This is a genomic window from Streptomyces sp. NPDC001933 (genome assembly GCF_042890955.1).
Taxonomy (GTDB): domain Bacteria; phylum Actinomycetota; class Actinomycetes; order Streptomycetales; family Streptomycetaceae; genus Streptomyces.
The window spans coordinates 246109-303779 of record NZ_JBIASS010000001.1 but is presented as its reverse complement, the minus strand read 5'-3'; the positions used below and the strand labels follow the sequence as shown (position 1 = coordinate 303779).

49 protein-coding genes and 2 tRNA genes are annotated in these 57671 nt (G+C 70.5%); 21 read left to right on the top strand and 30 right to left on the bottom strand.

Features of this window, described 5'->3' with window-relative positions; genetic code table 11:
- Positions 1–88: 88 nt before the first annotated feature.
- The 12 genes from ACFYY7_RS01265 to ACFYY7_RS01210 form a co-directional block, all read right to left on the bottom strand.
- On the bottom strand, positions 89–1252 hold the full coding sequence (locus ACFYY7_RS01265) for a hypothetical protein (RefSeq protein ID WP_388655611.1): 1164 nt from the start codon (positions 1250–1252) through the stop codon (positions 89–91).
- A 93-nt stretch (positions 1253–1345) separates the two neighbouring features.
- Positions 1346–3271 carry a TIGR03960 family B12-binding radical SAM protein gene (locus ACFYY7_RS01260; RefSeq protein ID WP_388655609.1) on the bottom strand — a complete coding sequence of 642 codons (1926 nt, stop codon included), beginning with the start codon at positions 3269–3271 and terminating at the stop codon, positions 1346–1348.
- 50 nt (positions 3272–3321) lie between these two features.
- Complete coding sequence (locus ACFYY7_RS01255; RefSeq protein WP_388655607.1) at positions 3322–4866, bottom strand: CHAD domain-containing protein; 1545 nt, start codon at positions 4864–4866, stop codon at positions 3322–3324.
- A 51-nt stretch (positions 4867–4917) separates the two neighbouring features.
- Positions 4918–6108, bottom strand: coding sequence for a rod shape-determining protein RodA (gene rodA, locus ACFYY7_RS01250; RefSeq protein ID WP_388655605.1), 1191 nt, complete (start codon positions 6106–6108; stop codon positions 4918–4920).
- Entirely contained in the window at positions 6108–8273 is a 2166-nt protein-coding gene (gene mrdA / locus ACFYY7_RS01245) for a penicillin-binding protein 2 (protein WP_388655603.1), read from the bottom strand. The genes rodA and mrdA overlap by 1 nt, the downstream gene beginning before the upstream one ends.
- Positions 8274–8334: 61 nt before the next feature.
- Entirely contained in the window at positions 8335–8997 is a 663-nt protein-coding gene (gene mreD / locus ACFYY7_RS01240) for a rod shape-determining protein MreD (RefSeq protein ID WP_388655602.1), read from the bottom strand.
- 11 nt (positions 8998–9008) lie between these two features.
- Positions 9009–10061 carry a rod shape-determining protein MreC gene (mreC, locus tag ACFYY7_RS01235; RefSeq protein ID WP_388655600.1) on the bottom strand — a complete coding sequence of 351 codons (1053 nt, stop codon included), beginning with the start codon at positions 10059–10061 and terminating at the stop codon, positions 9009–9011.
- Between the two features lie 194 nt (positions 10062–10255).
- Positions 10256–11275, bottom strand: coding sequence for a rod shape-determining protein (locus ACFYY7_RS01230; protein ID WP_317860288.1), 1020 nt, complete (start codon positions 11273–11275; stop codon positions 10256–10258).
- 292 nt (positions 11276–11567) lie between these two features.
- Entirely contained in the window at positions 11568–11981 is a 414-nt protein-coding gene (gene ndk / locus ACFYY7_RS01225) for a nucleoside-diphosphate kinase (protein ID WP_266733065.1), read from the bottom strand.
- 97 nt (positions 11982–12078) lie between these two features.
- Entirely contained in the window at positions 12079–12438 is a 360-nt protein-coding gene (locus tag ACFYY7_RS01220; RefSeq protein WP_388655597.1) for a DUF4233 domain-containing protein, read from the bottom strand.
- Between the two features lie 3 nt (positions 12439–12441).
- Positions 12442–13974, bottom strand: coding sequence for a bifunctional folylpolyglutamate synthase/dihydrofolate synthase (locus ACFYY7_RS01215; RefSeq protein WP_388655595.1), 1533 nt, complete (start codon positions 13972–13974; stop codon positions 12442–12444).
- A gap of 141 nt (positions 13975–14115) precedes the next feature.
- The gene (locus ACFYY7_RS01210; RefSeq protein ID WP_388655593.1) at positions 14116–16737 is read right to left on the bottom strand and encodes a valine--tRNA ligase; all 2622 of its coding nucleotides are present in this window, start codon (positions 16735–16737) and stop codon (positions 14116–14118) included.
- Positions 16738–16877: 140 nt separating this feature from the next.
- On the opposite strand from ACFYY7_RS01210, the gene ACFYY7_RS01205 reads away from it, so the two are divergent.
- The gene (locus ACFYY7_RS01205; RefSeq protein ID WP_388655591.1) at positions 16878–17870 is read left to right on the top strand and encodes a hypothetical protein; all 993 of its coding nucleotides are present in this window, start codon (positions 16878–16880) and stop codon (positions 17868–17870) included.
- A gap of 80 nt (positions 17871–17950) precedes the next feature.
- On the opposite strand, the gene clpX is transcribed toward ACFYY7_RS01205, so the two are convergent.
- From clpX to ACFYY7_RS01180, 5 genes are all read right to left on the bottom strand, one after another.
- Positions 17951–19249, bottom strand: a complete 1299-nt coding sequence (gene clpX / locus ACFYY7_RS01200; RefSeq protein ID WP_072483632.1) for an ATP-dependent Clp protease ATP-binding subunit ClpX — start codon at positions 19247–19249, stop codon at positions 17951–17953.
- Positions 19250–19406: 157 nt separating this feature from the next.
- Entirely contained in the window at positions 19407–20087 is a 681-nt protein-coding gene (locus ACFYY7_RS01195; protein WP_323185784.1) for an ATP-dependent Clp protease proteolytic subunit, read from the bottom strand.
- Positions 20088–20164: 77 nt separating this feature from the next.
- Entirely contained in the window at positions 20165–20770 is a 606-nt protein-coding gene (locus ACFYY7_RS01190) for an ATP-dependent Clp protease proteolytic subunit (protein ID WP_177328013.1), read from the bottom strand.
- A gap of 265 nt (positions 20771–21035) precedes the next feature.
- Positions 21036–22454: a trigger factor gene (tig, locus tag ACFYY7_RS01185; RefSeq protein ID WP_388655589.1), complete on the bottom strand. Its 1419-nt coding sequence runs from the start codon at positions 22452–22454 to the stop codon at positions 21036–21038.
- Between the two features lie 211 nt (positions 22455–22665).
- Positions 22666–22742, bottom strand: a tRNA-Pro gene (locus tag ACFYY7_RS01180).
- Between the two features lie 165 nt (positions 22743–22907).
- Here ACFYY7_RS01180 and ACFYY7_RS01175 point away from each other — a divergent pair.
- A tRNA-Gly gene (locus ACFYY7_RS01175) sits at positions 22908–22981 on the top strand.
- 106 nt (positions 22982–23087) lie between these two features.
- Here ACFYY7_RS01175 and ACFYY7_RS01170 read toward each other — a convergent pair.
- The gene (locus ACFYY7_RS01170; RefSeq protein WP_266733056.1) at positions 23088–23282 is read right to left on the bottom strand and encodes a hypothetical protein; all 195 of its coding nucleotides are present in this window, start codon (positions 23280–23282) and stop codon (positions 23088–23090) included.
- A 515-nt stretch (positions 23283–23797) separates the two neighbouring features.
- Here ACFYY7_RS01170 and ACFYY7_RS01165 point away from each other — a divergent pair.
- Positions 23798–24949: an acyltransferase family protein gene (locus tag ACFYY7_RS01165; RefSeq protein WP_388655587.1), complete on the top strand. Its 1152-nt coding sequence runs from the start codon at positions 23798–23800 to the stop codon at positions 24947–24949.
- Positions 24950–25006: 57 nt separating this feature from the next.
- Here ACFYY7_RS01165 and ACFYY7_RS01160 read toward each other — a convergent pair whose 3' ends face one another.
- Genes ACFYY7_RS01160 through ACFYY7_RS01150 form a run of 3 tightly spaced genes read right to left on the bottom strand, consistent with a single transcriptional unit; the run spans position 25007 to position 28842 of the window.
- Positions 25007–25513, bottom strand: a complete 507-nt coding sequence (locus tag ACFYY7_RS01160; protein WP_388655585.1) for an HD domain-containing protein — start codon at positions 25511–25513, stop codon at positions 25007–25009.
- Between the two features lie 9 nt (positions 25514–25522).
- Positions 25523–27997, bottom strand: a complete 2475-nt coding sequence (locus tag ACFYY7_RS01155; protein ID WP_388655583.1) for an FtsX-like permease family protein — start codon at positions 27995–27997, stop codon at positions 25523–25525.
- A complete protein-coding gene (locus tag ACFYY7_RS01150; protein ID WP_388655581.1) occupies positions 27997–28842 on the bottom strand; it encodes an ABC transporter ATP-binding protein in 846 nt (281 codons plus the stop codon). The genes ACFYY7_RS01155 and ACFYY7_RS01150 overlap by 1 nt, the downstream gene beginning before the upstream one ends.
- Before the next feature lie 295 nt (positions 28843–29137).
- Between ACFYY7_RS01150 and ACFYY7_RS01145 the strand changes: the two genes are divergently transcribed.
- Positions 29138–30331: a cation:proton antiporter gene (locus tag ACFYY7_RS01145; RefSeq protein ID WP_388655579.1), complete on the top strand. Its 1194-nt coding sequence runs from the start codon at positions 29138–29140 to the stop codon at positions 30329–30331.
- A 127-nt stretch (positions 30332–30458) separates the two neighbouring features.
- On the opposite strand, the gene ACFYY7_RS01140 is transcribed toward ACFYY7_RS01145, so the two are convergent.
- On the bottom strand, positions 30459–31604 hold the full coding sequence (locus ACFYY7_RS01140; protein WP_266733045.1) for a PP2C family protein-serine/threonine phosphatase: 1146 nt from the start codon (positions 31602–31604) through the stop codon (positions 30459–30461).
- A 105-nt stretch (positions 31605–31709) separates the two neighbouring features.
- Between ACFYY7_RS01140 and ACFYY7_RS01135 the strand changes: the two genes are divergently transcribed.
- Positions 31710–32942, top strand: coding sequence for a GNAT family N-acetyltransferase (locus ACFYY7_RS01135; protein WP_383710171.1), 1233 nt, complete (start codon positions 31710–31712; stop codon positions 32940–32942).
- A gap of 19 nt (positions 32943–32961) precedes the next feature.
- On the opposite strand, the gene ACFYY7_RS01130 is transcribed toward ACFYY7_RS01135, so the two are convergent.
- Both ACFYY7_RS01130 and ACFYY7_RS01125 read right to left on the bottom strand, forming a co-directional pair.
- On the bottom strand, positions 32962–33771 hold the full coding sequence (locus ACFYY7_RS01130) for an Fpg/Nei family DNA glycosylase (protein ID WP_388655577.1): 810 nt from the start codon (positions 33769–33771) through the stop codon (positions 32962–32964).
- Positions 33772–33863: 92 nt separating this feature from the next.
- Entirely contained in the window at positions 33864–34352 is a 489-nt protein-coding gene (locus ACFYY7_RS01125; RefSeq protein WP_376631343.1) for a ribose-5-phosphate isomerase, read from the bottom strand.
- A gap of 272 nt (positions 34353–34624) precedes the next feature.
- Between ACFYY7_RS01125 and ACFYY7_RS01120 the strand changes: the two genes are divergently transcribed.
- A complete protein-coding gene (locus ACFYY7_RS01120) occupies positions 34625–36097 on the top strand; it encodes an amino acid permease (RefSeq protein WP_388655575.1) in 1473 nt (490 codons plus the stop codon).
- Positions 36098–36170: 73 nt separating this feature from the next.
- The gene (locus ACFYY7_RS01115; protein WP_388655573.1) at positions 36171–37478 is read left to right on the top strand and encodes an FAD-binding oxidoreductase; all 1308 of its coding nucleotides are present in this window, start codon (positions 36171–36173) and stop codon (positions 37476–37478) included.
- Here ACFYY7_RS01115 and ACFYY7_RS01110 read toward each other — a convergent pair.
- Positions 37459–38055, bottom strand: a complete 597-nt coding sequence (locus ACFYY7_RS01110; protein WP_388655571.1) for a biotin transporter BioY — start codon at positions 38053–38055, stop codon at positions 37459–37461. The genes ACFYY7_RS01115 and ACFYY7_RS01110 overlap by 20 nt on opposite strands.
- Positions 38056–38576: 521 nt before the next feature.
- On the opposite strand from ACFYY7_RS01110, the gene ACFYY7_RS01105 reads away from it, so the two are divergent.
- Positions 38577–40001: an amino acid permease gene (locus tag ACFYY7_RS01105; protein WP_388655569.1), complete on the top strand. Its 1425-nt coding sequence runs from the start codon at positions 38577–38579 to the stop codon at positions 39999–40001.
- On the opposite strand, the gene ACFYY7_RS01100 is transcribed toward ACFYY7_RS01105, so the two are convergent.
- Positions 39991–40623 carry a histidine phosphatase family protein gene (locus tag ACFYY7_RS01100; RefSeq protein WP_388655567.1) on the bottom strand — a complete coding sequence of 211 codons (633 nt, stop codon included), beginning with the start codon at positions 40621–40623 and terminating at the stop codon, positions 39991–39993. The genes ACFYY7_RS01105 and ACFYY7_RS01100 overlap by 11 nt on opposite strands.
- 52 nt (positions 40624–40675) lie before the next feature.
- Positions 40676–42103, bottom strand: a complete 1428-nt coding sequence (locus ACFYY7_RS01095) for an FGGY-family carbohydrate kinase (protein WP_388657062.1) — start codon at positions 42101–42103, stop codon at positions 40676–40678.
- 156 nt (positions 42104–42259) lie between these two features.
- On the opposite strand from ACFYY7_RS01095, the gene ACFYY7_RS01090 reads away from it, so the two are divergent.
- From ACFYY7_RS01090 to ACFYY7_RS01050, 9 genes are all read left to right on the top strand, one after another.
- Positions 42260–43681 (top strand): ABC transporter substrate-binding protein, encoded by a 1422-nt coding sequence (locus tag ACFYY7_RS01090; RefSeq protein ID WP_388655565.1) that lies wholly within the window; start codon positions 42260–42262, stop codon positions 43679–43681.
- Positions 43682–43684: 3 nt separating this feature from the next.
- Positions 43685–44659 (top strand): carbohydrate ABC transporter permease, encoded by a 975-nt coding sequence (locus tag ACFYY7_RS01085; protein WP_388655563.1) that lies wholly within the window; start codon positions 43685–43687, stop codon positions 44657–44659.
- Between the two features lie 49 nt (positions 44660–44708).
- Complete coding sequence (locus ACFYY7_RS01080) at positions 44709–45539, top strand: carbohydrate ABC transporter permease (RefSeq protein ID WP_388655561.1); 831 nt, start codon at positions 44709–44711, stop codon at positions 45537–45539.
- Entirely contained in the window at positions 45536–46666 is a 1131-nt protein-coding gene (locus ACFYY7_RS01075; protein ID WP_388655559.1) for an ABC transporter ATP-binding protein, read from the top strand. Before ACFYY7_RS01080 ends, ACFYY7_RS01075 begins: the two co-directional genes overlap by 4 nt.
- On the top strand, positions 46663–47481 hold the full coding sequence (locus ACFYY7_RS01070) for a DeoR/GlpR family DNA-binding transcription regulator (RefSeq protein WP_388655557.1): 819 nt from the start codon (positions 46663–46665) through the stop codon (positions 47479–47481). The genes ACFYY7_RS01075 and ACFYY7_RS01070 overlap by 4 nt, the downstream gene beginning before the upstream one ends.
- A gap of 20 nt (positions 47482–47501) precedes the next feature.
- Positions 47502–48578 carry an ABC transporter ATP-binding protein gene (locus tag ACFYY7_RS01065; RefSeq protein WP_376310784.1) on the top strand — a complete coding sequence of 359 codons (1077 nt, stop codon included), beginning with the start codon at positions 47502–47504 and terminating at the stop codon, positions 48576–48578.
- Positions 48575–49681 carry an NAD(P)-dependent oxidoreductase gene (locus ACFYY7_RS01060; protein WP_388655554.1) on the top strand — a complete coding sequence of 369 codons (1107 nt, stop codon included), beginning with the start codon at positions 48575–48577 and terminating at the stop codon, positions 49679–49681. Before ACFYY7_RS01065 ends, ACFYY7_RS01060 begins: the two co-directional genes overlap by 4 nt.
- Before the next feature lie 14 nt (positions 49682–49695).
- Positions 49696–51108 (top strand): FGGY family carbohydrate kinase, encoded by a 1413-nt coding sequence (locus tag ACFYY7_RS01055; protein WP_388655552.1) that lies wholly within the window; start codon positions 49696–49698, stop codon positions 51106–51108.
- A 381-nt stretch (positions 51109–51489) separates the two neighbouring features.
- Entirely contained in the window at positions 51490–52131 is a 642-nt protein-coding gene (locus ACFYY7_RS01050) for a superoxide dismutase (RefSeq protein ID WP_266733010.1), read from the top strand.
- A gap of 186 nt (positions 52132–52317) precedes the next feature.
- Here the strand turns inward: ACFYY7_RS01050 and ACFYY7_RS01045 are convergent, their stop codons facing one another.
- The 3 genes from ACFYY7_RS01045 to ACFYY7_RS01035 all read right to left on the bottom strand — a co-directional run bounded on the left by ACFYY7_RS01045 (position 52318) and on the right by ACFYY7_RS01035 (position 55012).
- Complete coding sequence (locus tag ACFYY7_RS01045; RefSeq protein WP_388655550.1) at positions 52318–53190, bottom strand: alpha/beta fold hydrolase; 873 nt, start codon at positions 53188–53190, stop codon at positions 52318–52320.
- 219 nt (positions 53191–53409) lie between these two features.
- The gene (locus ACFYY7_RS01040) at positions 53410–54081 is read right to left on the bottom strand and encodes a hypothetical protein (protein ID WP_388655548.1); all 672 of its coding nucleotides are present in this window, start codon (positions 54079–54081) and stop codon (positions 53410–53412) included.
- 262 nt (positions 54082–54343) lie between these two features.
- A complete protein-coding gene (locus ACFYY7_RS01035; RefSeq protein WP_388655546.1) occupies positions 54344–55012 on the bottom strand; it encodes an O-methyltransferase in 669 nt (222 codons plus the stop codon).
- Positions 55013–55079: 67 nt separating this feature from the next.
- On the opposite strand from ACFYY7_RS01035, the gene ACFYY7_RS01030 reads away from it, so the two are divergent.
- The 4 genes from ACFYY7_RS01030 to ACFYY7_RS01015 all read left to right on the top strand — a co-directional run.
- The gene (locus tag ACFYY7_RS01030; protein ID WP_388657059.1) at positions 55080–55739 is read left to right on the top strand and encodes a CatB-related O-acetyltransferase; all 660 of its coding nucleotides are present in this window, start codon (positions 55080–55082) and stop codon (positions 55737–55739) included.
- Entirely contained in the window at positions 55736–56575 is an 840-nt protein-coding gene (locus ACFYY7_RS01025; protein WP_388655544.1) for an MOSC domain-containing protein, read from the top strand. Before ACFYY7_RS01030 ends, ACFYY7_RS01025 begins: the two co-directional genes overlap by 4 nt.
- A gap of 40 nt (positions 56576–56615) precedes the next feature.
- Entirely contained in the window at positions 56616–57236 is a 621-nt protein-coding gene (locus tag ACFYY7_RS01020; RefSeq protein WP_388655542.1) for a DJ-1/PfpI family protein, read from the top strand.
- A 210-nt stretch (positions 57237–57446) separates the two neighbouring features.
- Positions 57447–57671, top strand: a 225-nt coding sequence (locus tag ACFYY7_RS01015) for a tectonin domain-containing protein (RefSeq protein ID WP_388655540.1), incomplete at its 3' end; no start/stop codon positions are given.

Sequence of the window (57671 nt, the reverse complement as noted above, 5' to 3'; positions counted from 1 at the left end):
TTGCCCAGTGGTTCTTCTCCTCGGTGCGGGGCGGACGCGGTGGGGCGCCGCCCTCGAAATGCGGGTGGCCCGGGGCGTCCGGTCCGGCTCACCCCCGCTCGGCTTCTTTCTCTCCGGGCGAGGAGATCTCTGGTTCGGGCGCCGCGCTGGGCACAGTCGTTGTTTGTTGCGTACCACCCAGCCTACGCGTAACACGCCTCCCCAGTTCCCGGGGCTCGGGCTCCCGGGCACCACCGACCAGGGCCCGCCACGCATCGCGGCGTGCCTGGCGTACGGTCTCGCCCGCCGAGCGCAGCGCCGACCGGGCCACGCGTCCCGCCTCGGCGGCGGCCCGCCCGGCCGGGGCCCAGATCCGATCGCGCAGGAAATGGCCCACCGGTGTGCAGGCCGTGCGGTAGGCCCAGGCCACCGGCGCCCCGACCAGATGCCGGGCCAGCCAGGCGATGGCCCGGCCGACGGCCCGCGCGATGTACCCCGCGACCTGCCAGGCGATGCCGAACGCGGCGGCGATCTCCCGGCCCAGCGGGGAAAGGAGCCGCCGGTGCAGCCAGTGAAGCGGCGCGACCAGCAGCGTCCTGACCAGCCACACCGCCGCCGTCCACAGCCCGGTCCCGATGGCCGCGATTCCACGCGCCGACTGGTCGAGCAGCCAGGCGGCGCCGTGGCCGAGCGGGGTGAGCACTTCCCGGTACAGCCACCGCAGCGGCCGTACGACCAGGTGCTCGACCAGCCAGGCGGCACCGTGCCCGAGGGGTACCAGGACGTACCGCCACAGCCCGGTCACCGGCAGCACGACCAGGGCGAGGAGCACCCGGCCGACGGCCCGGCGGATCCCGCGTCCCGCAGGTGCGAGCAGCTCCCGGTACGCCCACCGCAGCCCGTGCCCGACCGGGGTGAGCACCGACTCGTACAGCCACACCACCGGCACCACCAGCCCGTACCGCACCCCCGGCACCAGCGCATACCGCCAGAGCGCGACCCACGGCCACACGAAGACCGCCGCGGCCAGCCACATCAGCGCATGGCCGAGCGGGACGAGCACCGGCTCGTACAGCCGGACCAGGGCGCGGCCCAGCGGGCGCAGCAGCGTCCGGTGGGCGGCGCGGGCCGTCACCACCAGGGCGTCCCAGGCCATCCGTACGGGAAGGACGACCACCAGCACCACGATCCGGACCGGGATCCGGATCAGCAGGGTCAGGCAGCCCTCGTCGGCTCGGTACTCCGCCGGGGCCCGGTGCTTGCCGTAGTCCATGCCGTGAACGACGCGAAGGCCCGGCCGGGGGTTTCCCGGGCCGGGCCTTCGTCACTCAGCTGTCACCCGCGGGGACGCGCCCGCGGCGGCCGGCTACTTCACGACCGTGAGCGGCAGCAGCTTCTTGCCGGTCGGGCCGATCTGGATGCTGGTGTCCATCTGCGGGCAGACGCCGCAGTCGAAGCACGGGGTCCAGCGGCAGTCCTCGACCTCGGTCTCGTCGAGCGAGTCCTGCCAGTCCTCCCAGAGCCAGTCCTTGTCGAGGCCGGAGTCCAGGTGGTCCCAGGGCAGGACCTCCTCGTAGCTCCGCTCGCGGGTGGTGTACCAGTCGACGTCCACGCCGTACTCGGGCAGCGTCTTCTCGGCGGCGGTCATCCAGCGGTCGTAGCTGAAGTGCTCGCGCCAGCCGTCGAAGCGGCCGCCGGACTCGTAGACCGCGCGGATGACGGAGCCGACGCGGCGGTCACCGCGCGAGAGCAGGCCCTCGACGATGCCGGGCTTGCCGTCGTGGTAGCGGAAGCCGATGGAGCGGCCGTACTTCTTGTCGCCGCGGATCTTGTCGCGGAGCTTGGTGAGCCGGGCGTCGGTCTCCTCGGCGCTCAGCTGCGGGGCCCACTGGAACGGGGTGTGCGGCTTGGGCACGAAGCCGCCGATGGAGACGGTGCAGCGGATGTCGTTCTGGCCGGAGACCTCGCGGCCCTTGGCGATCACGTTGACCGCCATGTCGCCGATCTGGAGGACGTCCTCGTCGGTCTCGGTGGGCAGGCCGCACATGAAGTACAGCTTCACCTGGCGCCAGCCGTTGCCGTACGCGGTGGCGACGGTACGGATGAGGTCCTCTTCGGAGACCATCTTGTTGATGACCTTGCGCATCCGCTCGGAGCCGCCCTCGGGGGCGAAGGTGAGACCGGAGCGGCGGCCGTTGCGGGTCAGCTCGTTGGCCAGGTCCACGTTGAACGCGTCGACGCGGGTGGACGGCAGCGAGAGGCCGATCTTGTCCTCGGTGTAGCGGTCGGCGAGGCCCTTGGCGATCTCGCCGATCTCGGTGTGGTCGGCGGAGGAGAGCGAGAGCAGGCCGACCTCCTCGAAGCCGGTCGCCTTGAGACCCTTCTCGACCATCTCGCCGATGCCGGTGATGCTTCGCTCCCGCACGGGGCGCGTGATCATGCCGGCCTGGCAGAAACGGCAGCCGCGGGTGCAGCCGCGGAAGATCTCGACGGACATCCGCTCGTGGACGGTCTCGGCGAGCGGAACGAGGGGCTGCTTCGGGTACGGCCACTCGTCGAGGTCCATGACGGTGTGCTTGGAGACCCGCCACGGCACGCCCGACTTGTTCGGCACGACGCGGCCGATGCGGCCGTCCGGGAGGTACTCGACGTCGTAGAAGCCCGGGACGTACACGCCGCCGGTCCTCGCGAGGCGGAAGAGCACCCCCTCGCGGCCGCCGGGGCGGCCCTCGGCCTTCCAGGCGCGGATGATCTCGGTGATCTCCAGGACGGCCTGCTCGCCGTCGCCGATGACCGCACAGTCGATGAACTCGGCGATCGGCTCGGGGTTGAACGCGGCGTGGCCGCCCGCGAGGACGATCGGGTCGTCGATGGTGCGGTTCCGGGCCTCCAGCGGGATGCCCGCGAGGTCCAGTGCCGTGAGCATGTTGGTGTAGCCGAGCTCGGTGGAGAAGCTCAGCCCGAAGACGTCGAACGCCTTGACCGGGCGGTGGCTGTCCACGGTGAACTGCGGGACCTTGTGCTCGCGCATCAGCTCTTCGAGGTCCGGCCACACGCTGTAGGTGCGCTCGGCAAGCACGCCCTGGCGCTCGTTGAGTACCTCGTAGAGGATCATGACGCCCTGGTTGGGGAGCCCGACCTCGTACGCGTCCGGGTACATCAGGGCCCAGCGGACGTCGCATTCGTCCCACGGCTTGACGGTGGAGTTCAGCTCACCGCCGACGTACTGGATGGGCTTCTGCACATGCGGGAGCAGAGCTTCGAGCTGTGGGAAGACCGAATCGACAGACATCGCGAACTTTCGAGAGCCGGCAAGGGTGACCATCAAGCGTACCCCGATGCTCAGCCTTCCAGAGCCGTCCGCAAGCGGGGCCGTGACGCCCGCCGCCACACCTCGGGCAGCTCCCTTTCCCGGGCCGCGGCGACCGCCTCCTCCCGCCCGTACAGCAGTCCCCAGGTGAAGGCCGGCTCCCCCGCCGCGTGCGCCTGGACGGCCAGGGTGCGCAGGGCCTCGCGGGCCACCACGCTGTCCTGGTGGTCGCCGAGGAGGCTCTGGACCGCCTTCATCCGTTTGGCGAACCGCCCGGCGGGCTTCCCGAGCGCGGGCCGGGCCGCCTCCGCCGCGTACCGGACGCGTTTGGCGGCCTTGCGGGCCTCGTGCACGGCCAGATCCCGGTCGTGGCCGGGCGGGAGCTCCAGGGCGCGGCCGGCCCGGTCCGCGAGGCGCCCGTACTCCTTCAGCACGGCGCGGGACAGCTCGCGCCCGGGGGCGCGTGCGGCGGCGGGCAGCAGGGGCGGGCCGGCGAGCAGGGCGTCGAGGCTCTCCAGGAGGGCCAGGTACCGCTTCCCGTCGAGCACGGCGACGGTGCGGCGGCGGGAGCCGTTGCGGGTGGCCGCCGACCAGATCCGGAGCCGGCCGCGGACCGGGCCGAGGACCAGGGTGCGGGGCAGTTCCGCGAGACGGGCGCGCAGCCGGGCGTCGAGCACTTCCTGATCACGGTCGATGCCGAGCTCGGCGGCCAGCCATTTCAGCTCGGCGCCGACCGGGTCGGTGGCGTCGCGGTCGAGGATCTTCCGGTACGTCCGCAGCGCGCTGCGCAGCCTGCGGGTGGCGACCCGCATCTGGTGCACGGAGTCGGGGAGGTCGCGGCGCACGGCGGGGTCCAGGGCGACGATCGCCTCGGTCTGGTGGCGGATGTACGCGAGGACGTGATCGCCCGCGGTGGTCTTCTGCCGGGTCTTGCCCGCGGGGCTCTTCCCCCGGCCCGCCGGGCTCTTCCGCTGCGTCGGCGCGGTCTCGGCGAGTGCCCTGGACAGCTTGGACGGGGACGCGGACGGGCGGATCCCGGCCTTGCGCAGCCGGCGCTCCACGGCGTCGAGGAAGGCGGGGTCGCCGTCGTCCGCGAGTTCCGCCTCGATCTCGGTCCAGGCGGCCGTACCGGCGCCCGCCGTCAGCCGTTCGGCCCGCACCCGGTCGACGCTGACCTCGGCGAGCAGGGCGCCCTCGGCGTCGAGCAGGTGGTGGACGTCGCGGGCGGAGACCAGCCGGACGACGGGGACGAGGCCGCGGTCGCGGGCCCGGGAGCGCAGCAGCCCCGCGAAGGAGCGCGGCAGGGTGTCGGAGAGGGGTTCTCGCAGCTCGTCCCGGATGCCGGAGGCGACCGGGAACTTGAGGTGCCAGCCGGCGTCGCTCCCGCCGGTGCGGCGGCGCAGGGTGAGGGAGTCCGCCGCGAGCCGGAGGTCCTCGGTGTCGTAGTAGACGGCGTCCAGTTCGGTGACGCCCCGGTGGGCCACGGCGAAGACCCCGGCCACCCGGCTCAGGTCCGGGAGCCGGGTGTCCGCGGTGGCTTCGTACTTCCGCTCGATCTCGCGCTTCGAGTCCGCCATGACCCGAATCTAGACGCCTTGTGCGCGAATGGGCAGTGCTCCGGTACCGGCTCAGGCGCTTATCGGCCGTTGCACCCTGATCGACTGGAGCAGCCCGACGGCCACCCAGACGGCGAACATCGAGGACCCTCCGTACGACACGAACGGCAGCGGGAGCCCGGCGACCGGCATGATGCCCAGCGTCATCCCGATGTTCTCGAAGGCCTGGAAGGCGAACCAGGCGATGATTCCGGCGGCGACGATCGTGCCGTACAGCTCGGTCGTCTCGCGGGCGATCCGGCAGGCGCGCCACAGGACGACGCCGAGCAGGACGAGGATCAGCCCGGCGCCGAGGAAGCCGAGCTCCTCGCCCGCGACGGTGAAGACGAAGTCGGTCTGCTGCTCGGGGACGAACTGGCCGGTGGTCTGGGTGCCGTGGAACAGGCCCGTCCCCAGGAGGCCGCCGGAGCCGATCGCGATGCGGGCCTGGTTGGTGTTGTAGCCGACGCCCGCCGGGTCGAGCGCGGGGTTGGCGAAGGCGGCGAAGCGGGCGATCTGGTACTCGTCGAGCAGGCCGAGCTGCCAGACCGCGATCGCGCCGGCCACACCCGCGCCGAGCAGCCCGGCGATCCAGCGGTTGGAGGCGCCGGAGGCGAGGAGCACGCCGAGCACGATGACGACCATGACCATCACGGAGCCGAGGTCCGGCATTCCCATGACGACGGCCATCGGGACGGCCGCCAGGCCGAGGGCCTTGGCGACGGTCCGGTGGTCGGGATGGAGCTGGTCGCCCGCGTCGACGCGCTCGGCGAGCAGCATCGCCATGATCAGGATGATGGTGATCTTGGTGAACTCGGACGGCTGGAGCGAGAAGCCGCCGCCGATGATGATCCAGGCGTGGGCGCCGTTGACGGTGGCGCCGAGCGGGGTGAGCACCGCGAGCACCAGGAGCACCGAGAGGCCGTAGAGGATCGGGACGGCGCCGCGCAGGGTGCGGTGGCCGAGCCAGATCGTGCCGACCATCAGGGCGAAGCCGATGCCGGTGTTGAGGGCGTGCCGGAAGAGGAAGTAGTACGGGTCGCCGTGGTTGAGCGAGTCACGTCCCCGGGTCGCCGAGTAGACCAGCAGCGAGCCGATGAAGGAGAGCGCGATCGCAGAGCCGAGCAGCGGCCAGTCGAGTTTGCGTACGACGGAGTCGCGGGCGGTGAGTTTGCCCCAGGCGGACCGCTCGGGGGCGTACCGCTGGACGGAGAAGCCGGCCATCAGTCACGCCTCCCCAGCACCGCGGCGAGGGTCTGTTCCTCCGGGGTCTTCTGCGAGTCCGGGTTGTAGGGCTTGGTCTCCGGGGCGTCGATCGAGCCGTCCTGCTGGATCTTCGGCAGGGACTTCTGCGGGGTGGGCAGCAGCGCCTTCTTCAGGTCCTGCTTGCCGGAGTCGTCGAGACCGTAGAGGGCGTCGTAGATGTTGCGCACGGCGGGCCCGGACGCACCGGAGCCCGTACCGCCCTGGGAGATCGTCATGACGATCGAGTAGTCCTTGGTGTACGTGGCGAACCAGGAGGTCGTCTGCTTGCCGTAGACCTCGGCGGTACCCGTCTTGGCGTGCATCGGGATCTTGTCCTGCGGCCAGCCGCCGAATCGCCAGGCGGCCGAACCACGGGTCGCGACTCCCGCGAGGGCACCGTCTATCTCGTTGCGGGTCTTGCGCGAGAAGGGCAGCTTGCCGTGCGAGTTGGGCTTGATCACCTCGACACTCTTGCCGTCGCCGCTGACGATCGCCTTGCCGACGGTGGGGTCGTACAGGGTGCCGCCGTTGGAGATCGCGGCGTAGATGGTGGCCATCTGGATCGGCGTGACGAGCGTGTCGCCCTGGCCGATCGAGTAGTTGACGGAGTCACCGGCGCGCATCTTGTCGCCTTCGAGGCAGTTCTCGTACGCGATCTGCTCGACGTACGTACCGCCCTTCTTGCCCTGCTTGCACCAGGCGTCCTTGTTCGCCTTGTAGAAGTCCTGCTTCCACTTGCGGTCGGGGACCCGGCCGCTGACCTCGTTGGGGAGGTCGATGCCGGTCTCCTTGCCGAGGCCGAACTGGTGGGCGGTCCTGTAGAACCAGTCCTTGGCGTTCTTCTTCGGGGTCATCCCGCCGTCCTTCAGCCACTCCTTGTGCGCGATGCCGTAGTACACGGTGTCGCAGGAGACTTCGAGGGCCCGGCCGATGGTGATGTCGCCGTAGCCCTGGGACTCGAAGTTCTTGAAGGTCTGCCCGCCGACGTTGTACGAGCTGGGGCAGGGGTAGTGGCCGTCGAAGGGATAGCCGGCGTTGACCGCGGCGGTCGAGGAGATGACCTTGAAGATCGAGCCGGGGGCGGCCTGGCCCTGGATGGCCCGGTTCAGCAGCGGGAAGTTCGACTTCTTGCCGGTGAGCTTGGCGTAGTCCTTGGCGGAGATGCCGCCGACCCAGGAGTTGGGGTCGTAGTTCGGCAGCGAGGCCATCGCGACGACGCGGCCGGTCTTGGCCTCCATGACGACGACGGCGCCGGAGTCGGCCTTGTAGTTCTCGCCGGTGTTCTTGTCGAAGGACTTACGGGCCGTCTTCATGGCCTCGTTGAGCTCGTACTCGGCGACGGCCTGGACCCGGGCGTCGATGGAGGTGACGACGCTGGAGCCGGGTTCCGCCTTGTCGTTCTTCGCCTGGCCGATGACCCGGCCGAGGTTGTCGACCTCGTAGCGGGTGACCCCGGCCTTGCCGCGCAGCTCCTTGTCGTAGGTGCGCTCCAGGCCGGAGCGGCCGACCTGGTCGGAGCGGAGGTACGGCGAGTCGGTGTCCTGGGCCTTGGTGATCTCCTCGTCGGTGACCGGCGAGAGGTAGCCGAGGACCTGGGCGGTGTTGGCCTTGCCGGGCTCCCCGTAACGGCGTACGGCGGTGGGCTCGGCGGTGATGCCGGGGAAGTCCTCGGCGCGTTCGCGGATCGTGAGGGCCTGCTGGGTGGTGGCCTCGTCGGTGACCGGGATCGGCTGGTACGGCGAGCCGTTCCAGCAGGGCTGCGGCGTTTTGGAGTCGCAGAGCCGGACCTTGTCGAGGACTTCCTTGGGCTTCATGTCGAGGACGCCGGCGAGCCGGGTCAGGACGCTCTTGCCGTCGTCGTCCATCTTCATCAGCTCGGTGCGGCTCGCGGAGACGACGAGACGGGTCTCGTTGTCGGCCAGCGGCACACCGCGCGCGTCGAGGATGGAGCCGCGGACGGCGGGCTGGACGACCTGCTGGACGTGGTTGTTCTTCGCCTCGTCGCTGTACTCCTGGCCGTTGCGGATCTGGAGGTACCAGAGGCGTCCGCCGAGGGTGAGCAGCAGGGAGAAGACGAGGACCTGGATGACGATGAGACGGATCTGGACCCGCTGGGTCCGGCCGGTCTCGGGGATGTTGGTCACGGGGTGCCCCCGGTGATGGTCGGGCCGGAGGTACGCGCGTTGTCCCGCCTGCGGTGCGGTCTCACAGTCGCTTGACCCCCTTGATCCGTCCGGCGCGGGCCGCGCGGCTGCGGGCGGCCTTGACGCGCAGTCCGCCGCGCTGGCTGCCGATCCGCAGTCCGGTGCCGGCGGCGAGCCAGCCCGCGGCCACGTCGCCGCCGCCGGAGGCGTCCGAGAGCGGGTCGTTCACCGTGCGTCTGGCGATCGCCATGACCAGCGGTACGACGAAGGGGGCGAGGAGCAGGTCGTAGACGGCCGCCGTGAACAGCAGGCTGCCGAGGCCGACATGACGGGCCGCCGTGTCCCCGACGAGCGCGCCGACCATCGCGTACAGCAGGGTCGAGCCGATCGCCGCGGCGACGACCCCGATCATCGGGACCATCGCCGACTTCAGCTGCCCGTTCTCCGGCTTCGCCAGCCCGGCGAGGTAGCCGATGACGCAGAGGACCAGTGCGTAGCGTCCGGCGGCGTGGTCGGCGGGCGGTGCCAGGTCGGCGAGGAGTCCCGCGCCGAAGCCGATGAGGGCGCCGCTGACGTGCCCGTACACGAAGGCGAGAGCGAGGACCACGAGGAGCAGCAGGTCCGGCACGGCGCCGGGGAGCTGGAGCCGGGCGAGCACGGAGACCTGGACGACGAGAGCGACGACGACCAGGACGGTGGAGAGCAGAATCCGGTTCAGGCGCATGGGAATCAGCTCTACCTCTGCTCGTCTACCGCGTTATCAGCGTTCGGTGTGGCGTCCGGAGTGCCGTTCGGGTCCGGGCTGTTGCTGGGATCCGGGCTCTCGTGGATGTTGCCGACCACGTTCCCCTCGGTGTCGACGATGTCGCCGTTGGGCGAGATGGTGACGGTGACGGTGGGGGTGGGCTTCGGCTTGGCGGGCTTGGCCGGCTGCTTCGGCAGGACCATGTCACGGGGGTCCTCGCGCGGGGCCTGGACCACGACGCCGACGATGTCGAGCTTGGTGAAGCCGACGTACGGGCGGACGTAGACGGTACGGGTCAGGCCGCCGCCGGACGGGTCGACCCGGACGACCTCGCCGACCGGGACGCCGGGCACGAAGGGCTTGTCCTTGCTGGAGCCGAAGGTGACGAGCCGGTCGCCCTTCTTCACCTTGGCCTTGCCGTTGAGGAACTGGACGGACAGCGGCTGGGAGCCCTGGCCGGTGGCGAAGCCGAGTTCGTCGGTCTTCTCCATGCGGGTGCCGACGGTGAAGTCGGGGTCGTTGGCGAGGAGCACCGTGGCGGTGTCCGGGCCGACGGTGGTGACCCGGCCGACCAGCCCGTCGCCGTTGATGACCGTCATGTCGCGCTTTATTCCGTCGTCGGAACCCGCGTCGATGGTGACCGTCCAGGAGAAGCCCTGGGCCGCTCCTATGGCGATGACCTCGGCGCCCTTGATGCCGTACTGGCCGGCGGCCGAATTCTTCAGCAGCCGGTCCAGTTCACGGACCCGGCTGCGGTTGCGGTCGTCGCTGCCGAGCTTCGTCTTGAGCGCGGCGTTCTGCTGTTCCAGCTGGGCGATCCGGTTGTGCCGTTCACCGGAGTCGCGTACCGCCCCTATGGCGTTGCCCACCGGGTCGACGGCGGCCGCGACGCCGTTCTCCACCGGCCCGAAGGCCGCTGCGGCGGCCCGCCGGGCGCCGTCCACCGGTGACTCCTCGCCCCCGCGGATGTCCACCGTGATCAATGCGAACGCGATGGCGATCAGCAGCACCAGGAGCAGCCGGCTCTCTCGTGTGTCCCTCACGTGCGGCGGCCGTGCCTTCCTCGTCGGAATGTTCGTGCCTGTATATCAACGATCGGCTGCACGGAACGGCAGTGTTCCGTACAGCGGACCGCTGTGTTGTCCACCCGCCGGGTGGTTCACCTGCGGGGCTGTCCACCTGCGGGTTGTTCACCCGCGGGGTGGTTCGCCCACGGGTTGCCCACCTGCGGGCTTGTTCACCTGCGGGGCTGGGCGTCCAGGACCTGCTGGAGCGCCTCGAACTCCTCGACGCACTTGCCGGATCCGAGCGCCACCGAGTCCAGCGGGTCCTCCGCGATGTGGATCGGCATGCCGGTCTCGCGGCGCAGCCGCTCGTCCAGTCCGCGCAGCAGCGCGCCGCCGCCGGTGAGGACGATGCCGCGGTCCATGACGTCGCCGGAGAGCTCCGGCGGGCACTTGTCGAGCGTGGTCTTCACGGCGTCGACGATCGCGTTGACCGGCTCCTCGATGGCCTTGCGGACCTCGGCGGCCGAGATGACCACGGTCTTGGGCAGCCCGGAGACCAGGTCGCGGCCGCGGATCTCGGTGTGCTCGTCCTTGTCCATGTCGTACGCCGAACCGATCGTGATCTTGATCTGTTCGGAGGTGCGCTCGCCGAGGAGGAGCGAGTACTCCTTCTTGACGTGCTGGATGATCGCGTTGTCCAGTTCGTCGCCGGCGACACGGATCGACTGGGCAGTGACGATTCCGCCCAGCGAGATGACCGCGACCTCGGTGGTGCCGCCGCCGATGTCGACGACCATGTTGCCGGTGGCCTCGTGGACCGGCAGCCCGGAACCGATGGCCGCGGCCATGGGCTCCTCGATGATGTGCACCTGGCGCGCACCGGCCTGCGTCGACGCCTCGATGACGGCGCGTCGCTCGACCCCGGTGATGCCGGAGGGCACGCAGACGACGACCCGGGGGCGGGCCAGGTAGCGGCGCTTGTGGATCTTCAGGATGAAGTAGCGGAGCATCCGCTCGGTGATCTCGAAGTCGGCGATCACGCCGTCCTTCAGGGGCCGCACGGCAACGATGTTGCCCGGCGTGCGCCCGATCATCTTCTTGGCCTCGGAACCGACCGCCAGGATGCCGCCGGTGTTGGTGTTGATGGCCACGACGGACGGCTCGTTCAGGACGATGCCGCGCCCCCTGACGTACACCAGCGTGTTGGCAGTCCCGAGGTCGATAGCCATGTCACGGCCGATGAACGACATTGATTTCCCCTTGTTCCCCATTGAGGATGCGTCGGGCCTTCCGAGAAAGCGATATATGGCTTGTTCTGGATGGCGAGCTGAGCGCTGCGGGCGTGGAAGATTCCATCGTAGTGCCGCATCGGCGGACACCGCGCGAGGGTCCTTCGCCATTGTGGGCGGAACGGGTGGCCGTTCCACTCAAGGTGACGTTACGTCGGAGGGATGCGTTCCCGCGATCCCGGACCCTATACCGAAGGGCGACCGAATTAATTCGGTCGCCCCAGGTCATGAGCGCTGTTCGGCTGATCGTGGATCAGACGAGTCCGGGGAAGAAGAGCTTCAGTTCCCGCTCCGCGGACTCCTCGGAGTCCGAGGCGTGGATGAGGTTCTCCCGGGTGATGGTGCCGAAGTCACCGCGGATGGATCCGGGCGCGGCGGCGATCGGGTCGGTGGGGCCGGCCAGCGTACGGACGCCCTCGATGACCCGCTCGCCCTCGGCGACCAGCGCCACGATCGGGCCGGACTGCATGAACTCGACGAGCGGCTCGTAGAACGGGCGGCCGACGTGCTCGGCGTAGTGCTGCTCCAGCGTGGCGCGGTCGAGGGTGCGCAGCTCCAGTGCGGTGATCCGCCAGCCGGCCTTGCGCTCGATCCGCCCGACGATCTCGCCGACCAGTCCGCGCCGGACCGCGTCGGGCTTGAGGAGAACGAGGGTGCGCTGGGTCATGGTGTGCGGCTCCTTGCAGGCATGCGGGTGCGGTGAACCCGAGGCTACAGGGGTACGGGGACGGCCCGGCGGCCGGGTTTGGCCACCGGGCACCGCATCAGCCGCCCGCCGGCGCCTCGGCGGCTTCCTGCGCCGCCGCCCAGCGGGCCTTCGCCTCGTCGATCTTGCGGCCGTAGTACACCGAGGCCCACCACAGACCTGCGAAGACCACGCCGAGGATGAACATCATCGGGACGACGAAGCCGCTCAGCACCAGGGCGATCTGCAGCACCCAGCCGAGCTGTATGCCACCGGGGCGGGTGACCATCCCGCAGAGCAGCACGGAGAGCAGCATGCCGATGCCGCAGACCGTCCAGACCGTGGCACCGGTCAGGTCGTCGGACTTCATCGCGACGAGTCCGGCGAAGCCGATCACGAAGAACTCGCCGATCAGCGTGGATGCACAGAGCGTACGCATCGGTCAGCGCCTTCCCAGAAGCAGCCGGGCCTCGCCGACCGTGATCACGGAACCGGTCACCAGCACCCCGGCGCCCGCGTACTCGTCCTCTTCCTCGGCGAGGGTGATCGCCGCCTCCAGGGCATCATCCAGGCGTGGCTCCACCTGGACGCGGTCCTCGCCGAAGACCTCGACCGCGACGGCGGCGAGTTCGTCGACGTCCATCGCGCGGCCGCTGGAGTTCTGCGTGATGACGACCTCGGCGAAGATCGGCTCGAAGGCTTCGAGGAGCCCCTTGACGTCCTTGTCGGAGCTGGTGCCGACGACACCGATCAGCCGGGAGAAGCCGAACGCCTCGGAGAGCCCGTCTGCGGTGGCGCGGGCGCCCGCCGGGTTGTGCGCCGCGTCCAGGACGACGGTGGGGCTGGAGCGGACGACTTCGAGGCGGCCCGGGGAGACCACCGAGGCGAACGCCCGGCGGACCGTTTCGTGGTCGAGCGAGCCGGGCTGCTCGGCGCCGATCCCGAAGAACGCCTCCACCGCGGCGAGCGCCACCGCCGCGTTGTGCGCCTGGTGGGCGCCGTAGAGCGGGAGGAAGATCTCTGTGTACTCGGTGGCCGCACCGCCCAGGCCGCGCAGCGTCAGCAGCTGCCCGCCGACGGCGATCTCGCGCGAGACGACGCCGAACTCCATGCCCTCGCGGGCCACCGTGGCATCGACCTCGACGGCCTTCTTCAGCATGACCTGCGCGGCGTCGACCGGCTGCTGGGCCAGGATGACCGTGGCGCCCTGCTTGATGATCCCGGCCTTCTCGCCGGCGATCTCGGCGGGCGTGGTGCCCAGCCGGTCGGTGTGGTCCAGCGAGATGGGGGTGACGACGGCGACCGAGGAGTCGATGACGTTGGTCGCGTCCCAGCTGCCGCCCATGCCGACCTCGACGACCGCGACGTCGACCGGCGTGTCGGCGAAGGCCGCGTAGGCCATGCCCGTCAGCACCTCGAAGAAGGAGAGCCGGTACGGCTGCTGGGCGTCGACCATCTCCACGTACGGCTTGATGTCCTGGTACGCCTCGATGAACCGCTCGGGGTCCATCGGGGAGCCGTCCAGGCTGATCCGCTCGGTGATCGACTGGACGTGCGGCGAGGTGTAGCGGCCGGTACGCAGGTCGAAGGCGCCGAGCAGCGCCTCGATCATGCGGGCCGTGCTCGTCTTGCCGTTGGTCCCGGTGATGTGGATCGAGGGGTACGCGCGCTGCGGCTCGCCGAGCACGTCCATCAGCGCGGCGATGCGCGTGACGGAGGGCTCCAGTTTGGTCTCGCCCCAGCGTCCGGCGAGCTCCTGCTCCACGGCGCGCAGCGCCTTGTCCACCTCGGGATCGGCGGGGCGGGCGGGGACCTCGTCGCCCTGCGGCGGTCCGGAGCGGGTGCGCAGCGTGCGGCTCCCGGCCTCGATCACCGCCAGGTCGGGGTCGCGCTGGGTCTCTTCGTCGACGATCTCCGCGAAGGTCTCGTCGGGATCGGAGTCGTCGTGCCGGTCGGAAGGGCGGGGCTCACTCACGGGGCCAGTCTACGGATGGGCACGGACATCGCGCGCAGCGCCCGGTGGCGGGGCGAATACCGGAGGCCGGATACCGGCGGAAAGAGCGAAGCCCCCGTCCCCCTGGTCGGTCAGGGGGACGGGGGCTCCGTGCTCAGGGGATCAGCTCTGCGGCAGGTTCGCCAGCTGACCGGAGATCCGTTCGATGTCGGCCTCGGCCTTGGCGAGCCGGCCGCGGATCTTGTCGACCACGTTGTCCGGGGCCTTGCCGAGGAACGCCTCGTTGGAGAGCTTGCCGGCCGCCTGGGCCTTCTCCTTCTCGGCGGCGCCCAGGTCCTTCGTCAGGCGCTTGCGCTCCGCCTCGACGTCGATGGTGCCGGAGAGGTCGAGCGCGACCGTGGCCCCCGCGACGGGCAGCGACGCGGTGGCGTGGAAGCCCTCCTCGGCGGGCTGGAGCCGCAGTAGCTGGCGGATGGCCGCCTCGTGCGGGGCGAGCGGCGTACCGGTCAGGGTGAGCTCGGCCGGGACCTTCTGGCCGGGCTGCAGGCCCTGGTCGGAGCGGAACCGGCGGACCTCGGTGACGACCTGCTGGACGAGCGCGATCTCCTGCTCGGCGGCGTCGTCGCGGAAGCCGGAGTCCTTCGGCCAGTCGGCGATGACGACGGACTCCCGGCCGGTGAGCGCCGTCCAGAGGGTCTCCGTGACGAACGGGACGACCGGGTGCAGCAGACGCAGCATCACGTCGAGGACCTCGCCGAGGACCCGGCCCGAGACCTCGGCCGGCCGGCCGCCCGCGAAGAAGGTGGTCTTGGAGAGCTCGACGTACCAGTCGAAGACCTCGTCCCAGGCGAAGTGCCGCAGCGCCTCGCTGAGCTTGGAGAACTGGAAGTCGTCGTAGTACGCGTCGACTTCGGCGACGGTCTTGCCCAGCCGGGACAGGATCCAGCGGTCGGTCACCGACATCTCGTCGGCGGACGGCAGTTCGCCCTCGATCGTCGCGCCGTTCATCAGCGCGAAGCGGGTGGCGTTCCAGATCTTGTTGGCGAACTTGGCGGATCCCTGGACCCACTCCTCGCCGATCGGGACGTCGACGCCGGGGTTGGCGCCGCGCGCCAGCGTGAAGCGCAGCGCGTCGGAGCCGTACTTGTCCATCCAGTCCAGCGGGTTGACGACGTTGCCGAAGGACTTCGACATCTTCTTGCCGTGCTCGTCGCGGACCATGCCGTGCAGGACGATGGTCTCGAACGGCGGAACGCCGTCGTTGACGTACAGGCCGAACATCATCATCCGGGCGACCCAGAAGAAGAGGATGTCGTAGCCGGTGACCAGGACGGAGTTCGGGTAGAACTTCGCGAGGCTGTCGGTCTGTTCGGGCCAGCCGAGCGTGGAGAACGGCCACAGGCCGGAGGAGAACCAGGTGTCCAGGACGTCGTTGTCCTGCCTCCAGCCCTCACCGGTGGGGGCCTCGTCGTCCGGTCCGACGCAGACGACCTCGCCGTTCGGGCCGTACCAGACGGGAATGCGGTGACCCCACCAGAGCTGGCGCGAGATCGTCCAGTCGTGGAGGTTGTCGACCCAGTCGAAGTACCGCTTCTCCATCTCCTGCGGGTGGATCTTGACCTTGCCGTCGCGGACGGCGTCACCGGCCGCCTTGGCGAGCGGGGCGACCTTGACCCACCACTGGAGGGAGAGGCGCGGCTCGATGGTGGTCTTGCAGCGCGAGCAGTGGCCGACGGAGTGGACGTACGGACGCTTCTCGGCGACGATCCGGCCCTCGGCGCGCAGCGCGCCGACGATCGCGGAACGGGCCTCCAGCCGGTCGAGGCCCTCGAACGGACCGGGGACGGTGATGACCGCGCGCTCGTCCATGACCGTGAGGAACGGCAGGTCGTGGCGCTTGCCGATCTCGAAGTCGTTCGGGTCGTGGGCGGGGGTGACCTTGACGGCGCCGGTACCGAACTCCGGGTCGACGTGGTGGTCGGCGACGACGGGGATCGTGCGGTCGGTCAGCGGCAGCTTGATCTGCCGGCCGATGAGGTGCTTGTAGCGCTCGTCGTCGGGGTGGACGGCGACGGCGGTGTCACCGAGCATCGTCTCGGCGCGGGTCGTCGCGACGACGATGGTGTCGTCGCCCTCCCCGTACGTCATGGAGACGAGCTCGCCGTCGTCGTCCTGGTACTCGACCTCGATGTCCGAGATCGCGGTCAGACAGCGCGGGCACCAGTTGATGATGCGCTCGGCGCGGTAGATCAGACCGTCGTCGTACATCCGCTTGAAGATGGTCTGGACGGCGGTGGACAGGCCCTCGTCCATGGTGAAGCGCTCACGGGACCAGGCGACGCCCTCGCCGAGCCGGCGCATCTGGCCGGAGATCTGGCCGCCGGACTCGTTCTTCCACTTCCAGACGCGCTCGACGAAGCCCTCGCGGCCCAGGTCGTGGCGGGACTTGCCCTCCTTGCCGAGCTCGCGCTCGACGACGTTCTGGGTGGCGATGCCGGCGTGGTCCATGCCGGGCTGGTAGAGCGCCTCGAAGCCCTGCATGCGCTTGCGGCGGACGAGGGCGTCGATCAGCGTGTGCTCGAAGGCGTGCCCGAGGTGCAGGCTGCCCGTGACGTTCGGCGGCGGGATGACGATGGAGTACGGCGGCTTCTCGCTGTGCTCGTCGGCTTCGAAGTAACCCCGTTCTACCCAGCGCTCATACAGCTTCCCCTCTACCTCGGCCGGTGCGTACTGGGTCGGCAGTTCGGGGTTGCTGGCTGGCGTCTGCTGAGTGTTCTCGGTCACGGGGGACAGTTTAGGGGCGTCACAGCGATGCACTGAAACCGGTTTGTTCAGTAACGGTGTGACTCCCGGTGCTCCATCCGGGCGACGCTTCCGCCAGGATGTTCGGAACGCATAAGCATCACGAACAGGGGACACCGCAGATGAGCTACAACCAGCCGGGCCCGTACGGCGGCCAGCAGCCCCAGGGCCAGCCCGGACCCTACGGTGGCCCGCCGCAGGGCCAGCCCGGACCGTACGGCCAGCAGCCGGGCCCGTATGGCCAGCAGCCCCCGCAGGGCCAGCCCGGTTACGGCTACCCCCAGCAAGCTCCCCAGGGTGTCCCGCCGCAGCAGCAGGGCTACGGCTACCCGCAGCAGCAGCCCCAGCAGCCCGGCCCCTACGGGCAGCAGCCCCCCACTCCCCCGTACGGCGGCCAGCCCGCCTACGGCACGATGCCGATGCCCCCGGCACAGCCGAAGAAGAAGACCGGCCTGATCATCGGCGGCGTGGTCGTGGCGCTGGCGGTCATCGGAGGCGGCGTGTACTTCCTGACGTCGGGGGGCGGCGGTCTCAGCGACGACGGGCCGCACACGCTGACGACCCCTAAGACGGTGCTGGGCGAGTACAACCGCTTCGGCGCGGACGGCGCGAACCAGAAGCAGGACGACAAGACCACGAAGGAACTGACGTCCAGCGGCATCGAGAACGGCAAGACCGTCACCGGAATCTACTCGACGGCGGACCTCAGCAAGGTCGACCCCAACGACCCGAGCAGCATGCCGTCCGACGTGCTGACGGCGAAGGGCATCACTTATCTCGGTGCGTACGGCAAGATCAGCGATCCGGCCAAGGCGCTGGACAAGTTCTTCGTCTCTCTGAAGAAGGGCGCCTCCGAGGATGGAGAGAAGACGACCGAACTCGTCGGCGAGCCGGAGCAGGTGTCTCCCTCCGGCTTCAACGGCATCATGAAATGCCAGGCCGCCGCGGGCCAGGACATGAAGACCAAGAAGCAGAAGACCGACTGGTTCTGCGCGTGGGCCGACTACAGCACCATGGCGATGGTGTCCCCGGGCGACGCCACCAAGCCCATGGACAAGGACACCGCGGTCAAGATCACGACAGATCTCCGCAACGAAATCCGCGTCAAGGGGTAATCACCGAGCACCCACAACACGGAAGGGGCGCCCGCCAGTTCTCCTGGCCGGGCGCCCCTTCCGTCCGATTTCGCCTGCTGCTACGCGGACTTCTCGTGCCGCCCGCCGTCGCCCTTGCCGATCGTCCGCGGCTCGCGCGGGACCAGCGTCGGGTTCACGTTGTTGCGGACGACGTCGGCCGTGATGACGACGCGGGCGACGTCCTTGCGGGACGGCACCTCGTACATCACCGACTGGAGGACCTCCTCCATGATGGCCCGCAGGCCACGTGCTCCGGTGCCGCGCAGGATCGCCTGGTCGGCGATGGCCTCCAGGGCCGGGCGGTCGAAGTCCAGCTCGACGCCGTCGAGTTCGAAGAGGCGCTGGTACTGCTTCACCAGCGCGTTGCGCGGCTCGACGAGGATCTGCAGCAGCGCCTCGCGGTCCAGGTTGTGGACCGAGGTCAGGACGGGCAGCCGGCCGATGAACTCCGGGATCATCCCGAACTTCACCAGGTCCTCCGGCATGACCTCCTGGAACTGGTCGCTCGCCTCGATCTCCCGCTTCGAACGGATCGTCGCGCCGAAGCCGATGCCCTTGGCACCTGCCCGGGACTCGATGATCCGCTCCAGGCCGGAGAAGGCGCCGCCCACGATGAACAGCACGTTCGTCGTGTCGATCTGGATGAACTCCTGGTGCGGGTGCTTCCGGCCGCCCTGCGGCGGTACGGAGGCGGTGGTGCCCTCCAGGATCTTCAGCAGGGCCTGCTGGACGCCCTCGCCGGAGACATCGCGGGTGATCGACGGGTTCTCGCTCTTGCGGGCGACCTTGTCGATCTCGTCGATGTAGATGATCCCGGTCTCGGCCTTCTTGACGTCGTAGTCCGCGGCCTGGATCAGCTTCAGCAGGATGTTCTCGACGTCCTCGCCGACATAGCCGGCCTCCGTCAGCGCCGTCGCGTCGGCGATGGCGAACGGGACGTTGAGCATGCGGGCCAGCGTCTGCGCGAGCAGCGTCTTGCCGGAGCCCGTGGGGCCCAGCAGCAGGATGTTGGACTTGGCCAGCTCGATGGCGTCGTCGCGGCCCTGCGCGCCGCCGTTCTCGCCCGCCTGGACCCGCTTGTAGTGGTTGTACACAGCGACCGAGAGGGCCTTCTTCGCGGGCTCCTGCCCGACGACGTACCCCTCGAGGAACTCGTAGATCTCGCGCGGCTTGGGGAGTTCCTCCCACCGCACCTCGGAGGTCTCTGCGAGCTCCTCCTCGATGATCTCGTTACAGAGATCGATGCACTCGTCGCAGATGTACACACCGGGTCCCGCGATGAGCTTCTTCACCTGCTTCTGGCTCTTTCCGCAGAACGAGCACTTGAGCAGATCGCCGCCATCACCGATGCGTGCCACGAGGTGCTTCCCCTTCGCCTGGGAGCAGCTTGGTTCAGCGGCTCCTGGTGCCTCTATCCGACGGTACCTTGCCTGGCCCCCCGTTCGGGCCCCCCTTGGCACGGTTCGCACGGCGGAGACCGGGCGAACTCGGTGTGCCAAGGGGTGAAGGCGGACGTCAGGCGGCCGTGGCCGCCTGCTTGCGGGTCGACACGATCTGGTCGACGAGACCGTAGGCGAGGGCGTCCTCGGCGGTCAGGATCTTGTCGCGCTCGATGTCGTCGCGGATCTTGTCGATCGGCGTGGTGGAGTGCTTGGCCAGCATCTCCTCCAGCTGGGTGCGCATCCGCAGGATCTCGTTGGCCGCGATCTCCAGGTCGGAGAGCTGCTCACGGCCGGTCTGCGAGGACGGCTGGTGGATCAGCACACGGGCGTTGGGCAGCGCCATCCGCTTGCCGGGCGTACCCGCGGCGAGCAGCACGGCCGCGGCGGAGGCCGCCTGGCCCATGCAGACCGTCTGGATGTCCGGCTTCACGAACTGCATCGTGTCGTAGATCGCGGTGAGCGCGGTGAACGAGCCGCCGGGGCTGTTGATGTAGATCGAGATGTCCCGGTCCGGGTCCATCGACTCAAGGCACAGCAGCTGCGCCATGACGTCGTTGGCGGAGGCGTCGTCGATCTGCACGCCGAGGAAGATCACGCGCTCCTCGAAGAGCTTCGCGTACGGGTCGTACTCACGCACGCCCTGCGAGGTGCGCTCCACGAAGCGCGGCACGATGTAGCGGTTGTCCACCTGCGGGCCGGTGTAGAGGCCGCTCGCGGAGGCGCCGGGGAAGTTGTTCATGTGGGTGTTCACCATCCTGGTGGCGTTCTGTGGCTGGGTGTCTCGGCGTACGAGAGGTGCGCGGGGCGGTGGAGCCGGATCCGGTGACCGGATCAGGCGCCGGTGCCGCCGCCGCCCGGAACGCCCGATGCGATCGTGATGATCTCGTCGATGAGGCCGTACTCCTTGGCCTCCTCCGCGGTGTACCAGCGGTCGCGGTCGCCGTCGCGGATGATCGTCTCGACGGTCTGGCCGGAGTGACGGGCGGTGATCTCCGCCATCCGCTGCTTGGTGCGCAGCAGGTACTGGGCCTGGATCTTGATGTCCGAGGCCGTGCCGCCGATGCCGGCCGAACCCTGGTGCATGAGGATGTCGGTGTTCGGGAGCGCGAAGCGCTTGCCCGCGGTGCCGCCGGTGAGCAGGAACTGGCCCATCGAGGCCGCCATGCCCATTCCGATGGTGACGACGTCGTTCGGGATGTACTGCATGGTGTCGTAGACCGCCATGCCGGCCGTCACCGAACCGCCGGGGCTGTTGATGTAGAGGTAGATGTCCTTCTCGGGCTCCGCGGCGAGAAGAAGCAGCTGCGCGGTGATCTTGTTGGCGATCTCATCGTCGACCTGCTGACCGAGGAAGATGATGCGCTCGCCGAGCAGCCGGCTGTAGACCTGGTCACCGAGGCCTCCACCGAGGGACGGCTCTCCGGCGGCGTAGGGCATCAGATTCGTCACGTATCCACCTGCTCGTCTCTGACGGCTCCGGCCGTCTCAGCGTCTTCGTACCGGGTGGGCGGGGGCTCCCCTGCCCTTCCTATTCATGGACCCTAACGCGCAGGTAGGACAACGCCATCCCGCTTCCGCAACTGTTCGCTGGGAGCGCAAGCTCCGCAGTCCGCACAAGGGTTGTGGGGCACCGTACGCCATACGGCGACGGGCTCCGGACGCACATGCGTCCGGAGCCCGTCGTTCGGGTTCAGCGCGAGGCTCAGGCCTCGTTCTTCTCCTCGGCGGCCTCGGCGGCGGCGTCGGCCGCGGCCTCGGTGGTGCCCTCGGCGGCCTCGACGGCCTCGATGGCCTCCTCCACCACGTCCTCGTCGTCCTCCAGCTCGACGACCTCGCCGTTGGTGTCGACGACCTTGGCGGCCTCGACGACCACGGCCAGCGCCTTGCCGCGGGCGACCTCGCCGACGAGCATCGGCACCTGGCCGCCCTCGACGACGGCCTGGGCGAACTGGTCGGGGCTCATGCCGGAGGAAGCAGCGCGCCGCATGAGGTGCTCGGTGAGCTCCTCCTGGTTGACGTTCAGCTTCTCCTTGTTGACGATCTCGTCCAGGATGAACTGGGTCTTGATGCCCTTGATCGCCTGCTCGGAGGTCTCGGCGTCGAACTCCTCGACCGTCTTGCCCTGGATCTCCAGGTACTTGTCGAGGGTCAGACCCATCTGACCGAGCTGGTGGTGCTCCAGGTTGTGCTTGCGGGTCTGGACCTCGTCCGCGAGCAGCTTCTCCGGGATCGGGACCTCGGCGAGCTTGAGCAGCTCGTCCAGGACACGCTCCTGGGCCTGGGTGGCCTGGTCGTACTGCTTGGTGTTCTCCAGGCGCTTGCGGCTGTCCGTCTTCAGCTCGTCCAGGGTGTCGAACTCGCTCGCCATCTGGGCGAACTCGTCGTCCAGCTCGGGGAGCTCACGGGCGGCGACGGTGGCGACCTTGACGGTGACCTCGGCCTCCTTGCCCTCGGCGGAGCCACCCTTCAGCTCGGAGGTGAAGGTGGCCTCGCCACCCGCCTCCAGGCCGGTGACGGCGGCGTCGATGCCGTCGAGGAGCTCTCCGGAACCGATGGTGTACGAGACACCCTCGGCCACGCCGTCCTCCAGGACCTCGCCGTCGACCTTGGCCTGCAGGTCGATCGTCACGACGTCGCCCTCGGCGGCGGCGCGCTCGACCGGGCTGGTGGAGGCGAAGCGCTCGCGGAGCTGCTCCACGGCCTTCTCGACGTCCTCGTCGCTGACCTCGAGGGCGTCGACGGTGACCTCGATGCCGGAGTAGTCCGGGATCTCGATCTCGGGGCGTACGTCAACCTCGGCGGTGAAGGCCAGCAGCTCGCCGTCCTTCAGCTCGGTGATGTCGACCTCGGGCTGACCGAGGACGTTGAGCTCACCCTCGTTGACGGCCTCGGTGTAGAACTTCGGGAGGGCGTCGTTGACGGCCTCCTCCAGCACCGCACCGCGGCCGAAGCGCTGGTCGATGACCCGGGCAGGGATCTTGCCCTTGCGGAAGCCCTTCACCGTGACCTGCTGGTTGATCTTCTTGTACGCCGCGTCGAGGCTGTCCTTGAGCTCCTCGAAGGGCACCTCGACAGTGAGCCGAACCCGGGTCGGGTTCAGGGTCTCCACGGCGCTCTTCACGGTTCGGTCTCCTTGTGGCTGACTTCTTGGGGTTCTGCTCCACCGCACTGGAGGCGGCTTCGCGGACCGAGCCCGGTACATCAGACACACGGGCACGCATTTTGCATAGTAACGGCAAGGAGTCGGACTCCCACAATGCGATCTTGCCCGTGGTCTGCGATCTTGCGGGTGGTCCCTGGATCTTGCTCGTGTGGTCCTGAGATCTTGCCGGTGGTCGGGGTGGCCGGATTCGAACCGACGACCTTCCGCTCCCAAAGCGGACGCGCTACCAAGCTGCGCCACACCCCGTCGGTGCGACACGTAGGGTACATGCAGTCAGGCAGTGCATCGGCCGCTTTCCGCGGGTGGCACCGGACGTGACACCGGGTGGCCGCAATCGGGTGTGCGGGCAGCCTCCGCGACCCGCTACGATGCTTCACGTGCCGCCGGTCCCCGGACCTGCGGTGCGGCTTTGCGGGCGTAGCTCAATGGTAGAGCCCTAGTCTTCCAAACTAGCTACGCGGGTTCGATTCCCGTCGCCCGCTCCATGCTTGGGCCCGGTCCGGCGAATTCCTCGCCGGACCGGGCCTTTTGCGTTCCGTATGAACTGCGCCGGTCCGCCGCCCGTGCCGGAGCGCGGGCGGCGGACCGGACTCAGAAGGAGATCTGGTTGATGGTCTCCGCTATCGAGTTCATGAACCTGGTGATCGACGGCGCCATGCCGGTCGATGCCAGGAAGAAGCCGAAGAGCGCCGCGACGATCGCCGGCCCGGGCTTGATCGAGCCGCCCCGGATCAGGACCACCAGGATGATCGCCAACATCAGCACCACAGACAGTGAAATGGCCACGACTGATCACACCCTTGGTCGGTCCGCCTTGCCGGCCCGGAGGTGTGCGGCCGAGCACTCCTCCGTCCCGTCCATCGTGCCACCAACTCCCCTGTGGTCGCTGCCGGGTGACGGATCGAAGTGGCGGGATCTCGCCATCCTTGCGCCCCCCGCGCGCATCCGGGGCGCACGACCGCACGAGGGGTCGCACACGGCTCCGCCCATGCCCCGCAAGTCCGCGAGCGGTGTTCCGCAACCCTGTGTGCGAGCTGTGAATCACACATTCACAATGGCTCACGAATGTGACGGTTTCCATATCCACACACTTCATTCACATGCAATTCCCAGGCCCGAGTGCGATTAAATTCACGCCGCCCAACAGGCTGCCGATATGCGCCATTTAAGGTGGATGAATCGGTGCATAGCGGGCGGTTGCCGGTGGTTTCGCTTTCGATTGGACAGGAACACAAGGCAGGATCGAGCGATATCCCCGAGCGGTTTTACGAATTGCAATCGGGGCGTCTAAGGTGCATGAGATGTTCCACGCTCCGAACGTATTTCAGAGGGCCCCGCTCCCATCGGCGACCCGGGAGCCGGAGCCCAGACACCGAGGGACGACCGCCACCGCTGCACCCCCCGCACCGGTGGCGAACAAGCCTCCGGCCTCCGCACCGGCGAAGCGGCGTGACGCCTACTTCGACAACGTCAAATATCTGGCCATCGTGCTCGTCGCGGTGGCGCACTCATGGGAACCGGTGATGGACGGCAGCCGGACCGCCCGGGCGCTGTACATGGTGGCGTACACCTTCCACATGCCGGCGTTCATCATCATCTCCGGCTACTTCTCCCGCTCCTTCGACATGTCCGCCGCGAAGGTGAAGCGCCTGGTCACCGGTGTCGCCGTGCCCTATGTGGTGTTCGAGACGGCGTATTCGCTGTTCAAGCGGTACGCGGACGACACGGCCGACCGGTCGATCAGCCTGATGGACCCCTGGTACCTGACGTGGTTCCTGATCGCGCTGTTCATCTGGCGGATCACCACGCCGCTCTGGCAGGCGCTGCGCCATCCGCTGCCGGTTGCGCTCGTCATCGCCGTGCTCGCCTCCTTCTCCCCGACGATCGGCGACGACCTCGATCTCCAGCGTGTTCTGCAGTTCCTGCCGTTCTTCGTGCTGGGACTGCGGCTGAAGCCCGAGCACTTCGAGCTGGTGCGCCGGCGCGAGGTGCGGATGCTCGCGCTGCCGCTGTTCGCCGGGGCCCTGCTGTTCGCGTACTGGGCGGCGCCCCGGATGCAGCTGGGCTGGTTCTACCGCAGCAACAGCGCGCAGGAGATGGGCGCCCCGTGGTGGTCCGGTGCCGTGATGACGCTGGCGATGTTCGGCTGCGCGCTGCTGCTCACCATCGGGTTCCTGGCCTGGGTGCCGCGCCGCCGCATGTGGTTCACGGTGCTCGGCACCGGAACGATCTGCGGCTATCTGCTGCACGGCTTCCTGATCAAGGGGGCCGGGTACGCCGGGGTGTTCGACGTCTACGACTGGCTCTCGGCCCCCGCCGGGCTGGTGCTCGTCTCGGTGGTCGCGGCCGCCGCCGTCACGCTGCTGTGCACGCCACCGGTGCGCCGGGTACTGCGCCCGGTGACGGAGCCGGACATGGACTGGGCGTTCCGCCGGGCCTCGGCCCGGCTCTGAGCCCGGCCGGTCTCCGGGCCGATCCGGTCTCCGGTCCGGGCCCGGCCGGGAAGTTGATCAGTCCTCCGCCGTGTTGGCTTGAACCGATTGCTCGGCGGGCGGTTCGCCCGGTGTGAGCCCCAGCAGCGCCCGTACCTGCGCATACTTCTCGGTCAGCCGGGTACGGGTCGCCGGTTCCAGCACGGCGAGGCGGGCCGGGTCCGCGTTGTGCGCCAGGTCGGACTCCTTGATCAGCAGGGCGCCCGGGGTGTCCAGGATGCGCCGGGTGTACGAACGAAGGTCCTCGCCGTCACGTCTGCTGACGGCGAGGACCATGTCCTTCACCTGCTGCGGTAGCGCGGCGTCGGCCAGCCACCGCTCCGACAGCGCGTCGTCCTCGACCGCGTCGTGCAGCCAGGCCGCGGCGATCTGTTCGTCGCTGCCGCCCCGGATCCGTACCTCATCGGCGACGGCGGCGAGGTGTTCGGTGTACGGGCGTCCCGCCTTGTCCCGCTGTTCGGCGTGGGCCTCGCGGGCGATCGCCTCGACCTCGGCCAGGGTCAGGTGTGTCTGCGGCTCGGGCATGGCCCGACTCTACGGACGGGCGGCCTTGCCGCGCAGGGCGGCCCGCGCCGGGATCAGGGTGGCGGCGAGGCCGAGGCCGACGGTCGCGGCGACGAAGCTCCCGTACAGGACCGGCGGAATGTACGGGGACTCGCCCGTCAGCCCCCTCATCATCGGGAAGAGCGTGGCCATGGCGATGGCGGTGCCGAGCGCGGCGCCGGCCACCGTGACCAGCAGCGCCTCCCAGCGGATCATGCCCATGACCTGACGTTGGGTGGAGCCGACCAGGCGCAGCATGGTCAGTTCGCGGCGACGGTCCAGAACGGTCATCACCAGGGTGTTGACTGCGGCGATGGCGGCGAATCCGCCGAGCACCGCGGCCATGACGGTGTTGGCCCAGGCGTTGAGCTCGCGGTCCTTGTCCTGTGCGGCGGCGTAGCCGGAGGCGTCGGTGACGGTGCCGAGCGCGGTGAGCTCCTGTGCGGCGGCGGGGGTGGCCCGTACCAGGATGTCGGAGGCGTACGGCGAGGTCATGTGGTGTTTCAGGTCGGCCGCGGGGAGCGTGACGAGGCTGGTGCCCAGGCCGCGTCCGTAGACCGCGACGACCTCCGGGGTCGCCTTGGTGCCGTCCGGCAGCCGCAGGGCGAGCCGGTCGCCGGTGCTCAGGTCCGCCGAGTCGGCGAGCGTGGTGTCGACGGCGACGGTTCCGGGCCGCAGGGCGGTGAGGGATCCGGTCCTGACGTCGAGGTCCTGGACCTCTCCGAGGTCCGTGCCGGAGCCGATGACGCCCTGTGCGGAGGCGCTCTGCAGCTCCACGCCCCCGCCGCCGGGCACCAGTACGGAACTGCGGAGCAGTCCGACGGCGGTGGAGACGCCGGGGGTGGCGGCGGCCCGTTCGGTCGCGTCGGAGGCGAGTGGGGCGGGGGCGGTGACGATGTGGTCGGCGGTGATGGCGTCGCGCTGCTGGTGTGCGGTGACCCGCTCCTGGCTGGTCTGCATGAAGACGAGCGTCGACGAGAAGGCCATGGCGAGCACGATCGGGGTGATCGCGGAGGCCAGCCGGCGTGAGTTGGTGAGGGAGTTGGCGGCGGCCAGCGATCCCGACGCGCCGGTGGCGCGCAGCGGGAGGCCGATGACGGCGGCGCAGATCCGGGCGATCACCGGGCCGAGCAGCCCGACCGCGAGCATGAAGAGCATGACGATGCCGAGGGCCGCGTTCGCCGAGTCGTCGCCGGACGTGGAGGCCGCGACCTTGGCGAGGACCCCGCCGCCGACGAGGGCGGCGATACCGAGCGGGGTGCGGATCAAGCCGACCGGGGCGCGTTCGACGGCCGACTGGGCCAGGGCGAGTCCCGGTTTCATCTTCGCGGGGCGCCGTGCGGCGAGGTAGCCGGCGCCGAGCGCGGTGAGCATGGTGGTGGCGGCCGCGATGGTCAGCGGCAGCCAGGAGATGTGCAGGGTCACGCTGTCGAGCACCGCTCCCCGGTCCCGGAGCTGGCCGAACCACCACTTGGCCAGGGCAGTTCCGGGCAGGCAGCCGAGCGCCCCGGCGATCGGGGCGACGAGCAGGGACTCCGTGGCGATGGTGCGGCGCAGCTGGCGCGGGGTGGCGCCGATGGCGCGCAGCAGGGCGAATTCGCGGCTGCGCTGCCCCACGGAGAGGGCGACCGTGCCGGCGGCGGTGAAGACGGCGACCATGGTGGCGACGCCGCCGAAGGAGAGGCCGAGTCCGAGCAGGAGTTCCTCGGTGCTCGCGAGGGCCGGGGTCTCGACGGTGCCCCGGTCGTCTCCGGTGTGGACCCGGGCGGTGGCGGTGTGGCCGACTGCCTCGCGGACCTGGCCGGCGAGGGTGCCGGTGGCGGTGCCCGGTCCGGCGAGCACGGCGATGGCGTCGACCCGGCCGGGGTGGCCGGAGAGCTGTACGGCCTGCCGGTCGGCGAACCAGACGGTGGCGTCGGTGCCGGTGGTGCCCGACACCCGGAACTCCCGTACGCCCGCGGGTGTGTCGAGGGCGATGGTGTCGCCCACCCGGCTCCTGGTCCCGGCCGGGACGACGGCCTCGCCGGTCGTGGGCGCGTCGCCGGTGAGCAGCCGCGTACCGGTGAGGGCGGTGGAGCCCCAGCCGTGGGCGGTGAGGGGGGTGCCGTCCTGTCGTACGGAGTAGCCGACGTCCCCGATCGCGGTGGCGGCGCCGGGGGCCGAGGCGGCCTTCGCGACCAGGGATTCGGGCAGCCTCGCGGTGTCCGGGAGGAGTACGTCGCTCTCCTCCGCGCTGTCGCCGCTGCCGGACTTCAGATGGACCTTCTGGTCGGCGGCGACCACCACCGGGGCCTTCGCGTAGCGGTCCGGGGGTACGGACGCCCGCACGCCGCTCTCCGTCAGGATGCCGCAGGCACAGACGACGGCCGCGGCCAGCAGGAGCGCGACGAAGGTCCCGATGAACGACGAGGGCTTGAAACGGACGGCCGCGCGGGCGAGGCCGTTCGGGGCGTGCGGGATGAACATCAGGCTGCTGCTCCGGCGTGGGCGGGCGCGGTCCGTGCGGTCAGTGCGGCCATCCGGGCGGCGATCTCGGCGGCGCCGGCGCGCGGCAGGCGGTCCACGATCGCGCCGTCGGCGAGGAAGAGCACCTGGTCGGCGTAGGAGGCGGCCGTCGGGTCGTGGGTGACCATGACGACGGTGGCGCCGAGGCCGTCCACCGCGTTGCGGAGCAGGGCGAGGATCTCGGCGGCGGTGGTGGTGTCCAGGGCTCCGGTCGGCTCGTCGGCGAAGACCACGTCGGGCCGGGTGACCAGGGCGCGGGCGACGGCGACGCGCTGCTGCTGGCCGCCGGAGAGCTCGCTGGGGCGGCGGCGGCCCTTGTCGCCGAGGCCGACCCGGTCGAGCATCTCGGTGGCTTCGCGGCGGCCGCGGGCGGAGCCGGTGCGCTGTCCGGCCAGGCGCATGGGCAGGACGACGTTCTGCTCGACCGTCAGGGACGGCAGCAGGTTGAAGGCCTGGAAGACGAAGCCGAGGCGGGTGCGGCGCAGTTCGGTGAGCCGGTTCTCGCTCATGCCGGTGATCTCGGTGCCGCCGAGGCGTACGGAGCCCTCGGTGGGGCGGTCGAGCCCGGCCGCGCACTGGAGGAAGGTCGACTTGCCGGAGCCGGAGGGCCCCATGACGGCGGTGAAGCTGGCGCGCGGGAGGGCCAGGTCGATGCCCCGCAGCGCGTGGACGACGGAGCCGCCCCGGCCGTACTGCCTGCGGACACCGCGCAGTTCGACGGCGAGGTCCGCGGGGACGGGCCCCTGGTGGAAGTCCGCCGGGTACTGACTGTCCTGCGCGCGCTGCCGGGTGCGTCGCAGCCCCATGATGTCCGCCTTCCGTTGCTCGACGGCCGCTTCTTCGACCGTGATTCGAAGCTACGGATCAGGGGTGGGCCGGGAACATGGCGGCTGCTGGCGGATCGGGGGTGGGGAAAACCCCAGGTCCGCTCCGGGGGAAGGCGGATCCGGGCAGGTCACGGCGGGGCTTGGGGCCGGTGCCCGGAGAGGGGGCACAGTTGCAAGGTCAATCGTTCGGTAAACTAATTACTGACGATTCCTTGACGTTCTCTTGACCTGACGAAGGACTGGGCTCATCGGACACGCAGACACGCTCATCGCCATGGGCGGCGCCTTCCTGGCCGCCGCCGTTCTCGCCCGCGTAGGCAGCCGCATCGGGCTGCCGACCATCCCCCTGTTCATCCTGGCCGGAATCCTGCTCGGCCCGCACACCCCCGGGATCGTGCTCGTCGCCGACCCGCACGAGCTGGAGATGCTCTCCGCGCTCGGTCTGGTGCTGCTGCTCTTCTACCTCGGTCTCGAATTCCACCTCGACGACCTCAAGGCCGGCGGCCGCAAGATGCTCATCGCGGGCTCCGTCTATCTGGCACTGAACGTCGGCGCCGGGCTCGCCTTCGGTTTCGTGCTGGGATGGGGCACCTCGGAGGCCCTCGTCCTGGCCGGGGTCATCGGGATCTCGTCGTCCGCCATCGTGACCAAGATCCTGGTCGACACGAAACGCCTGGCCAGCCCGGAGACCAAGACGATCCTCGGCATCATCGTCGTCGACGACATCTTCCTCGCCCTCTATCTCGCCGCACTGCAACCGATCCTGTCGCGCTCGGACAGCCTCGCCGCCGCGGTGCTCGACGGGGGCAAGGCGTTCGGCTTCCTGCTGCTGCTCGCGCTCACCGCCCGGTTCGGCACGAAGCTCATCAGCAAGCTGATCCACACCTCGGACGACGAACTGCTCGTCATCTCCTTCCTCGGCGCCGCCGTGTTCGTGGCGGGGGTCTCCGAGTGGTTCGGGGTCGCGGACGCGATCGGCGCCTTCATGGTGGGTCTGATGCTCGGCAGCACGACATCGGGCGGGCGCATCCTCAAGCTGGTCCACCCGCTGCGCGACGCCTTCGGGGCGATCTTCTTCTTCGCCTTCGGACTCTCCATCAACCCCGGCGATCTGCCGGGAGTGATGTGGCCGGTGCTTGCCGCCGTCGTGCTGACCGTGGCGATGAACATCCTCTCCGGCATGGTCTCCGCACGGGTCTACGGCTTCGGCCCGCAGGCCGCGGCGAACATCTCCACCACCCTGACCGCCCGCGGCGAATTCGCGCTGATCCTCGCCACGATGGCGGCCGGCGCCGGGCTGGACGAGCGGCTCCCGCCGTTCATCGCCGGGTACGTGCTCGTCCTCGCGGTCCTCTCCCCGCTGGCGGCCGGGCGCTCGCACTGGCTGGCCCGCATCCTGCCCGGCGGGCGGGGCCAGGACGGGAACAGCGGTGACAGCGAGGCCGGGAAGCTCTCGGTCCCGGCCTGAGCCGGCCCCCTCGGCGTTCCGGGTACGGGGAGACGGGCTTCGGCCCGCTCGCCCCCGTACCCGGAGGCGCCGGTGCCGCGCGGCTCAGGACCTGCGCGACAGCAACAGCGCGGTCAGGACCCGCGGTTCAGGACCTGCGCGACAGCAGCAGCAGCGCCCGGTCGTCGTTGACGTCCTTGGCGCACGCCTCGATCAGGTGCCAGGCCGCGCCCTCGAAGCCGGTGGCGACATAGCGGTCGGCCTCGCCGGTCAGCCGGTCGATGCCCTCCGCGATATCGCGGTCGGACGCCTCGACCAGGCCGTCCGTGAACAGCATCAGCACGTCGCCGGGGGCCAGAGAGCCCTTCACGGCGTCGAACTGCGCCCCGTCGTACACCCCCAGCAGCGGCCCCTCGGCCGCCTTCTCCTCCCACTGGCCGCTGCCCGAGTGGAGCTGGAGGGCGGGCGGGTGTCCGGCCGACAGGAGTTCGTAGTCGCCCGATTCGAGGTCCAGGACCAGATGGATCGAGGTGGCGAACCCCTCGTCCCAGTCCTGGCGCAGCAGATAGCCGTTGGCCGCCGGCAGGAAGCCGTGCGGGGGCAGCGAGCCGAGCAGCCCGCCGAAGGCCCCGGACAGCAGGAGGGCGCGGGAGCCCGCGTCCATGCCCTTGCCGGAGACATCGGTGAGCACGGCCTCCAGGGTCCGTCCGCCGTTGGTCCGGGCGGCGACCACGAAGTCCCCGGAGAAGGACTGCCCGCCCGCCGGGCGCAGCGCCATCTCCCGGTGCCAGCCCTGCGGCAGCCGGGGCAGCGCGCTCTGTACCCGGATGCGTTCGCGCAGGTCGAAGAGCATGGTGCCGCCGCGCCGCCACGGCACCCCGACCCTGGCCCGGAACTGGGCGAGGACCAGCCCGAAGAAGCCGCAGGCCGCGACCACCAGGACGATCCCGGGGGTCACCCGGGCCGGGCCGTCGCCGTACGGCCCCAGCGCGAGCGACTCCACGATCAGGGCCGTGGCGGCGGTCGCGTACAGGCCGAGCAGGCTGGCCGGGCGCAGCAGCAGGCCGCCCGCGACGATCGGCAGGACGAGTGCGGCCGGTGAGCACCACACGGCGTTGAACAGGGTGGCGCAGGTGATGGCCGGAATGGTGAGCAGCAGACCGGCCAGCGCGATCCAGTCCGAGCCGTCGCCGCGGAAGTAGTCGACCCCGGACTTGCGCAGCGCGATGCGTGCCCGGTGCGCCGATTTCCGCAATCGGGCCGGGTACGTGTCTGCTCCTGCGCGACGGGCCATTGCGGGGACCTTATCTACCCGGCCGCCCGAGGTGCAGGGGGACCCCGTGACAATGCGTTCGAAATCGGGTCGCCCCGCCGCCCTGCCCCCTGGTAGGCATGGCCCATGACTACTGAGCTTCGCGTACTGCGTCCGTCCGAATGGAACCAATGGTTCGGGTGTCTGGAGCTGGCGTTCGGCGGAGACGGGGAGACTCCCGAGGAGCGCGAGCTGTTCGAGCAGCTGACCGAGCACGAGCGGTCGCTCGGCATCTGGGACGGTGACGACGTGGTCGGCACGGCGGGGGCGTTCAGCTTCCGGGTCGCGGTGCCGGGCGGGGCGCTGGTGCCCGCCGCCGCGATCACGATGGTGAGCGTCGCCGCCACACACCGCCGTCGCGGGCTGCTTACCTCGATGATGCGCCGGCAGCTGGACGACATCCGCGCGCTGGGCGAGCCGATCGCCGTCCTGACGGCCTCGGAGCCGGTGATCTACGGCCGCTTCGGCTACGGCGCCGCCTCGCGGCAGATGTCGCTGACGATCGAGAAGGACCGGATCCGGCTGGACGTGCCGCCGGGCACGGACGAGGTGCGGCTGCGCCACGCGAAGCCGGACGAGGCGATGGCGGCGTGCGAGAGCGTGTACGAGCGGCTGGTCTCCGGCCGTCCCGGCGTCCCGGTCCACGGGCCCGGCTGGGAGCGCAAGCCCATGGTCGACCCGGTCTCCAGCCGGCAGGGCTCCTCGGCGCAGCAGTGCGTGCTGGCGGAGCGGGACGGGGAGATCGTCGGCAATGTGACGTACCACATGAAGCCGGAGTGGGAGCCGGCCGGCCCCAAGGGCACCGTCGTGGTCAACGACCTGGCCGCCCTGGACCCGGCGGCGTACGCGGCGCTGTGGCGGTTCGTCTTCGACATCGACCTGATGACGACGATCGTGGCCCGCAACCGTCCGGTCGACGACGCGGTGCTGCACCTGGTGTCGGACGTGCGGCGGTGCAACATCCGGGTCCGCGATTCGCTCCACGTGCGCATCGTGGAGCTGGGGGCGGCGCTGGAGGCCCGGTCGTACCGGGGCCCGCTGGACGTGGTGTTCGAGGTGGAGGACGCGTTCTGCCCGTGGAACGCGGGGCGTTGGCGGCTCACGGCCGACGCGAAGGGCGCCGCGACGTGCCGGCGGACCGAGGACGCGGCCGATCTGGCGCTCTCGGTACGGGAGTTGGGCTCGGCGTATCTGGGCGGCGAGTCGCTGAGCTCGCTGGGGCTGGCCGGGCGGGTACGGGAGCTGCGGGCGGGTGCGCTGGCGGAGGCGTCGTCGGCGTTCCTGTCGGACACGGCGCCGTGGCTGCCGCGGGGGTTCTAGGACGGACCCTGGGGGCCTTCTATGCCTTCTGGCACCCCGGGCACCAGAAGAGATTGCGGGCGGCGAGATCGGCGGTGCGGATCTCGCCGCCGCAGATGTGGCAGGACTGGCGGGCCCGGCGGTAGACGTACACCTCGCCGCCGTGGTCGTCGACGCGTGGCGGGCGCCCCATCGCCTCCGGCATGTGCTCGGGACGGACCGTGTCGATCCGGTTGTTCCGCACGCCCTCGCGCATCAGCGCCACCAGGTCCGCCCAGATCGCGTCCCACTCCGCGCGCGTGAGGTCCCTGCCGAGGCGGTACGGGTCGATCCCGTGCCGGAACAGCACCTCCGCGCGGTAGACGTTGCCGACCCCCGCGATGACCTTCTGGTCCATCAGCAGGGCCGCGACGGTGATCCGGCTGCGGGAGATCCGCAGCCAGGCCCGCTCGCCGTCCTCGTCGGTGCGCAGCGGGTCGGGCCCGAGGCGGTCGTGTATCGCGCGCTTCTCCGGGTCGGTGATCAGCGCGCAGGTCGTCGGGCCGCGCAGATCCGCGTGGTGCTCGTCGTTCAGCAGCCGCAGCCGGACCGTGTCGGTGGGCGGCGGGGCCGGGACCGTACCGAATCCGAGCTTGCCGAACAGGCCCAGGTGGATGTGGACCCAGCCGGTGCCTTCGAAGCCGAGAAAGAGGTGCTTGCCGTGGGCGTCCACGTCGGTGAGGGGCCGGCCGTCGAGCAGCGCGGCGCCGGCCGAGAACTTGCCCTGCGGGCTGCTCACCCGCACCGGACCCCCGGCGAACCTGTCCCGGTGGTCCGCGGCCAGGCGGTGGATCGTGTGTCCCTCGGGCACGGTGGCGGCTCTCCTCGGCGAGACTCGGTGGGATACGGGGGCGGACATGGCTGTGCCGCCGGGCGCACCGGCGGCACGGGGGTGGAGGCCGGTCAGCCCTGCTGCGGGTGGTGGGCCGGGATCGGGGGGAGCTCGCCGGTCGTCTCGTACGCCGTCAGCATCTCGATGCGGCGGGTGTGACGCTCCTCGTTGGAGTACGGGGTGGCGAGGAAGATCTCGACGAACTTGGTGGACTCCTCCACCGAGTGCATCCGGCCGCCGATGGCGATCACGTTGGCGTTGTTGTGCTCGCGGCCCAGGGCGGCGGTCTGCTCGCTCCAGGCCAGTGCGGCGCGGACGCCCTTGACCTTGTTGGCGGCGATCTGCTCGCCGTTGCCGGAGCCGCCGATCACGATGCCGAGGCTGTCCGGGTCCGCGGCCGTCCGCTCGGCGGCACGCAGGCAGAACGGCGGGTAGTCGTCCTGGGCGTCGTAGATGTGGGGGCCGCAGTCGACGGCCTCGTGGCCCTGGGACGTGAGCCACTCGACGAGGTGGTTCTTGAGTTCATAGCCGGCATGGTCCGAGCCGAGGTACACGCGCATGTTCCGAGTGTGGCACGTACGAAGCGGGGCAGCCGCCATCGGGGTCGGAACGCTCCGGCCGTCACGCCAGGGGACCTGCGACGCACACCGCGTGACCATGATGCGCAAATCGCGTGTGAGATGGGCCACTCGGGCAACAATCGGGCAAACGATCCGGAAGAAGGGGTTCCGCTTTTGCGGTTCTCTGGGCTTCAATGCATCACTCGCTGTCGCACCCCACTGCGGCGGCCGGGCACGCATCGCGTGATCCGAGAACGTAAGGATTCGACTCCATGACGTCGCAGACCACCACGGCCGGGCCGGCCGAACGGCCCGGCGAGCCGGACTCCCCCCACAGCCCCTCCGCCTCCCCCTCCCCGGACGGTCTCCAGCCGGGGCTCAAGAACCGCCATCTCTCGATGATCGCCATCGGGGGCGTGATCGGCGCGGGCCTCTTCGTGGGCTCCGGTGCCGGTATAGCCGCCGCCGGACCCGCCATCCTGCTGTCGTACGCCCTGGTCGGCCTGATGGTCGTCTTCGTGATGCGGATGCTCGGCGAGATGGCCGCGGCCCGCCCCAGCTCGGGCTCCTTCTCCGCCTACGCCGACCAGGCGCTGGGCCGCTGGGCCGGTTTCTCGATCGGCTGGCTGTACTGGTTCTTCTGGGTCGTGGTGCTCGCCGTCGAGGCCACGGCGGGTGCCAAGATCCTGGAGGGCTGGGTGCCGGGCGTCCCGCAGTGGGCGTGGGCGCTGATCGTGATGGTGGTGCTGACCGCGACCAACCTGGTCTCGGTCGGGTCGTACGGCGAGTTCGAGTTCTGGTTCGCCGGGATCAAGGTCGTGGCGATCGGCGCGTTCGTGGTCGTCGGACTGCTCGCCGTCTTCGGACTGCTGCCCGGTTCGGACAACCCCGGCGCGGGGCTGGCTCACCTCACCGACACCGGCGGGTTCTTCCCCGAGGGGCCGGGCGCCATCCTCACCGGTGTGCTGATGGTCGTCTTCTCCTTCATGGGCAGCGAGATCGTCACCCTGGCCGCCGGTGAGTCGGAGAACCCGCAGCGCGCCGTCCAGAAGGCCACCAACAGCGTGATCTGGCGGATCGCCGTCTTCTACCTGGGCTCGATCTTCGTCGTGCTCACCCTGCTGCCGTGGAACGACCCGTCGATCGTGAAGGACGGCAGCTATGTCGCCGCCCTCAACTCGATCGGCATCCCGCACGCCGGAGAGGTCATGAACGTCATCGTCCTCACCGCCGTGCTGTCGTGCCTGAACTCCGGCCTCTACACCGCCTCGCGGATGGCCTTCTCGCTCGGTGGCCGCGGGGACGCGCCGAAGGCGTTCGCCCGGACGAACAAGCGGGGCGTGCCGCAGGCCGCGATCCTGTCCTCGGTGGTCTTCGGTTTCGTCGCGGTGTTCTTCAACTACAAGTGGCCCGACACCGTCTTCCAGTTCCTGCTGAACTCCTCCGGTGCGGTCGCCCTGTTCGTCTGGCTGGTCATCTGCTTCACCCAGCTGCGGATGCGCGGCATGATCCTGCGCGAGTCGCCGGAGAAGCTGGTCGTACGGATGTGGCTCTTCCCGTACCTGACCTGGGCGACCATCGCGATGATCTCGTTCGTGCTGGTCTACATGCTGACCGACGACAGCGGACGTGAGCAGGTGCTGCTCTCGCTGCTCGTCGCGGCGCTGGTGGTGGCGATCTCGCTGGTCCGTGAGGCCAGGAACCGCCGGAACGGCACGGCCGGGAAGACGCCCGCCAATACCTGACGGCCGCTGTCAGGTTTACCGGAAAGGCTCTCCCTCTCGGGCGACACCGCGCGAGCGATCGGAGAGCCTTTCCATGACCACCACCGCCCCGACCGGTTTCCAGACCGGTTTCGCGATCCGCCCCGACCTCGTCGTCGAGGCCGCCCACGCCGAGGACGTACGCGCCGCCGTGGCCGACGCCGCCGCGCGCGGCCTGCCGGTCCGCGTCCACGCCACCGGCCACGGGCTGCCCGGCGCCATCGAGGGCGGGGTCCTGATCAGCACACGCCGGATGGACTCCGTGGAGATCGACCCGGTCCGCCGCACCGCCCGGATCGGCGCGGGCGTCACCTGGGGGCAGGTGACCGAGGCCGCCGCTCCGCACGGCCTCGCCGCGCTGAACGGATCGTCCCCGTCGGTCGGCGCGGTCTCCTACACCCTCGGCGGCGGGCTCTCCGTCCTGGCCAGGCAGTTCGGATACGCCGCCGACCATGTGCGCTCCCTCGACGTGGTGACGGCCGACGGGGCGCTGCGCCATGTCTCCCCGGACAGCGAGCCCGACCTCTTCTGGGCGCTGCGCGGCGGCGGCCACCGGCTCGGCGTGGTGACCGCCATGGAGATCGGCCTGGTCGGGGCCGAGCGGCTGTACGGCGGCTCGATCGCCTTCTGCGGGGACGGGGCGGGCGTCGCGGCGGAAGAGGTGGTCGGCGGCTATCTGGAGTGGACCCGGACCGTGCCCGACGCCCTGACGTCCTCGCTGGCGGCGATCCGGTACCCCGACTCCCCGCAGCTGCCGGAGCCGCTGCGCGGGCGGTACGTGCTCTCGGTACGGGTCGCGTACACCGGCAGCGCGGCAGAGGGCGAGCGGCTGGTCGCGCCACTGCGGGCGATCGGGCCCGCGGCGGCGGATTCGCTGCGGGAGATGCCGTACGCCGACAGCCACACCATTCACAGCGACCCGCCGTTCCCGCACGCGTACTACGGCGACAGCGTGGTGCTCGACGGGCTTGACGCCGACCGTGCCGGACGCGTGCTGGAACTGACCGGGCCGAAGGCTCCGATGATGACCGTGGTCCAGCTCAACCACCTGGGCGGCGCGCTCGCCGCCCGGCCCGCCGTCGACAACGCGGTGCCGTACCGCGAGGCCGGGTTCCTGCTGCGGCTGCTCTCACCGCTCGACGGCACGGACGTGGCCTCGGTACGGGCCCTGTACGCGGAGGTGGCCGAGCTGCTCGCCCCTGACGCCCTGGGCCGCTCGCTCGGCTTCTCCTTCGGCGGCGGGGACCGGACCGAGGGCTTCCACGACGCCCGGACACAGCGGAGGCTCGCCGGTCTGGTGTCGCACCACGACCCGGCGAGCCTCTTCGGGGGAAGCTACGGAATCAGCCCCGGCGGCCGATGAGCTTCCAGGCCGCGGGCAGCGCGCCCATGGCCAGCGCGGCCTTCACCGCGTCACCGATCAGGAACGGCACCAGGCCGGCCGCGATCGCGGCGCTCGCCGACATGCCGGTGGCCAGCGCCAGGTACGGGACGCCGACCGCGTAGATGATCGCGGAGCCCAGCACCATCGTGCCCGCGGTACGCAGCACGGAGCGGTCGCCGCCACGGCGGGCGAGGCCGCCGACCACGGCGGCGGCGAGCAGCATGCCGAGGACGTAGCCGAACGAGGGGAAGCCCATTCCGGAGTTGCCCTCGGAGAACCACGGCATGCCCGCCATGCCCACCAGCGCGTACACCGCGAGGGAGAGGAAGCCGCGGCGGGCGCCGAGCGCGGTGCCGACGAGGAGCGCGGCGAAGGTCTGGCCGGTGACCGGTACCGGGGAGCCGGGGACCGGTACGGCGATCTGGGCGGCGATGCCGGTGAGCGCGGCGCCACCGAGGACCAGGGCCGTGTCGACGGCGTAACGATGCCTGGCGGCGGGCAGCAGGTCGGCGAGGACCGCTCCGGTGCGGGCAGGGGCGGCGGCAGCAGTGCTCATCGGGACTCCGCGGGGGTGAGGGCAGGTGGGGACAGACTGAGCCCGACGTTAGCCCACGGGTTAACGCTCGATCACCATCAGTGGCCCACAAAGCGTCGACCGGGGCGTTGGTGGGGTTCGCACAATGGGCGGTAAGCAATCGCACGACGGCGTGATGCTCGTCACTGAGGTGGGGGCGGAGCGCCTCCGATCCGGTCGGGCGGGGTCGCCGGGAGGGACTGTAGGTTCCCGCCAATTCCATCCGGTTCCACCGGGGGTGGACCGGCGGCTTCCGTCCGGGATGGAGCGCCGGCTTCGACCCGGGGCCGACCGGTGGCCGAGCGGGCGCCGACCCGGCCGCGACCCGGCCGAACTCCGCCCGTGTCCGGGTGTGCACCTTGTGTGAGCATCGTGCCCGTATAGCGGACAGTGGTTCCCCGTGGGCGGGGTGCGTGCTCAGACTGTGCGCGCACGCCCCCCACATACCGCCCGGACCCCCTCGCCCCACCTATCTCGTCTCACCTATCGAACAGAGCTTGTCCATGTCTCGGAATTCCGTGTCTCCCCCCACCGATTCCCCGGCCGCCGTCTCCGACGCCGGGGCCGATTCGGCCCTCACCCACGGGCTCAAGCAGCGCCACCTGTCGATGATCGCCCTCGGCGGGGTCATCGGCGCCGGACTCTTCGTCGGCTCGGGCGCGGGCATCGCCGCCGCGGGACCGTCGATCATCGTCGCTTACGCCGTCTCCGGGCTGCTGGTCATGCTCGTGATGCGCATGCTCGGCGAGATGTCGGCCGCGAACCCGGCCTCCGGTTCCTTCTCCGTCCACGCGGAGCGGGCGATCGGGCCGTGGGCGGGGTTCACCGCCGGCTGGGCGTTCTGGGTACTGCTCTGTGTGGCCGTCGGCCTGGAGGGCATCGGCGCGGCGAAGATCGTCACCGGCTGGCTGCCCGGCACGCCGGAGTGGGCCTGGGTCGCGCTGTTCATGGTGGTCTTCCTGGGCGCCAATCTGGCCTCGGTGACGAAGTTCGGCGAGTTCGAGTTCTGGTTCGCCGCCCTCAAGGTCGTCGCGATCTCGCTCTTCCTGGTCCTCGGCGTGCTGGCGATCCTGGGCGTGCTGCCCGGTACGGACGCCCCCGGCACCGCCAACCTCAGCGGTGAGGGCGGCTTCATGCCGAACGGCACCGAGGGCCTGGTGATCGGGCTGCTCGCCTCCGTCTTCGCGTACGGCGGTCTGGAGACCGTCACCATCGCCGCGGCCGAGTCCGAGAACCCGGTGCAGGGTGTCGCCAAGGCCGTGCGGACGGCGATGTGGCGGATCGCGCTCTTCTACGTCGGCTCGATGGCGGTCGTCGTGACGCTGGTCCCGTGGGACGACCCGAAGGTCGCGACGGTCGGCCCGTTCTACGCGGCCCTGGACCACCTCGGCATCAGCGGCGCGGCCGAGATCATGAACGTGGTCATCCTGATCGCCCTGCTCTCCGCGATGAACGCCAACATCTACGGCGCCTCGCGCATGGCCTGCTCGCTGGTCGCCCGCGGCCAGGGCCCGAAGCGGCTCGGCAAGATCTCCTCGGGGGTCCCGCGCGCCGCGGTCCTGGTCTCGTCCGTCTTCGGTTTCCTGTGCGTGCTGCTCAGCTACTGGCGTCCCGACGACGTCTTCCCGTGGCTGCTCAACATGATCGGCGCGGTGATCCTGGTCGTCTGGATCTTCATCGGCGTCTCCCAGCTGATCCTGCGCGTCCGGCTGGAGCGCACCGCCCCGGAGCTGCTCGTCGTACGGATGTGGTTCTTCCCCGTCCTGCCGTTGCTGGCGCTCCTGGCGATGGGCGGCATCTTCCTCCTGATGCTGCGCCAGCCGGACACCCGTGACCAGCTGCTGGCGACCGGCGTCCTGACCGCGGTGCTCATCGCCATCGGTCTCGTACGGCAGCGGCGGGCGGCGGCAGCGGCCGTCAAGGGCTGACCTCCGGTGCACAGGGCACGTTGAGGGAGAGCAGCGCACCGCCGGCCTCCCCGATCCGTACCTCGCTCACCGCCGCGTTCCGCAGCTGCGGGAAGACCCGGCGGTAGGAGCCCAGCGGAATCGACAGAAGTTCGCACAGCACCAGCCGCAGCAGGGTGTTGTGCGCGACGACGAGCACCCGCTGCCCCGGGTGCGCGTCCGCGATCCGGCGCAGCGCCGAGGACCCCCGGGCCGCCGCGGCCCGGGGGTCCTCGGCCCCCGGAAAGGGGTGGGCCACCGGGTCGGCGCGGTACTCCCGGGCCCGCTGCGGGTGCTCGGCCGCGAATTCCGCCAGGGTCCGCCCCTCCACCTCACCGAAGTCGCATTCGCGCAGCTCGTGTTCGCGCCGGGGCGTGATGCCGAGCGCCTCGCACGCGGGGCGCGCGGTCTCGATCGCACGGCCGACCGTGGACGTCCAGACCGCGTCGACCTCGCTCCGGGCCGCCCACTCGGCCAGCCGCCGGGCCTGGCGACGGCCCTCGTCGGTGAGGGCGATGTCGCTGACCCCGGCGTAGCGGTTCTCCGCGTGCCAGACGGTCTGGCCGTGGCGGGCGAGCAGCAGGGTGGCCGGGCTCCCGGTCATGACATCTCCGTTCTCATGGCTTCTCCGTTCGGGTGCGGGTGGTCGTGGACGGTCACGACTGCTCCGTCCGGGTGCGGGCGTGGGCGGCGACCGGGCCGGGGAGCCAGCCGCGTCGCTCCAGTTCGTCCACCAGCGTGAGGTACGGCTCGGTGTACCACGCCGTACGCGCCGGGTCCGGGCGCAGTACGTGCCGCAGCCGCACCATCGCACCCGCTGTCCCGATCAGGCTGGTCCCGTCCCCCGCCCCGTACGCGGCGAGGACCGCCATGCCGAGGGCGGGTTCGCTGTACTGCGGGATGTACACGGGCCGGCCCAGGATGTCGGCGCGCAGCCGGCTCCAGTAACCGCTGCGGGCCGCGCCCCCGGTGAAGGTGAGCCGGCCGTACACCTGGGCGCCGAGCAGGTCGAGGTAGTCGAAGCAGAGCCGTTCGACCAGGCCCACGCCGGTGAGCAGGGCCAGCCAGTGCTCGGCGTCGGAGGCGGGCTCGCCGAGCAGGAAGCCGGTGGCCTCCGGCGCGACGAAGGGGAACCGCTCCCCCGTCGCCACCAGCGGATACGCCACCACCCGCGCCGGTTCGTGGTCGCGGGCCAGCGCGTCCAGCCGGGCCGGGTCCGCGTCGCGGAACGCGGCGGTCAGCGCCCCGCCGCCGACGCCCGAGGCCCCGCCGGGCAGCCAGCTCCCGTCCGGCGCGCGGTGGTTGTAGACCACCCCGGCCCGGTCCTGCACCGGCGACGAGGTGACCCCCTTCAGCACCAGCGTGGTGCCCAGCACCGAATTCCAGGAGCCGACGGTGAGCGAACCGGAGGCAATCTGCGCCGCGCACCCGTCCGTCATCCCGGCCACGATGGCGGTGCCCGCCGGAATCCCGGTCTCCTCGGCCGCCGCCCGCCCCACCTCGCCGATGCGCGTCCCCGGCCGCACCACGTCCGGGAACAGACCGTCGGGCAGGCCCAGCTTCCCGAACCGCCGCCGCGGCCACTCGTCCCGCTCCAGGTCGTAGCCGGTCTTCAGGGCGTGGCTGGAATCGGTGGGCAGCGGCGTCCCGGCGAGCCGCGCCAGCACCAGATCGGCCTGGTGCATCACCCGTACGGCGCCGTCCGCCCCTGCCCCGTACTCCCCCAGCAGCCACATCGCCTTGGGCAGGGCCCAGCTCGGCGCGGTCCCCGCCCTGGCCGCCTCCGCCACGGCCCGCCCGTCGTCGTACATCACCCCCGGCGTCAGCGGCCGGCCCTCCCGGTCGCCGAGCAGCACGGTGCCGGAGGTGGCGCAGACGGCCAGCGCGCGGGGGGCGGGGCAGTCGCGCAGCGCCTGACGGCTGGCCGCGCACAGGGCGGTCCACCAGTCGAGGGGCCGCTGCTCATGCCGTACGCCGTCGCGTCTGCCCGTGAGCGGGGCCGAGCCGCTGCCGAGGATCTCGCCGCTGTCTCCTGCCACCACCGCCCGGACGCTCTGCGTGCCGAGATCGATGCCCATCCACATATCGGTCCCCTCTGTGAAGTTCTCACTCTGCACCGAGAATTTCCGTTGCGCGAGGGATTGACGGCCAACTTGCGTTGTTCCAAGCTCTGTTAACCAGTCGATTCAACGTGTGAACGGGCCCCCCACCCATCTCCGGCCGGACCGTGGAGGTCACGGATGGACATGCACGCCCACGACCGGCGACGGTTCCTCGCCCTCGGCGCAGCCGCGGCCGCCACCCCGCTGCTGACCGCCTGCGGCGCGGGCTTCGGCGGCGACAAGGCCACGGGCGACGGCTCCGCGGCCGACGACGTCACCGGCCCCTTCGACTGGAAGCGGGCCGAGGGAAAGACGGTCAAGGCGCTGCTCAACAAGCACCCCTACACCGACGCGCTGATCGCCGATCTGAAGGCGTTCACCGAGAAGACCGGGATCAAGGTCGAGTACGACGTCTTCCCGGAGGACAACTACTTCGACAAGCTCACCGTCGACCTGTCCAGCGGACGCGCCTCCTATGACGTGTTCATGCTCGGCGCGTACATGGTGTGGCAGTACGGGCCGCCGGGCTGGCTGGAGGACCTCGGCCCCTGGATGCGCAATTCCTCGGCCACCGGGGCCGAGTGGGACCAGGAGGACTTCTTCCCCAACCTCCTCGCGGCCGACCAGTGGTCGCTGAAAGCGGGCGCGCCGCTCGGGCAGGGCGGGCAGTACGCGCTGCCGTGGGGCTGGGAGACCAACGTCGTCGCGTACAACACCGAGGTGTTCAAGAAGCTCGGCCTGAAGCCCGCCGAGACCTTCGACGAGCTGCGCGAGGTCGCCGGGGCCATCACCCGCCGGGCGCCCGGGGCGGGCTTCGACGGGATGTACGGGGTCGCGGTGCGCGGCTCGCGCAGCTGGGCGACGATCCACCCCGGTTTCATGACGATGTACGCCCGCAACGGCCTGAAGGACTTCACCGTCGACGGCGGGAAGGTGAAGCCCGCGATGAACTCCCCGGAGGCGATCGCGTTCACCCGGGACTGGGCGGAGATGGTCAAGAAGGGCGGGCCGCCGTCCTGGACCTCGTACACCTGGTACCAGTGCTCCAGCGACCTCGGGGCGAAGAAGGCGGGGATGCTCTTCGACGCGGACACCGCCGCCTACTTCCAGGCGGTGAAGGGGGCCTCGCCCGCCTCCGGGAAGATCGCCTTCCACCCCGGCCCGAAGGGCCCCGGCGGCTCGCTCGCCACCAACATGTGGATCTGGTCGCTCGGCATGAACGCCCGCAGCCGCAACAAGTCCGCCGCCTGGCTGTTCCTCCAGTGGGCGACCGGCAAGGAGCATCTGCGCAAGGGCGCGATCGAGCACAACCACATCGACCCGGTGCGGAAGTCGGTCGGCCAGGACGCCGCGTACAAGGACAAGATGCGGGCCGTCCCGGGGTTCATCGAGACCTTCGAGACGGTCGTCGACGAGACGAGGATCCAGTTCACCCCGCAGGAGCAGTTCTTCGACGCGACGACCAGCTGGGCCGCCGCGCTCCAGGAGATCTACGGCGGGAAGAACGCCTCGTCGGTGCTGAACGGCCTGGCCGGCGATCTGGCGTCGAAGGTCGGCTGACCGGTGCCGGGACGCACGGCCACCGCGCCGGAGGCCGGCCACGGGGCGGCCGCGGGCCCGGAGGGTGGCGGGAAGCCGGCGGTGCGGGCGATGCCGGCGTGGCGCCGCTCGCTGCGGCCGTATCTGCTGATCGTGCCCGCGCTGCTGCTGACCGGCGGCATCCTCTACCCGTTCGGACTCGGCCTCTACTACACGGTGTTCGACTTCGCGGCGAGCAAGCCGCAGCCCGACCTGGTGGGGATCGGGAACTACCGGCGGATCCTCACCCAGCCCGCGTTCTGGGACTCGGCACGGGTGACGGTGGCGTACGCGGTCGGCGCGGCGGCCGTCGAGACGGTGCTCGGTGTGGCCGTGGCGCTGCTGCTGCACCGGTCGAGCCTCGTCGGGCGGGTGCTGGAGAAGATCCTGATCCTGCCGTTGATGATCGCTCCGGTGATCGCCGCAATCATGTGGAAGCTGATGCTCCAGCCCTCGGTCGGTGTCATCAACCACCTGCTGGAGCCGTTCGGGCTCGGCGGTGTGCAGTGGACGGACACCCCGACGGGCGCGCTGCTCTCGTCGATCGCGGTGGACGTCTGGGTCTACACCCCGTTCGTCGCGATCCTCGCGCTGGCCGGGCTGCGCTCGCTGCCCGCCTCCCCGTTCGAGGCGGCGGCGGTCGACGGGGCGGGCTGGTGGTTCACCTTCCGGCGCCTGACCCTGCCGATGCTCTGGCCGTACGTACTGGTCGCCGTGATCTTCCGGTTCATGGACTCGCTGAAGGTCTTCGACATCATCTACGCGCTGACCGAGGGCGGTCCCGGGGACTCGACGATGGTGCTCCAGATCCGGGCCTATCTGGAGGCGATCCGCTTCCAGCGCTACTCGTTCGGGATCAGCTACATGATCGTGCTGTGGGCCGTGGTCTACCTGGTCACGATGGTGCTGGTGCGCTATCTGGGCCGGATCCAGAACCGGGCCGCGGAGGTGGAGCGGTGAGGCGCAGACTGCTCGGCCGTGTTCCGGCCGTCGGCGCGGAGGTGGACCGATGAGGCGCAGACTGCTCTCCGCCGCCGCCGACCTGGCGCTGATCGCCTACTTCGTCTTCGCGCTGTTCCCCGTCGCCTGGATGGTGGTCCTGTCGCTGAAGCCGACGAACGAGCTGTTCAGCACGTACTTCTCGTTCACCCCGACCCTCGACTCGTACCGCACGGTGCTGGGCGCCGGGGACGACCAGGGGGTGCCGTTCCTCCGGTTCTTCGTGAACAGCCTCGTCGTGTCGCTGGGCGCGGTCGCGCTGTCACTGGTGATCGGGCTGCCCGCCGCGTACGCCGCGGCACGGTGGCGGTTCCGCGGCTCGGAGAACCTGATGTTCACCCTACTCTCGTTCCGCTTCGCACCCGAACTCACCGTGATCATCCCGCTGTTCGTGCTCTACCAGCAGCTCGGGCTCTTCGACACCTACGTCGGCATGGTGTGGGTGCTGCAACTGGTGACGCTCCCGCTGATCGTCTGGATCATGCGGTCGTACTTCTCCGATCTCTCACCCGAGCTGGAGCAGGCGGCGCTGCTGGACGGCTACACCCGCAAGCAGGCGTTCTTCAAGGTGGCGCTGCCGCTGGTGAAGCCGGGGATCGCGGCCGTCTCGCTGCTGGCGTTCATCTTCGCGTGGAACAACTTCGTCTTCCCGCTGATCCTGACCTCGTCGAACGCGCAGACGGTGACGGTCGGCGCGCTGTCCTTCCTCGGCGGCGACCGGCCCAAGTACAACCTGACCGCCGCGGCGGCCCTGGTCTCGGTCGTCCCGCCGCTGCTGCTGGCGCTCACCATCCAGCGGTATCTGGTGCGCGGGCTGTCGTTCGGGGCGGTGAAGTCATGACCGGCCCGGCGGCCATCGCGCTGCGCGGGGTCAGCAAGCGCTACGGAAAGCACACCGCACTCGACGGCCTGGACCTGGAGGTGGCCGAGGGCGAGTTCTTCTGTCTGCTCGGCCCGTCCGGCGCCGGGAAGACGACCACGCTCAAGACGATCGCGGGCCTGGAGCAGCCGCAGGCCGGGACGGTCGAGCTGGACGGGGCGGACATGGCGGGCGTGGAGCCCTACGACCGGGGTGTGGCCATGTGTTTCGAGTCGTACGCGCTCTACCCGCACCGCACCGCGTACGACAACCTCGCCTCCCCGCTCCGCTCGCCGCGCCACCGCCTCCCCGCGCACGAGGCGCGCGAGCGGATCGGGGAGATCGCCGAACTCCTGGGCATCGGCGCCCTGCTGGACCGTCAGGTGGGCCGGCTCTCCAACGGCCAGCGGCAGCGGGTGGCGCTCGGCCGGGTGCTGGTGCGGCCGGCCAGGGCGTTCCTGCTGGACGAGCCGCTGTCGCACCTGGACGCGAAGCTGCGGCAGGCGATGCGCGCGGAGCTGCGGGCGATCGGTGCGGTGCGGCGCACCACCACGCTGTACGTCACCCACGACTCGGTGGAGGCGCTAGCGCTCGGCGACCGGATCGGGGTGATCAGGGACGGCCGGATGGTGCAGACCGGCACCCGCGAGGAGCTGTGGCACCGCCCGTACGACACCTTCGTCGCCCGGTCCTTCGGCCGGCCGCGGATCAATCTGCTGCCCGGGACAGTGACGTCCGAAGGGCACTTCCGGTCGCCGGACGGGGCGTACGAGCTGCCGCTGGCGGTGCCCGCGCCGCCCGGGACCGCCGCCCAACTGGGCGTAAGGCCACGGGACATCGGCCTGGCGGGTCCGTCGGGTCCGGCCGAGAGCGGCGGCGGGCCCCCGGTCCTGGAGCTGACCGGCGCCGTCCACGTCACCGAGCTGCTGGGCCGGGCCACCGAGGTCACCGTACGGATCGGCGGGCAGCGGCTGTCCCTCGTCGTCCCGCGCGCCGAGGCGGCCGGCCTGAGCCCCGACCAGCCGGTCCGGCTCTCCGTACCGCCTGAGAGTCTGCTGCTGTTCGAGGCCGACCGGCCGGCACGTCCAGGACGAAGGATCAGCACGTGAGCAACGTTCCGCAGCGGGGTCCCGCCCCGCGTCAGGCATCCATAGCCGAGTACGTCCTCGCGCAGGGCGAAGTGAGCGCCGCCGAACTGGCGGAGCGTTTCGACGTCAGCCTGATGACCATCCACCGCGATCTGGACGAGCTGGAACGGCAGGGCATCGTCCGCAAGTTCCGCGGCGGCGTCACCGCCCAGCCGTCCGGTGTCTTCGAGTCGAACGTCTCCTACCGGCTGAAGACGATGCGGGCCGAGAAGGCCGCCGTCGCCGAACAGGCCCTGAAGCTCATAGAGCCGGGCATGGCGGTGATGCTCGACGACTCGACGTCCACGCTGGAGATAGCGCGCCGGCTGCGCTCGATCACCCCGCTGACCGTCGTCACCAACTTCCTGGAGGCGATCAATCTGCTGTCGCAGGAGCGCGGCATCCATCTGATGGGCCTGGGCGGGGACTTCGACCCGCTGCACTCCTCGTTCCTCGGTGTCTCCTGCGTGGAGGCGGTGCAGTCGCTCCAGGTCGACATCTGCTTCACCTCCACCTCCGCCGTGTCCGGCGGCTTCGCCTACCACCAGGAGCAGCACATCATCTCCGTGAAGCGGGCGATGCTCGACTCGGCGAGCCGCAACGTGCTGCTGCTCGACCACTCGAAGCTGGGCCGGGTCGCCCTGCACCGGCTCGCCCCGCTCTCCCGTTTCGATCTGCTGCTGGTCGACGACGGGGCGTCCCCGCAGGCGCTGCGGGAGCTCGACGAGCACAAGGTGCCCTACGAGGTCTGCTCCACCGGCCGGGACTCCGGGGCGGGGGACGGCGATGACGGATGAGGGCGAGGCGGCGGTGACGGATGACTGAACTGGCCCTGCGCGCACTGCGCAAGACCTACACCGGGCGGGGCCGGGTGGCCGTCGAGGCCGTCCGGTCCATCGACGTCGAGCTGCGCTCCGGCGAGCTGCTGGGGCTGCTCGGCCCGTCCGGCTGCGGCAAGTCCACGACCCTGCGGATGATCGCCGGCCTGGAGACGGTCACCGGCGGCGACATCCTGATCGGCGGCTCGTCGGTGGTCGCGCTCCCCGCCCGGCAGCGCAACATCGGGGTGGCGTTCGAGAACTACGCGCTCTACCCGCCGCTGACGGTCGCGGAGAACCTCGGTTTCGGGCTGGCCGCCCGGGGCGGGTGCGGGCGGGCCGAGATCCGCCGCCGGGTCGCCGAAATGGCCGAACGCATCGGGATCACCGAGCTCCTGGACGCCCGTCCGGCCGGGCTCTCCAGCGGCCAGAAGCAGCGGGTCGCGCTGGCCCGCGCGCTGATCCGGGTCCCCGACGTCCTCCTCCTGGACGAGCCGCTCTCCCATCTCGACGCCGCCCAACGCGACACCACCCGGCGGGAGTTGAAGCGCATCCAGCGCGACAGCGGCCACACCGCGATCCTGGTCACGCACGACCAGGAGGAGGCGCTGTCGCTCGCCGACCGGATCGCGGTGATGCGGGACGGCGAGATCCAGCAGCTCGGCACCCCCGAGGAGATCTACGACGCCCCGGCGAACGTGTTCGTCGCCGACTTCGTCGGGGAACCGGCCGTCAATCTGCTGCCGGGCACGGCCGACGGATCGGGCGGGGTGCGCCTCTCGGACTCCGTGCGCGTCCCCGTACCGCACCGGATCGCGGCGGGACGCGCGGTGGTGCTCGGCATCCGCCCGGAGGATGTGCGCCTGGACGACACTGGTGCACGGGCCCGGGTCGCCGCCCATGAGCCCCTGCTGGAATCCGGCATCGCCACGCTCTCGCTCGACGGCGTGGCGGAGCCACTGGTCGTCGTGACCGGTCCGGAGGTACGGCTCGACCGGGACGACACCGTACGCATCACCGCCGATCCCCGGCACGTCCATGTCTTCGACGCCCAGACAGGAGACGCTCTGCGATGACCCTCCCCGAGACAGACCGCCTGGAGACAGACCGTCCGGAGACAGCGTCCCCGGAGGCAGTGCCCCCCGAGGCGGTCCGCCCCGCCACGAGGATTCTGCTCGCCGGTGACCACTTCGTCCGCAACTCGCTGCTCGCCGAGGCCCTGAACCACGCGCTCGGGGCGCCCGGCACGGAGCCGCAGCTCGTCGAGCTCACCCTGCCCTGGCCGCTGGAACCCTTCGGCAAGGTCGCCGAGGTCGACGAGGCGAGCGACGCCGAGGACGCGCTGATCGCCGCCCTGGACGGGGTGGAGGTGTGCGTCACCCAGATGGGCCCGTTCACCGAGCGGGTGCTGGCCGCCGCCCCCGATCTCCGGCTGATCGTGGTCTGCCGGGGCGGCCCGGTAAATGTGAACGCGGCCGCGGCGCGCGCCCGGGGCGTGCGGGTGTGCTTCGCGCCGGGGCGCAACGCGGCGGCGACCGCCGAGTTCACCGTCGGGCTGATCCTCTCCGCCCTGCGCCGTATCCCCGAGGCGCACCGCTCCCTCGCCGCCGACGGCCGCTGGGACGCCTCCCACTACACGTACGAGAACTGCGGCCTGGAGCTGGAGGACACCCCGGTCGGCCTGATCGGTTACGGCGCGGTGGGCAGCCGGGTGGCTCGGGTGCTCTCCGCGTTCGGCGCCGAGGTCGAGGTGTACGACCCGTATGTGCGCGGCGACGTCCACGGCATGCGGGCCGGCTCGCTGGAGGCGCTGCTCGCCCGCTCGCGCGTGCTGACCCTGCACGCCCGGCTCACCCCGGAGTCCCGCCATCTCATCGGCGCCCGCGAGCTGGCGCTGCTGCCGCGCGGCGCAGTGCTGGTGAACGCGGCCCGGGGCGGGCTGCTGGACACGGACGCGCTGTGCGACGCCCTGGACTCCGGGCAGTTGCGGGCGGCGGCGCTCGACACGTACGAGCAGGAGCCGCCCCCGCCCGGCTCCCGGCTCTTCCGTACCCCGCACCTTCTGATGACCCCGCATGTGGCGGGTGCCAGCCGGGCCGTCGCGCAGAAGGCGGCCCGGATCGCGGCGGCCGAGGTGGCGCGCTACGTACGGGGCGAACAGCTCGCCCACGCGCTGTGAGGGGAACCGTGACGATGACCGGCACGACGAGATACATCGGCATCGACGTCGGCACGTCCGTGGTGAAGGCCGCCGCCTTCGACCCGGGCGGCCGCACGCTGGCCGTCGAGTCCCGCCCGGTGGGGCTCGCGATCCACGACGGGTCCGTGGAACAGGACATGGACGAGGTGTACGGCGCGGTCCGCGAGGTGCTGGCCGCGCTGGGCTCCGACGGGGTGGCGTTCGCCGGCCTCACCGGCCAGGGCGACGGTGTCTGGCTGGTCGACGCGGCGGGCCGGCCGGTCCGCAAGGCGATCTCCTGGATGGACGGCCGGGCCCATGAACTGGTCGACTCCTGGCTGGCGTCCGACGTCTTCGAGACGGTCTACCGGCGCACCGGCAGCGCGATGTTCCCGGGCTGTCCGGGCCCGGTCCTGGCCTGGCTCGACCGGCACGAGCCGGCCGCGCTCGACGCCGCGACGACCGCCCTGTACTGCAAGGACATGGTGTTCCAGCGGCTGACGGGGGTCCGGGCCACGGACGTCTCCGACGCGTCGATGCCCTTCCTGGACCCGGTGACCCGTGCGTACGCCCCGGATGTCGTGGCCGCCCTCGGCCTCACCCACCGGGCCCCGCTCCTCGCCCCGGTCAGCGACCCGATGGCCACCGCCGAACTCCCCTCCGGGTTACGCATCTCCAACGGCCCGTACGACCTGCCGGCCAGCGCCCTCGGCGCGGGCGTCACCCGTCCCGGCGACGGGCTGCTGATCGTCGGCACCTGTCTGGCCGCGCTGGTGGCCACGGAGCGGCTCGACCTGGACGGCGAACCGGCCGGGCTGCACATCTCCACCGACCGTCCGGGCCACTGGCTGCGCGCCATGCCCGCGATGGTCGGCACGGCGGCCCTGGACTGGGTCCTGACCACCACCGGCGTACGCCACACGGAGGTCGACGCGCTGCTCGCCGCCACCCCGCCCGGCGCGAACGGGGTCCGGGTCCTGCCCTACTTCGCCCCGTCCGGCGAACGCGCCCCGTTCGTCGAGCCCCGGCTGCGCGCCGAGTTCACCGGCGTTTCCCTGGAGACGACCCCCGCCGATCTGATCCGCGCCGTCTGCGAGGGCATCGGCTTCGCCGCCCGGCACTGTCTGGAGGCCGCGGGGCTCACCGGCACCCTCGCCCTGTGCGGCGGCGGCACCCGCTCCCCCGCGTGGATGCGGCTGTTCGCCGAGGTGCTGGGCCGGCCGGTCCGGATCGTGGAGGGCGAGGTCGGTGCGCGCGGTGCGGTGCTCGCGGCGGCGCGGCGGTTCGGCGCGGAGCTGGACACGGCCGCGTGGACGGCCCCGACGGCGGTCGTCGAGCCGGACCCGGCGCACGCGGCGTACTACGCGAAGGAGTACGAGGACCACCTGAACCGGCTCGCGGAGGCCCGTACGCGCGCCCGTGCCTGAGCGACGTCACCGTGCCCGCGCCCGACCGGCGTCAGCGTGCCCGCGCCTGATCGGGGACGCGCCCGTACTGCTCCTGGACGAGCCGAACACCGGGCTGGACGCCGGGTCTGGCCGCCGGATCACGGAACCGCTGCGCCGGCTGATGGCCGGGCGCACCACCGTCGTCATCTCGCACAATCCGCTGACCGTCCGCGACGCCACGTCCAGGGTCCCCGAACTCGCCGAGACCCTGGGCGGGGGTTCTGCCCCGGCAGGCACGCCACCGCCCGGAAGACACGTCCTAGGTCAAAGGGCTGATCACCTGCCCCCCTTCCTGCTGTTAGCCTGCTCTTGCATATAGCTTGCAATAACAACAGGACAGCAGCTGGAGGGTTCGACCACATGGCCACGTACACGCTCCCGGAACTCCCGTACGACTACGCGGCGCTCGAACCGGTCATCAATCCGCAGATCATCGAGCTCCACCACGACAAGCACCACGCCGCCTACGTGAAGGGCGCGAACGACACCCTGGAGCAGCTGGCGGAGGCGCGCGACAAGGAGGCCTGGGGCGCGATCAACGGGCTCCAGAAGAACCTCGCGTTCCACCTCTCCGGCCACATCCTGCACTCGATCTACTGGCACAACATGACCGGCGACGGCGGCGGCGAGCCGCTCGCGGCGGACGGTGTCGGCGACCTGGCGGACGCGATCACCGAGTCGTTCGGCTCGTTCGCCGGTTTCAAGGCCCAGCTGACGAAGGCCGCGGCCACCACGCAGGGCTCCGGCTGGGGCGTCCTGGCGTACGAGCCGGTCAGCGACAAGCTGATCGTCGAGCAGGTCTACGACCACCAGGGCAATGTCGGCCAGGGCTCCGTCCCGGTCCTGGTCTTCGACGCCTGGGAGCACGCCTTCTACCTCCAGTACAAGAACCAGAAGGTCGACTTCATCGAGGCGATGTGGGCCGTCGTCAACTGGCAGGACGTGGCGAAGCGTTACGCGGCCGCCAAGGAGCGCGCCGACGTACTGCTGCTCGCCCCCTGACCGGGAGGCACAAGTACGTCCTGCCTCGTGATCGTCTTCTCAACCTTCACCGGGCAGGCGGATGAAGGGAGGGCCCTCGCCTGGACGTGACAGGCGAGGGCCCTTCTGTCGTGCCCGAGGTCTCGGGGGCACAGGGGGTCTTGTCCCAACGTGACAGGTGAGGGCCCTTTCGTCACGTTCGAGGACTCAGGGGGTCGCACCGCGCCCCAGCAGCGTGCTCAGCACCTGCCCGGCATGGGTCCAGAGCACCGCACCGCCGGCCTCCGGGACCAGGTGCCGGACCGCGCCCGGGATGCGCGAGGCCAGCCGGACCCCCTGGTCCGGTGAGTGACCGGTGTCCTTCTCCCCGTACCAGAGGTCGACGGGTACGGAGATGTCCGACAGCCCGATCCCCCAGCACCCCATGGCGAGGACGGTGTCCCGGGCGTACCCGGCCGCCCCCTGCGCGAAGGCTTCGTCGAGTGCACGCCGGTATGCCGCGGCGAACGCGGGCTGCCGGTACACATCGAGGTCGCACTCCGGGCTGCCGGACATGACCATGTCCCACATCCCCTGCGGGGTGAACCCGGCGAAGACCTGCTCGGCGGCGGCCGGATCGGACACGGCCAGGCCGACGAGCCCCCGCAACTCCTCCGGAAGCGCGTCGGCGAAGCCCGGCTCCGCGACCTCGTCCGCACCGGAGACCACCGCGAGCGCCCGGACCGCCCCGGCGGCGGCGCACGCCAGCGCGAAAGGCGCCCCCTGCGAATTGCCGACCATCAGGGGCCGCCCCAGGCCGCGCAGACCGGCGAACGCCCGGATGTCGTCGACGAAGTCACCGAACGTACGCCCCGGCGCGGGCGAGGAGACTCCCAGACCGGGGCGGTCGACGGAGATCAGCCGTACCCCGAGCCCGTCCAGCACATCGGCACCGAAGCCGAGATGCCTGCTGGTGGCCGCCCCGGGCGAGAACAGCACCGGCACCCCGTCCCCCGGCCCCCACTCGGCCCAGCCCAGCAGCCGCCCTCCCGGAAGCCGTTCGGTACCAATACGAACCGGGTCACTCACACGCAAACTCATACATCCGATCATGACCGGACCCGCTGCCCGTGTCGAAGAGGTTTCCCGCCGGCAGCCGGACTCCGTCCAGGCCGGGCAGGCAGTCCGGAGCGCCGTGACCGGCCGCAAGCATGCCAAAGAGGCTCAGCCGGCGATCGGCGCCGTCATCAGCAGGGCAGAGCCCCCGCTCGAACGTGACAGATGGGGGCCGTTCCGTCATGTTGCGCGGCAGGGGGCAGGTCAGCCGGGCAGCGGGCCGCCGAGGTCCGGCATGGGGACGACCTTGCCGGGGTCCGGAGCCTTAGCCCGCACCGGCTTCCCGTGGTCCGACAGGTTCATCGTCGCCTTGACGCCCGCCTCCCCCATGGGCCAGTCGAGCCGGGTACGCACGAGCCGCCCCTTCCGGTCGATCCAGGCATCCGCGTACACGGTGATTCCACCGACCTGCTCCCGAACGGAGTCGATCTTGGCCCGCATGTCCTTCGCCATCCGCAGCGTGACCGTCTCGTCAGGGAGCACACCCCGGTAGTGGACCGTGGGCGTGCCGTTCACCGTCTCCTCACCGACCCGCGAGATCCGGCGCATCTGCGCCACCTGGCGCAAGACGTGCTCGGGGTCGTTCATCGGCGCCCGCAGCGCATAGTGAGCCTCGGTCTTGTCCCGGCGAATCGATCCCCAGGAGCCTGCCATCTCGGCGAATCCGCCCACGTAGACGGTGCCGTCGGCAAAGATCTCGTCCATGCGGGGCGACGTCTTCCCAGGGACCGCCGGATTGTGGAGGGAGACCGCGAGGCGCCCTCCGGCACCCGCCCAGTCGAAGTCGCCCTTGATCGAGACGACGTATTCGGTGGTGCCGTCCCCTATCTCGATCCGCTCGTCGATCCGGGCGCTGCTCTTCTTCGTCCCGGCCACCGCGGACCGTACCGCTGCCCCGTGGTCCGCCGCCGAGCGGGACGGTGAGTCCTTCGCGGCCCTGCCCGCCTCTTGCGCCGGCCCCGATCCCGAACCCGACCCTGATCCCCCGGAACATCCAGCACACAGCAGCGCCGCAGCGACAGCGAGCGGGACGAGGGGGACGAGGGGGCGCTGCATGGTCTCTCCACAGGGTGATAGCCGGGTGCACAGGCATCACCGACGCGTCGAACGCGTGATCGTATCAACGCGGTTGCGGAACCTACCCGGTGACCAGCGCCATCATCAGCCCGTCGTACCCCTTGCTCCCGACGGTCTGCAGCGCGGTCGCGGTCAACGTCGGCTCGGCCGCCACGAGTTCGGTGAACCGGCGCACGCCCTGCACCTTCGGGTCTTCGCTCTCGCCGTCGACCACCTCTCCGTCGCGTACGACGTTGTCGGCGACGATCAGGCTGCCGGGCCGGGTCAGCTTCAGGGACCAGGCCAGGTAGTCGGGGTTGCTCGGCTTGTCGGCGTCGATGAACACGACGTCGAACGGCCCGTACCCCTGCGCCGCGAGCTCCGGCAGCGTGTCGAGGGCGCGGCCGACCCGGATCTCGACGACGTCCGCGAGCCCGGCCCGCTCGATGTTGGCCCGCGCGACCTCCGCGTACGCCGGATCGGCCTCCAGCGTCACGACCTTGCCGCCCTCCGGCAGCGCGCGGGCCAGCCAGATGGTGCTGTAGCCGCCCAGGGTGCCGATCTCCAGCACGGTGCGCGCCCCCTGGAGCCTGGCCAGCAGGTTCAGCAGCTTGCCCTGGTTGGCGGCGACCTGGATCGCCGGGAGCCCGGCCTCGTCACTGGCCTCCACGGCCGCGTCCAGGGCTTCGTCCGGGCCCACCAGCAGACCGTTGAAGTAGTCGTCGACCTCGGTCCATTGCGCCAGCGTCACGGCACACCCCTCTCCCGATTCGGTTAGTTCCTAAAAGGAACTTACATCATGGGAGGTGGATGCGATGATGGGCGCCATGAACCCAGTCCCCGCCGACCCCACCGTCCTGCACCCGATGCCCGGCCAGCCCCGCGTCGTACTGCTGAAGCCCCTGGTGAAGTCCGAGCTGATCGAGGTCGGGGACTTCTCGTACTACGACGACCCGGACGACGCGACCGGGTTCGAGACCCGCAACGTGCTGTACCACTACGGCCCGGAGAAGCTCGTCATCGGCAAGTTCTGCGCGCTCGGGACCGGTACGCGGTTCATCATGAACGGCGCCAACCACCGGATGGACGGCCCGTCCACCTTCCCGTTCCCCTCCATGGGCGGTTCCTGGACCGAACACTTCGATCTGCTGACCGGACTGCCGGGCCGGGGCGACACGGTCGTCGGCAACGACGTCTGGTTCGGCTACGACTCCATGGTGATGCCGGGCGTACGGATCGGGCACGGCGCGATCATCGGCGCCGGCTCCGTCGTGACCTCCGACGTACCCGACTACGGCATCGTCGGCGGCAACCCGGCCCGTCTCATCCGCACCCGCTACGACGAGGAGACCGTCGCCCGGCTCCTCGCCGTCGCCTGGTGGGACTGGCCCACCGACCACCTCACCCGACACATCCGCACCATCATGTCCGGCAGCGTCGACGACCTCGAAGCGGCCGCCCAGGAGGGGACACCATGACGATCACCGTCCACGAGCTGGCGTACTACCCCGTCAAGGGCTGCGCCGGGACCACGGTCGACTCCGCGCAGGTCTTCGGCACCGGCCTCGAACACGACCGCACGTTCATGGTGGTGGACGCCGCCGACGGCGCCTTCCGCAGCCAGCGCACGCATCCCGCGATGGCCGCGATCAGGGTGGAAGTCCTGGACGGCGGAGCGGCGTTGGACCTGGCCGCCGAGGGCGTCGAGCCATTGCGCCTGGACATCGACAGGGACGGTGCACGCCGTGACGTCAGCATGTTCGACCGGCCGCTCGGCGTGGCCGCCGACCAGGGCGACGAGGTCGCGGAGTGGTTCTCCGACGCGCTCGGCGCGAAGTCCCGCCTGGTACGCGTGGTTCCCGGCTTCGACCGGGACGGCTGGGGCGACACCCCCGGCAAGGTCAACTTCGCGGACGCGCACGCGGTGCTGGTCGCCTCGACGGCCTCCCTGGACGACCTCAACGCCCGCATCACCGCCCGTGGCGACGCGATGCCCGTCCCCATGAACCGTTTCCGCCCCAACATCGTCCTGACCGGCGACGACGAACCCCACTTCGAGGACCGGGTCCGCCGGATGACCATCGGCTCCGTCGAACTCGCCCACTCGGTACGGGCGACACGGTGCGCCGTCCCGATGGTCGACCAGGCCACCGGACACCGCGCGGGCCCGGAGCCGATCCGGACCCTGTCGACGTACCGGCGCGAACCGGAGTACGGCAACAGGGTCAGCTTCGGCGCGAAGAACGCGGTGGTGTGCGAGGGCGTGCTGACCGTCGGGGACGTGGTCGAGGTCGTGGAGTGGCTCAACGCGTAGAGACGATGGCTAGGGCTGTCCCGCCCTTAGGCTGCGGAGCATGGACATCGTGATTCCGCTCTTCGACCGCTTCGAACCGCTCGACGCGATCGGTCCGTACGAGATCCTCGCGCACGTGCCCGGCGCCACCGTCCGCTTCGTGACCGCCGAACCCGGCCTGGTCCAGGACGTGTTGGGCTCCATGCCGGTGCACGTCCCGACGAGATACTCCGAGGTGGAGAGCTGCGACGTCCTGCTGGTCCCGGGCGGGGGCAGCTTCCGGACCATGGTGGGCGACCCGGCCTTCCTCGACTGGGTGCGCCGGATCCACACCGGCACCCGCTTCACCACCTCGGTCTGCACCGGTTCCCTGGTGCTCGGCGCGGCCGGCCTGCTGAACGGTCTGACCGCCACCACCCACTGGGACGCGGCCGCCGACCTGGAGTCGTACGGCGCCGCCTACACCCCCGAGCGGGTGGTCCGGCACGACCGGGTGATCACCTCGGCCGGGGTCTCCTCCGGCATCGACATGGCCGTCCGGCTGGCCGCCCTGCTCACCGACGACGTGACCGCCCAGGCGATCCAGCTCTACACCGAGTACGACCCGCAGCCCCCCTTCGACACCGGCTCGGTGGCCAAGGCCCCTGCCGAAGTCCTCGAACGGGCCCGCACCCTGGGCTGAAGCAGCGCTCTTGTTCCCTTGTGGGTTACAGCGGATTCGGCCTCCTCGTGGTGAGGCGGGCGGGCCACGCGCCCCGGCGGGCCGAGGGACGAAGAAGCCAAACGGCGATTTCTGGTTTGTTTCTGTGGTCAATCCAGATATCAGGCCGTTTGGGTGACCTCTTCGAGCAGCAAGCTTCCCTCGCAAGGTTCGAGGTAAGGGGACAGGAAAATGGCTGACTGGAAGAACGTCTCCGGTGGTCTCACTTCGATCTCGGTCGGGTCCAGGACTCATGTCTGGGGCGTGAACTCCCTGGGCCAGATGTACCGCTACACGGGCCACGACTCCAACCCGTGGGTGGGCATCCCCGGCAAGGCCGTCGACATCGGCGTCGCAGCCGACGGCACCGTATGGCACGTCAACTCAGCAGGCGGCATCTACCGCTACACCGGAGAC

Bases quoted from the DNA above. Each gene is read 5' to 3' on its own strand.
- ACFYY7_RS01265 (WP_388655611.1), bottom strand. From the start codon at position 1,252: ATGGACTACGGCAAGCACCGGGCCCCGGCGGAGTACCGAGCCGACGAG.
- ACFYY7_RS01260 (WP_388655609.1), bottom strand. From the start codon at position 3,271: ATGTCTGTCGATTCGGTCTTCCCACAGCTCGAAGCTCTGCTCCCGCAT.
- ACFYY7_RS01255 (WP_388655607.1), bottom strand. From the start codon at position 4,866: ATGGCGGACTCGAAGCGCGAGATCGAGCGGAAGTACGAAGCCACCGCG.
- rodA (WP_388655605.1), bottom strand. From the start codon at position 6,108: ATGGCCGGCTTCTCCGTCCAGCGGTACGCCCCCGAGCGGTCCGCCTGG.
- mreD (WP_388655602.1), bottom strand. From the start codon at position 8,997: ATGCGCCTGAACCGGATTCTGCTCTCCACCGTCCTGGTCGTCGTCGCT.
- ACFYY7_RS01230 (WP_317860288.1), bottom strand. From the start codon at position 11,275: ATGTCGTTCATCGGCCGTGACATGGCTATCGACCTCGGGACTGCCAAC.
- ndk (WP_266733065.1), bottom strand. From the start codon at position 11,981: ATGACCCAGCGCACCCTCGTTCTCCTCAAGCCCGACGCGGTCCGGCGC.
- ACFYY7_RS01220 (WP_388655597.1), bottom strand. From the start codon at position 12,438: ATGCGTACGCTCTGTGCATCCACGCTGATCGGCGAGTTCTTCGTGATC.
- ACFYY7_RS01205 (WP_388655591.1), top strand. From the start codon at position 16,878: ATGAGCTACAACCAGCCGGGCCCGTACGGCGGCCAGCAGCCCCAGGGC.
- ACFYY7_RS01195 (WP_323185784.1), bottom strand. From the start codon at position 20,087: ATGGTGAACACCCACATGAACAACTTCCCCGGCGCCTCCGCGAGCGGC.
- ACFYY7_RS01190 (WP_177328013.1), bottom strand. From the start codon at position 20,770: ATGCCCTACGCCGCCGGAGAGCCGTCCCTCGGTGGAGGCCTCGGTGAC.
- ACFYY7_RS01165 (WP_388655587.1), top strand. From the start codon at position 23,798: ATGTTCCACGCTCCGAACGTATTTCAGAGGGCCCCGCTCCCATCGGCG.
- ACFYY7_RS01160 (WP_388655585.1), bottom strand. From the start codon at position 25,513: ATGCCCGAGCCGCAGACACACCTGACCCTGGCCGAGGTCGAGGCGATC.
- ACFYY7_RS01155 (WP_388655583.1), bottom strand. From the start codon at position 27,997: ATGTTCATCCCGCACGCCCCGAACGGCCTCGCCCGCGCGGCCGTCCGT.
- ACFYY7_RS01150 (WP_388655581.1), bottom strand. From the start codon at position 28,842: ATGGGGCTGCGACGCACCCGGCAGCGCGCGCAGGACAGTCAGTACCCG.
- ACFYY7_RS01145 (WP_388655579.1), top strand. From the start codon at position 29,138: ATGGGCGGCGCCTTCCTGGCCGCCGCCGTTCTCGCCCGCGTAGGCAGC.
- ACFYY7_RS01140 (WP_266733045.1), bottom strand. From the start codon at position 31,604: ATGGCCCGTCGCGCAGGAGCAGACACGTACCCGGCCCGATTGCGGAAA.
- ACFYY7_RS01135 (WP_383710171.1), top strand. From the start codon at position 31,710: ATGACTACTGAGCTTCGCGTACTGCGTCCGTCCGAATGGAACCAATGG.
- ACFYY7_RS01125 (WP_376631343.1), bottom strand. From the start codon at position 34,352: ATGCGCGTGTACCTCGGCTCGGACCATGCCGGCTATGAACTCAAGAAC.
- ACFYY7_RS01120 (WP_388655575.1), top strand. From the start codon at position 34,625: ATGACGTCGCAGACCACCACGGCCGGGCCGGCCGAACGGCCCGGCGAG.
- ACFYY7_RS01115 (WP_388655573.1), top strand. From the start codon at position 36,171: ATGACCACCACCGCCCCGACCGGTTTCCAGACCGGTTTCGCGATCCGC.
- ACFYY7_RS01110 (WP_388655571.1), bottom strand. From the start codon at position 38,055: ATGAGCACTGCTGCCGCCGCCCCTGCCCGCACCGGAGCGGTCCTCGCC.
- ACFYY7_RS01105 (WP_388655569.1), top strand. From the start codon at position 38,577: ATGTCTCGGAATTCCGTGTCTCCCCCCACCGATTCCCCGGCCGCCGTC.
- ACFYY7_RS01100 (WP_388655567.1), bottom strand. From the start codon at position 40,623: ATGACCGGGAGCCCGGCCACCCTGCTGCTCGCCCGCCACGGCCAGACC.
- ACFYY7_RS01095 (WP_388657062.1), bottom strand. From the start codon at position 42,103: ATGTGGATGGGCATCGATCTCGGCACGCAGAGCGTCCGGGCGGTGGTG.
- ACFYY7_RS01090 (WP_388655565.1), top strand. From the start codon at position 42,260: ATGGACATGCACGCCCACGACCGGCGACGGTTCCTCGCCCTCGGCGCA.
- ACFYY7_RS01080 (WP_388655561.1), top strand. From the start codon at position 44,709: ATGAGGCGCAGACTGCTCTCCGCCGCCGCCGACCTGGCGCTGATCGCC.
- ACFYY7_RS01075 (WP_388655559.1), top strand. From the start codon at position 45,536: ATGACCGGCCCGGCGGCCATCGCGCTGCGCGGGGTCAGCAAGCGCTAC.
- ACFYY7_RS01065 (WP_376310784.1), top strand. From the start codon at position 47,502: ATGACTGAACTGGCCCTGCGCGCACTGCGCAAGACCTACACCGGGCGG.
- ACFYY7_RS01060 (WP_388655554.1), top strand. From the start codon at position 48,575: ATGACCCTCCCCGAGACAGACCGCCTGGAGACAGACCGTCCGGAGACA.
- ACFYY7_RS01055 (WP_388655552.1), top strand. From the start codon at position 49,696: ATGACCGGCACGACGAGATACATCGGCATCGACGTCGGCACGTCCGTG.
- ACFYY7_RS01050 (WP_266733010.1), top strand. From the start codon at position 51,490: ATGGCCACGTACACGCTCCCGGAACTCCCGTACGACTACGCGGCGCTC.
- ACFYY7_RS01045 (WP_388655550.1), bottom strand. From the start codon at position 53,190: ATGAGTTTGCGTGTGAGTGACCCGGTTCGTATTGGTACCGAACGGCTT.
- ACFYY7_RS01030 (WP_388657059.1), top strand. From the start codon at position 55,080: ATGGGCGCCATGAACCCAGTCCCCGCCGACCCCACCGTCCTGCACCCG.
- ACFYY7_RS01025 (WP_388655544.1), top strand. From the start codon at position 55,736: ATGACGATCACCGTCCACGAGCTGGCGTACTACCCCGTCAAGGGCTGC.
- ACFYY7_RS01020 (WP_388655542.1), top strand. From the start codon at position 56,616: ATGGACATCGTGATTCCGCTCTTCGACCGCTTCGAACCGCTCGACGCG.